The 55,389-nt window shown below is 67.1% G+C and carries 58 protein-coding genes and 1 tRNA gene; 28 read left to right on the top strand and 31 right to left on the bottom strand.

Annotation, left to right across the window (positions count from 1 at the left end; translation table 11 throughout):
* Window positions 1–67: 67 nt before the first annotated feature.
* Genes BLU67_RS08690 through BLU67_RS08675 form a run of 4 tightly spaced genes read left to right on the top strand, consistent with a single transcriptional unit; the run spans window position 68 to window position 2,370 of the window.
* Window positions 68–802, top strand: coding sequence for a DUF881 domain-containing protein (locus tag BLU67_RS08690; protein ID WP_176780757.1), 735 nt, complete (start codon window positions 68–70; stop codon window positions 800–802).
* On the top strand, window positions 799–1,572 hold the full coding sequence (locus tag BLU67_RS08685) for a class E sortase (protein WP_092565039.1): 774 nt from the start codon (window positions 799–801) through the stop codon (window positions 1,570–1,572). Before BLU67_RS08690 ends, BLU67_RS08685 begins: the two co-directional genes overlap by 4 nt.
* Complete coding sequence (locus BLU67_RS12275; protein ID WP_092565037.1) at window positions 1,572–1,733, top strand: hypothetical protein; 162 nt, start codon at window positions 1,572–1,574, stop codon at window positions 1,731–1,733. The genes BLU67_RS08685 and BLU67_RS12275 overlap by 1 nt, the downstream gene beginning before the upstream one ends.
* A gap of 43 nt (window positions 1,734–1,776) precedes the next feature.
* Window positions 1,777–2,370, top strand: coding sequence for an anthranilate synthase component II (locus tag BLU67_RS08675; RefSeq protein ID WP_092565035.1), 594 nt, complete (start codon window positions 1,777–1,779; stop codon window positions 2,368–2,370).
* 109 nt (window positions 2,371–2,479) lie between these two features.
* Here the strand turns inward: BLU67_RS08675 and pknB are convergent, their stop codons facing one another.
* From pknB to BLU67_RS08640, 7 genes are read right to left on the bottom strand one after another with little or no spacing between them, the layout of a single operon-like run.
* Window positions 2,480–4,324, bottom strand: a complete 1,845-nt coding sequence (gene pknB / locus BLU67_RS08670; RefSeq protein WP_261977079.1) for a Stk1 family PASTA domain-containing Ser/Thr kinase — start codon at window positions 4,322–4,324, stop codon at window positions 2,480–2,482.
* An 8-nt stretch (window positions 4,325–4,332) separates the two neighbouring features.
* Window positions 4,333–5,229 carry a serine/threonine-protein kinase gene (locus tag BLU67_RS08665; RefSeq protein WP_092565031.1) on the bottom strand — a complete coding sequence of 299 codons (897 nt, stop codon included), beginning with the start codon at window positions 5,227–5,229 and terminating at the stop codon, window positions 4,333–4,335.
* Window positions 5,226–6,683 (bottom strand): peptidoglycan D,D-transpeptidase FtsI family protein, encoded by a 1,458-nt coding sequence (locus BLU67_RS08660; protein WP_092565029.1) that lies wholly within the window; start codon window positions 6,681–6,683, stop codon window positions 5,226–5,228. The genes BLU67_RS08665 and BLU67_RS08660 overlap by 4 nt, the downstream gene beginning before the upstream one ends.
* Window positions 6,680–8,119 (bottom strand): FtsW/RodA/SpoVE family cell cycle protein, encoded by a 1,440-nt coding sequence (locus BLU67_RS08655; RefSeq protein WP_092565027.1) that lies wholly within the window; start codon window positions 8,117–8,119, stop codon window positions 6,680–6,682. Before BLU67_RS08655 ends, BLU67_RS08660 begins: the two co-directional genes overlap by 4 nt.
* Window positions 8,119–9,432, bottom strand: coding sequence for a PP2C family protein-serine/threonine phosphatase (locus tag BLU67_RS08650; protein ID WP_092565025.1), 1,314 nt, complete (start codon window positions 9,430–9,432; stop codon window positions 8,119–8,121). The genes BLU67_RS08655 and BLU67_RS08650 overlap by 1 nt, the downstream gene beginning before the upstream one ends.
* Window positions 9,429–9,911: an FHA domain-containing protein FhaB/FipA gene (locus tag BLU67_RS08645; RefSeq protein WP_092565023.1), complete on the bottom strand. Its 483-nt coding sequence runs from the start codon at window positions 9,909–9,911 to the stop codon at window positions 9,429–9,431. The genes BLU67_RS08650 and BLU67_RS08645 overlap by 4 nt, the downstream gene beginning before the upstream one ends.
* Before the next feature lie 4 nt (window positions 9,912–9,915).
* A complete protein-coding gene (locus tag BLU67_RS08640; protein ID WP_092565021.1) occupies window positions 9,916–10,617 on the bottom strand; it encodes an FhaA domain-containing protein in 702 nt (233 codons plus the stop codon).
* A gap of 133 nt (window positions 10,618–10,750) precedes the next feature.
* On the opposite strand from BLU67_RS08640, the gene BLU67_RS08635 reads away from it, so the two are divergent.
* The 6 genes from BLU67_RS08635 (at window position 10,751) to BLU67_RS08605 (ending at window position 14,673) form a co-directional block, all read left to right on the top strand.
* A tRNA-Leu gene (locus BLU67_RS08635) sits at window positions 10,751–10,837 on the top strand.
* A 220-nt stretch (window positions 10,838–11,057) separates the two neighbouring features.
* On the top strand, window positions 11,058–11,405 hold the full coding sequence (locus BLU67_RS08630) for a hypothetical protein (protein ID WP_092565019.1): 348 nt from the start codon (window positions 11,058–11,060) through the stop codon (window positions 11,403–11,405).
* 139 nt (window positions 11,406–11,544) lie between these two features.
* Complete coding sequence (locus BLU67_RS08625; RefSeq protein ID WP_143027389.1) at window positions 11,545–12,000, top strand: Pycsar system effector family protein; 456 nt, start codon at window positions 11,545–11,547, stop codon at window positions 11,998–12,000.
* A gap of 37 nt (window positions 12,001–12,037) precedes the next feature.
* Window positions 12,038–12,961, top strand: coding sequence for a hypothetical protein (locus BLU67_RS08620; RefSeq protein ID WP_092565015.1), 924 nt, complete (start codon window positions 12,038–12,040; stop codon window positions 12,959–12,961).
* A gap of 714 nt (window positions 12,962–13,675) precedes the next feature.
* Entirely contained in the window at window positions 13,676–13,864 is a 189-nt protein-coding gene (locus tag BLU67_RS08610; RefSeq protein ID WP_092565011.1) for a hypothetical protein, read from the top strand.
* Window positions 13,865–13,953: 89 nt separating this feature from the next.
* Window positions 13,954–14,673 carry a toll/interleukin-1 receptor domain-containing protein gene (locus BLU67_RS08605; protein ID WP_222842441.1) on the top strand — a complete coding sequence of 240 codons (720 nt, stop codon included), beginning with the start codon at window positions 13,954–13,956 and terminating at the stop codon, window positions 14,671–14,673.
* On the opposite strand, the gene BLU67_RS08600 is transcribed toward BLU67_RS08605, so the two are convergent.
* A complete protein-coding gene (locus tag BLU67_RS08600; protein ID WP_092565007.1) occupies window positions 14,674–15,138 on the bottom strand; it encodes a hypothetical protein in 465 nt (154 codons plus the stop codon).
* 340 nt (window positions 15,139–15,478) lie between these two features.
* Complete coding sequence (locus BLU67_RS08595; RefSeq protein WP_092565005.1) at window positions 15,479–15,703, bottom strand: DUF2188 domain-containing protein; 225 nt, start codon at window positions 15,701–15,703, stop codon at window positions 15,479–15,481.
* Between the two features lie 1,354 nt (window positions 15,704–17,057).
* Here BLU67_RS08595 and BLU67_RS08590 point away from each other — a divergent pair.
* The 3 genes from BLU67_RS08590 to BLU67_RS08580 all read left to right on the top strand — a co-directional run bounded on the left by BLU67_RS08590 (window position 17,058) and on the right by BLU67_RS08580 (window position 19,537).
* Window positions 17,058–17,783: a uracil-DNA glycosylase family protein gene (locus BLU67_RS08590; protein ID WP_092565002.1), complete on the top strand. Its 726-nt coding sequence runs from the start codon at window positions 17,058–17,060 to the stop codon at window positions 17,781–17,783.
* Between the two features lie 337 nt (window positions 17,784–18,120).
* The gene (locus BLU67_RS08585; protein ID WP_092565000.1) at window positions 18,121–18,591 is read left to right on the top strand and encodes an SRPBCC family protein; all 471 of its coding nucleotides are present in this window, start codon (window positions 18,121–18,123) and stop codon (window positions 18,589–18,591) included.
* A 76-nt stretch (window positions 18,592–18,667) separates the two neighbouring features.
* Window positions 18,668–19,537, top strand: a complete 870-nt coding sequence (locus BLU67_RS08580; protein WP_092564998.1) for a phosphotransferase — start codon at window positions 18,668–18,670, stop codon at window positions 19,535–19,537.
* A 1-nt stretch (window position 19,538) separates the two neighbouring features.
* Here BLU67_RS08580 and BLU67_RS08575 read toward each other — a convergent pair whose 3' ends face one another.
* Window positions 19,539–19,874 (bottom strand): transcriptional regulator, encoded by a 336-nt coding sequence (locus tag BLU67_RS08575; protein ID WP_222842440.1) that lies wholly within the window; start codon window positions 19,872–19,874, stop codon window positions 19,539–19,541.
* 161 nt (window positions 19,875–20,035) lie between these two features.
* Between BLU67_RS08575 and BLU67_RS08570 the strand changes: the two genes are divergently transcribed.
* Window positions 20,036–20,956 carry a restriction endonuclease gene (locus tag BLU67_RS08570; RefSeq protein ID WP_222842439.1) on the top strand — a complete coding sequence of 307 codons (921 nt, stop codon included), beginning with the start codon at window positions 20,036–20,038 and terminating at the stop codon, window positions 20,954–20,956.
* Window positions 20,957–20,963: 7 nt separating this feature from the next.
* Here BLU67_RS08570 and BLU67_RS08565 read toward each other — a convergent pair whose 3' ends face one another.
* The 4 genes from BLU67_RS08565 to BLU67_RS08550 are packed head-to-tail and all read right to left on the bottom strand — an operon-like array spanning window position 20,964 to window position 23,330.
* A complete protein-coding gene (locus BLU67_RS08565) occupies window positions 20,964–21,350 on the bottom strand; it encodes a pilus assembly protein CpaE (protein ID WP_092564994.1) in 387 nt (128 codons plus the stop codon).
* Window positions 21,351–21,941, bottom strand: coding sequence for an isochorismatase family protein (locus BLU67_RS08560; protein WP_092564992.1), 591 nt, complete (start codon window positions 21,939–21,941; stop codon window positions 21,351–21,353).
* Between the two features lie 29 nt (window positions 21,942–21,970).
* Window positions 21,971–22,675: a DUF4232 domain-containing protein gene (locus BLU67_RS08555; protein ID WP_092564990.1), complete on the bottom strand. Its 705-nt coding sequence runs from the start codon at window positions 22,673–22,675 to the stop codon at window positions 21,971–21,973.
* A gap of 10 nt (window positions 22,676–22,685) precedes the next feature.
* Window positions 22,686–23,330 carry a DNA-3-methyladenine glycosylase I gene (locus BLU67_RS08550; protein ID WP_092564988.1) on the bottom strand — a complete coding sequence of 215 codons (645 nt, stop codon included), beginning with the start codon at window positions 23,328–23,330 and terminating at the stop codon, window positions 22,686–22,688.
* A gap of 126 nt (window positions 23,331–23,456) precedes the next feature.
* On the opposite strand from BLU67_RS08550, the gene BLU67_RS08545 reads away from it, so the two are divergent.
* The 6 genes from BLU67_RS08545 to BLU67_RS08520 all read left to right on the top strand — a co-directional run bounded on the left by BLU67_RS08545 (window position 23,457) and on the right by BLU67_RS08520 (window position 27,272).
* Window positions 23,457–23,780, top strand: coding sequence for a PadR family transcriptional regulator (locus tag BLU67_RS08545; protein WP_092564986.1), 324 nt, complete (start codon window positions 23,457–23,459; stop codon window positions 23,778–23,780).
* Between the two features lies 1 nt (window position 23,781).
* Window positions 23,782–24,384: a hypothetical protein gene (locus tag BLU67_RS08540; RefSeq protein ID WP_092564984.1), complete on the top strand. Its 603-nt coding sequence runs from the start codon at window positions 23,782–23,784 to the stop codon at window positions 24,382–24,384.
* Window positions 24,381–24,671, top strand: coding sequence for a hypothetical protein (locus tag BLU67_RS08535; RefSeq protein ID WP_092564982.1), 291 nt, complete (start codon window positions 24,381–24,383; stop codon window positions 24,669–24,671). The genes BLU67_RS08540 and BLU67_RS08535 overlap by 4 nt, the downstream gene beginning before the upstream one ends.
* A complete protein-coding gene (locus BLU67_RS08530; RefSeq protein WP_092564980.1) occupies window positions 24,668–25,510 on the top strand; it encodes an ABC transporter ATP-binding protein in 843 nt (280 codons plus the stop codon). The genes BLU67_RS08535 and BLU67_RS08530 overlap by 4 nt, the downstream gene beginning before the upstream one ends.
* Window positions 25,507–26,292, top strand: a complete 786-nt coding sequence (locus BLU67_RS08525; RefSeq protein ID WP_143027387.1) for an ABC transporter permease subunit — start codon at window positions 25,507–25,509, stop codon at window positions 26,290–26,292. The genes BLU67_RS08530 and BLU67_RS08525 overlap by 4 nt, the downstream gene beginning before the upstream one ends.
* Before the next feature lie 101 nt (window positions 26,293–26,393).
* Window positions 26,394–27,272: a patatin-like phospholipase family protein gene (locus tag BLU67_RS08520; RefSeq protein WP_092564976.1), complete on the top strand. Its 879-nt coding sequence runs from the start codon at window positions 26,394–26,396 to the stop codon at window positions 27,270–27,272.
* On the opposite strand, the gene BLU67_RS12125 is transcribed toward BLU67_RS08520, so the two are convergent.
* The 3 genes from BLU67_RS12125 to BLU67_RS08500 form a co-directional block, all read right to left on the bottom strand.
* Window positions 27,269–27,868, bottom strand: coding sequence for a hypothetical protein (locus tag BLU67_RS12125; protein WP_143027386.1), 600 nt, complete (start codon window positions 27,866–27,868; stop codon window positions 27,269–27,271). The genes BLU67_RS08520 and BLU67_RS12125 overlap by 4 nt on opposite strands.
* Before the next feature lie 294 nt (window positions 27,869–28,162).
* The gene (locus BLU67_RS08505) at window positions 28,163–28,309 is read right to left on the bottom strand and encodes a methionine/alanine import family NSS transporter small subunit (RefSeq protein WP_092564970.1); all 147 of its coding nucleotides are present in this window, start codon (window positions 28,307–28,309) and stop codon (window positions 28,163–28,165) included.
* Window positions 28,306–29,937, bottom strand: coding sequence for a sodium-dependent transporter (locus BLU67_RS08500; RefSeq protein ID WP_261977078.1), 1,632 nt, complete (start codon window positions 29,935–29,937; stop codon window positions 28,306–28,308). Before BLU67_RS08500 ends, BLU67_RS08505 begins: the two co-directional genes overlap by 4 nt.
* 255 nt (window positions 29,938–30,192) lie before the next feature.
* Here BLU67_RS08500 and BLU67_RS08495 point away from each other — a divergent pair, with 255 nt between their 5' ends.
* A complete protein-coding gene (locus BLU67_RS08495) occupies window positions 30,193–31,560 on the top strand; it encodes a discoidin domain-containing protein (protein WP_176780756.1) in 1,368 nt (455 codons plus the stop codon).
* Here the strand turns inward: BLU67_RS08495 and BLU67_RS08490 are convergent.
* From BLU67_RS08490 to istA, 4 genes are all read right to left on the bottom strand, one after another.
* A complete protein-coding gene (locus tag BLU67_RS08490; RefSeq protein WP_092564966.1) occupies window positions 31,557–31,886 on the bottom strand; it encodes a hypothetical protein in 330 nt (109 codons plus the stop codon). The two genes, BLU67_RS08495 and BLU67_RS08490, sit on opposite strands and share 4 nt — an antisense overlap.
* Window positions 31,887–31,960: 74 nt before the next feature.
* The gene (locus tag BLU67_RS08485; RefSeq protein WP_143027385.1) at window positions 31,961–33,232 is read right to left on the bottom strand and encodes a S1 family peptidase; all 1,272 of its coding nucleotides are present in this window, start codon (window positions 33,230–33,232) and stop codon (window positions 31,961–31,963) included.
* A gap of 228 nt (window positions 33,233–33,460) precedes the next feature.
* Window positions 33,461–34,273 carry an IS21-like element helper ATPase IstB gene (istB, locus tag BLU67_RS08480; protein ID WP_092564962.1) on the bottom strand — a complete coding sequence of 271 codons (813 nt, stop codon included), beginning with the start codon at window positions 34,271–34,273 and terminating at the stop codon, window positions 33,461–33,463.
* Window positions 34,270–35,820: an IS21 family transposase gene (gene istA / locus BLU67_RS08475; RefSeq protein WP_092564960.1), complete on the bottom strand. Its 1,551-nt coding sequence runs from the start codon at window positions 35,818–35,820 to the stop codon at window positions 34,270–34,272. The genes istB and istA overlap by 4 nt, the downstream gene beginning before the upstream one ends.
* A gap of 110 nt (window positions 35,821–35,930) precedes the next feature.
* Here istA and BLU67_RS08470 point away from each other — a divergent pair, with 110 nt between their 5' ends.
* From BLU67_RS08470 to BLU67_RS08455, 4 genes are all read left to right on the top strand, one after another.
* A complete protein-coding gene (locus tag BLU67_RS08470; RefSeq protein WP_222842438.1) occupies window positions 35,931–36,341 on the top strand; it encodes an NPCBM/NEW2 domain-containing protein in 411 nt (136 codons plus the stop codon).
* 167 nt (window positions 36,342–36,508) lie between these two features.
* Window positions 36,509–37,165 carry a hypothetical protein gene (locus tag BLU67_RS08465; RefSeq protein ID WP_092564955.1) on the top strand — a complete coding sequence of 219 codons (657 nt, stop codon included), beginning with the start codon at window positions 36,509–36,511 and terminating at the stop codon, window positions 37,163–37,165.
* Entirely contained in the window at window positions 37,165–37,755 is a 591-nt protein-coding gene (locus tag BLU67_RS08460) for a hypothetical protein (RefSeq protein WP_092564953.1), read from the top strand. Before BLU67_RS08465 ends, BLU67_RS08460 begins: the two co-directional genes overlap by 1 nt.
* A complete protein-coding gene (locus BLU67_RS08455) occupies window positions 37,752–38,465 on the top strand; it encodes a hypothetical protein (RefSeq protein WP_092564927.1) in 714 nt (237 codons plus the stop codon). Before BLU67_RS08460 ends, BLU67_RS08455 begins: the two co-directional genes overlap by 4 nt.
* Here BLU67_RS08455 and BLU67_RS08450 read toward each other — a convergent pair.
* The 9 genes from BLU67_RS08450 to hemE are packed head-to-tail and all read right to left on the bottom strand — an operon-like array spanning window position 38,462 to window position 49,621.
* On the bottom strand, window positions 38,462–39,784 hold the full coding sequence (locus tag BLU67_RS08450; RefSeq protein ID WP_092564925.1) for a hypothetical protein: 1,323 nt from the start codon (window positions 39,782–39,784) through the stop codon (window positions 38,462–38,464). The two genes, BLU67_RS08455 and BLU67_RS08450, sit on opposite strands and share 4 nt — an antisense overlap.
* A 6-nt stretch (window positions 39,785–39,790) precedes the next feature.
* Window positions 39,791–40,336 (bottom strand): GNAT family N-acetyltransferase, encoded by a 546-nt coding sequence (locus BLU67_RS08445; protein ID WP_092564923.1) that lies wholly within the window; start codon window positions 40,334–40,336, stop codon window positions 39,791–39,793.
* A gap of 58 nt (window positions 40,337–40,394) precedes the next feature.
* Window positions 40,395–41,246: a PIG-L deacetylase family protein gene (locus BLU67_RS08440; RefSeq protein WP_176780755.1), complete on the bottom strand. Its 852-nt coding sequence runs from the start codon at window positions 41,244–41,246 to the stop codon at window positions 40,395–40,397.
* Window positions 41,243–42,517, bottom strand: a complete 1,275-nt coding sequence (locus tag BLU67_RS08435; protein ID WP_092564919.1) for a glycosyltransferase — start codon at window positions 42,515–42,517, stop codon at window positions 41,243–41,245. The genes BLU67_RS08440 and BLU67_RS08435 overlap by 4 nt, the downstream gene beginning before the upstream one ends.
* A gap of 17 nt (window positions 42,518–42,534) precedes the next feature.
* Window positions 42,535–43,863, bottom strand: a complete 1,329-nt coding sequence (gene hemL, locus BLU67_RS08430) for a glutamate-1-semialdehyde 2,1-aminomutase (RefSeq protein WP_092564917.1) — start codon at window positions 43,861–43,863, stop codon at window positions 42,535–42,537.
* A gap of 56 nt (window positions 43,864–43,919) precedes the next feature.
* The gene (gene hemB / locus BLU67_RS08425; protein WP_092564915.1) at window positions 43,920–44,918 is read right to left on the bottom strand and encodes a porphobilinogen synthase; all 999 of its coding nucleotides are present in this window, start codon (window positions 44,916–44,918) and stop codon (window positions 43,920–43,922) included.
* Complete coding sequence (hemC, locus tag BLU67_RS12640) at window positions 44,915–46,948, bottom strand: hydroxymethylbilane synthase (protein ID WP_143027384.1); 2,034 nt, start codon at window positions 46,946–46,948, stop codon at window positions 44,915–44,917. The genes hemB and hemC overlap by 4 nt, the downstream gene beginning before the upstream one ends.
* Complete coding sequence (locus BLU67_RS08415) at window positions 46,941–48,503, bottom strand: protoporphyrinogen/coproporphyrinogen oxidase (RefSeq protein ID WP_092564913.1); 1,563 nt, start codon at window positions 48,501–48,503, stop codon at window positions 46,941–46,943. The genes hemC and BLU67_RS08415 overlap by 8 nt, the downstream gene beginning before the upstream one ends.
* On the bottom strand, window positions 48,500–49,621 hold the full coding sequence (hemE, locus tag BLU67_RS08410; protein WP_092564911.1) for a uroporphyrinogen decarboxylase: 1,122 nt from the start codon (window positions 49,619–49,621) through the stop codon (window positions 48,500–48,502). Before hemE ends, BLU67_RS08415 begins: the two co-directional genes overlap by 4 nt.
* Window positions 49,622–49,886: 265 nt before the next feature.
* Between hemE and BLU67_RS08405 the strand changes: the two genes are divergently transcribed.
* The 3 genes from BLU67_RS08405 (at window position 49,887) to hemQ (ending at window position 53,556) form a co-directional block, all read left to right on the top strand.
* The gene (locus BLU67_RS08405; protein WP_092564909.1) at window positions 49,887–51,458 is read left to right on the top strand and encodes a glutamyl-tRNA reductase; all 1,572 of its coding nucleotides are present in this window, start codon (window positions 49,887–49,889) and stop codon (window positions 51,456–51,458) included.
* Window positions 51,455–52,639 carry a ferrochelatase gene (locus BLU67_RS08400; RefSeq protein ID WP_261977077.1) on the top strand — a complete coding sequence of 395 codons (1,185 nt, stop codon included), beginning with the start codon at window positions 51,455–51,457 and terminating at the stop codon, window positions 52,637–52,639. The genes BLU67_RS08405 and BLU67_RS08400 overlap by 4 nt, the downstream gene beginning before the upstream one ends.
* 95 nt (window positions 52,640–52,734) lie before the next feature.
* Window positions 52,735–53,556, top strand: coding sequence for a hydrogen peroxide-dependent heme synthase (gene hemQ / locus BLU67_RS08395; RefSeq protein WP_092564907.1), 822 nt, complete (start codon window positions 52,735–52,737; stop codon window positions 53,554–53,556).
* 123 nt (window positions 53,557–53,679) lie between these two features.
* Here the strand turns inward: hemQ and BLU67_RS08390 are convergent, their stop codons facing one another.
* Window positions 53,680–55,272, bottom strand: coding sequence for an HNH endonuclease (locus BLU67_RS08390; protein ID WP_092564905.1), 1,593 nt, complete (start codon window positions 55,270–55,272; stop codon window positions 53,680–53,682).
* Between the last annotated feature and the right edge of the window lie 117 nt (window positions 55,273–55,389).

Raw genomic sequence — 55,389 nt, 5'->3', positions numbered from 1 at the left:
GACAACTTCTCTTAGCTTAGTCTGGAGCAAGAACGTGACCTAAATTGGCCGAAAGGAAATGTTGCGCGTGACAAAGCGCACGTACCCGTGGTGGCATCCCCAGGGCTCCTCGCTGTCCGTGGGGCTCGTCGCCGTCGGTGCCGGGCTGCTGTTCGCCGCAAACGCGCAACTTTTTGAGGATCGCGAATACCGCACGCCGCAAAACCTCGTCGAGCTCGTCCAGGTCGAAACGCAAAAGCTTGAGAGCCGGGAAAAGGCCGTCTCCGCGCTGCGCGAGCGCGTCGATCAAGCGATCCTGCAGGCGGGCGAGACCGAGACGCCCGCGGAGGAAACGCCCAATATCTTCGGCTACCTCGACAAGGAGATGACCGGCGCGGCGCTCGAGGTTCAGTTGTGGGATGCGCCGAAGACGATCGCCGAATCCGGCGAGTGGGATCCGAACCAGCTCGTCGTCCACCAGCAGGACGTCGAGGCCGTCATGAATGCGCTGTGGTCCGGGGGCGCGGAGGCGATGACCGTGCAGGGGCAGCGGCTCGCGGCGACCTCCGGTGTGCGCTGCGTCGGCAACGTGCTGCTCGTGCACGATCAACGGTTCTCCCCGCCCTACGTCATCACGGCGATCGGCGATCCCGCGCGGCTGAAGGCAGCGCTGGACGACTCCCCGCAGGTGCACATTTACCGGCAATACGTCGCCGCTGCCGGGCTCGGACTATCCGTGACCGACAAGGCGTCCGTGACAATGCCCGCCTATGAAGGCACAATCGAGCTGAACTACGCCAAGATCCTGGAAGGCACTGGATGACGCACGACACCTCGCCCCCGCTGCCCCCGACGCGGCGGGCACGTCGCACCGCCAAGCGGCGGCGCAGCGCCGGCGACATCATCACCCTCGTGATCGGCGAACTGCTGTTTACCGCCGGCGCGTTTATCGGCCTCTTCCTGCTGTGGCAGATGTGGTACACCAACTTTGAGGCATCGGCGAACAATGAGCAGGCCGTCGCCGTCATCGAAGAAAAGTTCCAGCCGCGCGTCGAAAAGACCGTCGAGCCCGAACAACGCCGCACCGACCTGCCGCCCGCCGCCGAGCCCGTCGGCAAAAACCAGGGCTTTGCGACGCTGTACGTGCCGCGGTGGGGCTCGGACTACAAAGTCGGCATCGCGGAGGGGCTGAGCTACTCCGAGGTGCTCAACCACGGGCTCATCGGTCACTATCCGCAAACGTCGGCGATCGGCGAGATCGGCAACGCGGGCCTCGCCGCGCACCGGATGACGCGCGGCTCCGTCTTCCAGCACATCGATACGCTGCAAGACGGCGACGAGGTCATCGTCGAGACGGATAAGGCGTGGATGGTTTTTAAGGTCAAGAGCCACGAGATCGTCCTGCCCGATGCGGGCGAAGTGCTCTACCCCGTGCCGCATCAGCCGGGCGTGGAGGCCACGGAGGCGATGCTGACCCTCACGACGTGCCACCCGCTCATGTCCACCCGCGAGCGCTACATCGTCTACACGACGCTCGACTACTGGATCCCGCGCGATGCGGGCATGCCCGAGGCAATCTTGGAGGCGCAGTAATGTACGGCGCAATCTGGCGAATCCTGCCCGGCCCCACCTGGCTGCGGGCCATCCTGGCGCTGCTGCTGCTCGCGGCCGTCATCTACGTCCTGTTCGAGTTCGTCTTTCCCGTGATCGAGCCGTATATGCCCTTCCAGCAGGACGCCGTCGATATCGAGTAGCCGCTCCCATTACGATGTGGACGTGAACCCAGTGCGCGTCCGAATGATCGACAACTTCGATTCCTTCGTTTATACGATCGTGTCCTACCTGCGTGAGCTTGGCGCTGACGTTCAGGTCGTGCGAGCCGATCGCGCGCCCACCGACCCGCGCGACGTGGACGCCGTGGTCGTCTCCCCGGGGCCCGGCACACCCGAAGACGCTGGCGTCTCCATGGCGGCAATCCGGCAGTGCGCGCGCTATGCGGTTCCGATGCTCGGGGTGTGCCTGGGCCATCAGGCGCTGGGCGCCGTCTTCGGGGCGCGCGTCACCCACGCGCCCGAACTCATGCACGGCAAGGCCGACGTTGTTGAGCACGATGGTTCCGGCATCTTCGCGGGGCTTGCCAGCCCGCTGCCGGTGGCGCGCTACCACTCGCTCGCGATCGCCGCGGACTCCGTGCCCGGCGAGCTGCGCGTGACTGGGACGACGCCGTCCGGCACGATCATGGCGATCGAACACCGCGAGCTGCCGTTCGTGGGCGTGCAGTTCCACCCCGAGTCCGTCCTCACCGAGGGCGGGGCGACGCTCCTTGCCAACTGGCTCGCATCCGTGCCGTCCTGCGTTGGTGCAGGAAACGGGGACGCTAGGGAGAGTTAGGGCTGGGGGCTACCTACCTAAGTCTCCATAACCGCCCCCATGTCCGGTTTGCGCCGGGATGGGGGCGGTTATGTGTGGGTTAGGCCGCCGGCCGGCGGCTTGCTCGGCGCTAGTTGTTGTCGTCCTTGGGCGGGGAGGGCAGTTCGTTGCCTTCGCTCGGGGTGCCCGTCGGGTTAGGCGTGATGCCGTCCGTCGGCGAAGGTGTCTCCGTCGGGATGATGATGGCGGGCGCTTCCTTGGAGATGACGAGCTCGATCGTCGAGCCGACCTCCACCTTGCCGGAGTCCGATTGGCTCATGACGAGGCCCGGGTCAACGTCGCCCGTTTCCTGTTCCGTGATGCGCAGCGTCAGCTTGAGGTCCTCTTGCAGGATCTTCGTCGCTTCCTCGAGCGTCTTGTTCTTCAGGTCCGGGACGTTCACGAAGCCGGAGGCGACCACGATCGTGACGCTCGAGTCCTTGGGAACCTTCGAGCCGGCCTTCGGATCGGTGCTGAGGACGACGTCCTTTTGCTTGCCGGGGGCGTCCTCCGTCGAGACGTTGGAAACCTTCAGCCCGGCGGCTTCGAGGGCTTCGCGGGCGCGCTCCTGGGTTTGGTCCGTGACGTCGGGGACTTCGACCTCACCCGGCCCGGAGGAGAAGTGCACGGTGACGTCGCTGCCCTTATCGACCGAGGTGCCGGCGGGCGGCTCGGAGGAGACGAAGAGGCCGGCTTCGATCGAATCGTGCGGGACGTCGTCGCCGATCACCATAGACAGCCCGACCGCTTCGAGGGCGACGCGGGCGCCGTTTTGGTTCATGTCGGTAAGGACCGGGACTTCGACCTTGGGGGTTTCGGGCGGCGCCGTGTCCCGGTTCATGATGAGGTAGGCGGCGGCGACCGACAGCACGACGACGAGGAACGCTAGGAGGCCCCACAGCCAGCCCTTGGAGCTGCGCTGCTGGGTGGCGATCGCGGGCTGGGTGGAGGTGCCCGGGTCGCGCGGCATCGTCTGCGTGGGCGGCGGGACCGGGCTCGCCATGGCGGTGGTAGCGCCGGGGGCGATGCCGCCGGCGACGCCCCACACGGCGGTGGACGGCGCGCTGACCGTGCCGCCGCGCACCGAGGCGAGGAGGTCCTTGCGCATCTGGGCGGCGTCCGTGTAACGCTGATCGCGGTCCTTGGCGAGCGACTTCAGCACGACCCGATCGAGGGCCTCCGGGATATCCGAGGCGATCGACGATGGGGTGCGCGGGGTCTCGCGCACGTGCTGGTAGGCGATCGCGACCGCGCTATCCCCGGTGAACGGGGGTTGGCCGGTCAGCAGCTCGAAGAGCAGACAGCCGGTGGAGTACAGATCGGAGCGGACGTCCACGACCTCGCCGCGGGCCTGCTCCGGGCTGAGGTACTGCGCGGTGCCGACGACGGCATTGGCCTGCGTCATCGTCGCCTGCGAGTCCGCCATCGCGCGCGCGATGCCGAAGTCCATCACCTTCACCTCGCCCTGCGGCGTAAGCATGATGTTGCCGGGCTTGATATCGCGGTGGACGATGCCGGCGCGGTGGGCGTATTCGAGGGCGATGAGGACGCCGTCGACGATCTCGACGGCCTCGTTGATCGGTACCGCGGTGCCGTCCTTGAGCAGGTCGCGCACCGTGTGGCCCTCGACGTACTCCATGATGATGTAGGGCAGCGCGACCTTCTCTCCCGAGCGCGGGGAGATGACCTCTTCCTCGCCGGTGTCATAGACCGCGACGATGGCGGCGTTATTCAGGGCCGCGGAGGATTGGGCCTCGCGGCGGAAGCGGGCGAGGAAGACGGGATCGCGGGCGAGGTCTTCGCGCAGCAGCTTGATCGCCACGCGCCGCGACAGGCGCGTGTCGTACCCGATGTGAACTTCGGCCATGCCGCCACGGCCGATCAACTCACCGATCTCGTAACGGCCCGCCAGCATCTGCGGGGCTCGATCTACCACGTGTCCTCCTATAGGGCCGCTGGCGCCGGCGGGGCCGGCGGCTCAGGTGGGGTTGGATGTGCAACAGTATCAAGGGCGAAAAACTCGGCGGCGAGGGCCGCGGCGCTCGCGGGCCGGGCGGCCGGATCTTTGGCAAGTAACCGAGTGATGACGCGCGCGAGGGCGGGCGGCACGCGAGCCGGCAGGCGCGGGATCGGATCGGAGACGTGCTTCATCGCGATGGCGAGCGGGTTGGGGCCGTCATAGGGCCGGTAGCCGGCTACGACCTCAAAGGCCGTGACGCCGAGGGCGTACAGGTCCGTCGCGGGCGAGGAGGCGGCGCCCTTGACGCGCTCGGGCGCGAGGTATTCCGCCGTGCCCATGACGCGCCCGACCTTGGTCAGATCGGAGGAGCCGGAGCCAAAGGAGATGCCGAAATCCGTCACCCACACGCCCCCGCTGGGTGCGTCGACGAGGATGTTCGCGGGCTTGACGTCCCGGTGCACGACGCCGCGATCATGGGCGTGGGCCAGGGCGTCGGCGACCTTGCCGAGGATGCGCGCGGCGTCGGGGAAGCTCACGAGGCCCGCCTCACTCAGGGTGTGCAGCGGCACGCCGGGCACGAACTGCATCGCGAGGTAGTCGACGTTGCCGCTGTGGCCGTGCGCGACGAAGCGCGCGATCGATGGGTGATCGAGGGCGGCCAGGTGGGTGGCTTCGGCGGCGAGGCGGCGCAGGAACACCGTCTCGCAGCGCAGGTCCGGCCGCAGGATCTTGATCGCGACGGTGCGGCGCTCGCGGTCGGGCTCGTCGAGGTCGATGCCGCGCCAGACCTCGCCCATGCCGCCGCTGGCGATCGGGGAGTCGAGCCGGAAACGCCCGGCGAGGATGCGGCCGGGGTGGATGAGCGTGCGGGAGGCGATCACTTGGCGATCACCGCCTCCATGACGCGCTTGGCGATGGGGCCGGCGGTGCGGCCGCCGTCGGCCGCGGAGCCCGCGTCGCCGCCATTTTGGACGAAGACGGCGACGGCGACCTGCGGATCGTCGGCGGGGGCGAAGCCCACGATCCACGCGTGCTGGTGGGACTCGTTGCCGGTTTGCGCGGTGCCCGTCTTGGCCGCGACCTGGACGCCGGAGATGGCGGCGGGCCCGCCCGTGCCGTCGGTGACGACCGAGCGCATGAGGTCCTTCAGCGTCGCGGCCGTCTGCGCCGAGATGGGCTGGGAGTACTGGCTGGGGCTCGTCTCGGAGATGGCGGAGAGGTCAGCGTCGCGGATGGTTTTGACGAGGTAGGGACGCATGAGGCTGCCGTTGTTGGCGACGGCGGAGGCGACCATCGCCATGTGCAGCGGCGTTGCGCGGACCTCGAACTGGCCGATGCCGGACAGGGCGAGCTGCGCGCTATCGCCGACGGTGCCGAGCGTGCCGGGGGCGGCGCGCATGGGGACCTCGAGCGAGTCGGTGAAGCCGAAGGCCTCGGCCTGGGCCGTCAGCGCTTCGGTGCCGACGTCCATCGCGAGCTGGGCGAACGTCGTGTTGCAGGAGTGCGCGAAGGCGTAGCTGAGCGGGCCGACGTCGCCGCTGCCGCACGAGCCGCGCCCGGGGTTATGCAGGATGTGGGAGGAGCCGGGCAGTTGGAGCGTCGCCTGCGTCGGGACCTCCTGGGCGGCGTTGCCGCCGTGTTCCTCCAGGTAGGCCGCGGCGGTGATGACCTTGAAGACGGAGCCGGGCGCGAAGGTGTCGGGTCCGAGCGCGCGGTTCGTTAGCGGCTTGGCCGGATCCTTTGACAGCGTCTCCCAGGCTGCGCGGGCGTCCTTCGTCGCGTGGGTGGCGAGCGCGTTCGGATCGAAGCTCGGGGTGGAGACCATCGCGAGGATCTCGCCGGTTGCGGGCCGCAGCGCGACGACGGCGCCGCTCTGGTTGCCGAGCGCCTCCGCGGCGGCCTTCTGCGCGGCCGGGTCGAGCGTGAGTTCGACGGAGCCGCCCTTGGGCTGCTTGCCGGTGATGAGGTCCTGCATGCGCGAGATGAGGAGCGAATCGGCGGTGCCGTTCAGCACCTGCGACTCGGCGCGCTCGATCCCCGTCGCCGAGTTGAAGGCCGTCGCGAAGTAGCCGGTGGCGTGCGCATACAGCGGGCCGTCGGCGTAGGTGCGCTGGAAGCGGTAGACGTCGTCGGCGGGTACGGAGGTGGCGATCGCCTCGCCGCCGACGATGATCGGGCCGCGGTCGCGACCGTACTCGCGGTAGATTTCGCGAACGTTGCGGGCGTCGGCGTTCAGGGCGGGGGCCTGGAAGAACTGGATCGCGGTGGTGGAGATGAGTAGCGCGGCGAACATCCCCATCATGACGATCGACAGGCGGCGCAGGGGGGTGTTCATCGCAGCCGCACCTCCTCGGTGCGCTGCTGGTCATCGGACAGGTCGCCGATAGTGGGCGGCAGCGGGCCGTCGACGATCTGCGGGGTCGGCGAGCTCATGCCGGGCTGGCGCGCGCCGTTCGACATCCGCAGTAGCAGCCCGATGATCATCCAGTTCGCGATGAGCGAGGAACCGCCCTGCGCGAGGAACGGCAAGGTCAGGCCCGTCAGCGGGATGACGCGCGTGATGCCCCCGACGACGACGAAGACTTGGAAGGCGAGGATGAAGCCGAGGCCACCGCACAGCAGCTTGCCGAATGCGTCGCGGATGTTGAGCCCGATGCGGATCGCGCGCAGCGCGAGAATGAGGTAGAGCAGCAGGATCGCGATGAGGCCGGTCAGCCCCAGTTCCTCGCCGAGGGAGGCCGTAATGGAATCGGAGTGCGCGGCGTAGACGAGTTCGGGGTGGCCATAGCCCCAGCCGGTGCCCATAAGGCCGCCCTGCGCCATGCCGAATAGGCCCTGGACGAGCTGGAAGGAGCCGCCCGGGCTGCGGTTGTACAGCTCGGTGGATAGCGGGTCGCGCCAGATTTCGTAGCGGGCGTAGACGTGGCTGAAGAGGTTGCCGGCGAGGATGACGCCGGCGAGGAACATGCCGAGCCCGATGATGATCCAGGAGACGCGCTCGGTCGCGACGTAGAGCATCGCGACGAATAGCCCGAAGAACAGCAGCGAGGAGCCGAGGTCTTTTTCGAAGACGAGCACTGCGATTGCGACGCCCCACGCGATGAGGATCGGGCCGAAATCGCGGATCCGCGGCAGTTGCAGCCCGAGGATCTTCGGGCCGGCGAGCGCGAGGTTATCGCGCTGGGTCGCGAGGTAGCCGGCGAAGAAGATCGCGAGCAGGATTTTGGCGATCTCGCCGGGCTGGAAGGAGAAACTGGAAACGCCGATCCAGATGCGCGAGCCGTTGATCGTCTTGCCGAGGCCCGGCACGAGCGGCAGCAGCAGCATGATGAGGCCGCCGATGAGCGAGAGGTAGGTAAAGCGCCGCAGCGTGCGGTGATCGCGCAGCAGCAGGATGACGGCGAGGCCGAGCGCGATCCCGAGGATCGTCCATTGCAGCTGGCCCGAGGCAAAGGCGTGCGCGTTCGGGTCCTTCGCCTTGTAGGCGATGTCGAGCCGGGCGATCATCGCGAGCCCGATCCCGTTGAGCGCGACGGCGATGGGCAGGATGACCGGATCGGCATAGGGCGCCCGCCACCGCACGACGAGGTGCGTGATGATCGCGAGGACGCTAAATCCCGCGGCATACGTCGTCAGCCGCGCGGGCACGGCGCCGTCGACGGCGAGCCCGACCTGGACGTAGGCGTACAGCCCGAGCGCGAGTGCCGGGAGCAGCAGCAGGAGCTCGGTCAGCCGGCCGGAGCGGGCCGGACGCATCGCGACGGTAGCCATTAGGGCGACTCGCTTGGCGACGGGGAATCACTCGGTGTGGGCGACTCGCTGGGGGTGGGCGACTCAGTGGCGTCGGGGGTGGATTCCTCGGCGAGCGAGGGCCTAGCGAGGGAACGGAAGTTCGCGACGACGGCATCGGCCTCCTCCAGCGAGGAGCGCGTCGTCGGCGTGGTGAGGCGCGATTTGGCGTAATCGGGCAGCGCGTCGACGTCGATGTCGGTGCGGTGGTGAACGTCGGACAGCGAGATCGGCCCGAGCTTTTGGGGGATCCCTTGGAAGACGGTGACGACGCCCTCGTCCTCGGCGATATAGAACTGGGTGCGCGTCCACGAGTAGCCGGCGGCGAGGCCTCCGGCCAGGATGAGCAGGATGAGCAGGGCGCCGAGCGCGCGCCCGATGATCCGCCCGCGCCGTTTGGGCGCCGGGGCCTCCTCATCGGGCTCGGCCGCGCGTGCCGGTCGCAGGTTCGCGGCCCGGCCGGCGGCGCCCGAATTGAGCGATGCCCGGGTGCGCGCGAGTCGGTCGGTCGCGGCGGCGCCGACGATCTGCGGCGTCGTCGAGGGCTGGTGCCCGTCGGCGAGGAGGTTGGAATCGAGGATGTCGCACACGATGACGGTGACGTTATCGGGCGCTCCGGCTCGCAGCGCGAGGTGAATGAGCTCGTCGGCGCACGCATCTACGTCTTCGTGCTCGGTGAGCGTTTCGGTGATCGTTTCGGCCGAGACGACGCCAAAAAGTCCGTCGGAGGCGAGCAGCCAGCGCTCGCCCGGGTGGGCCTCGCGCACCGAGGTATCGAGCAGGACTTCGCCGTCGGTATCGCCGAGCGCCCGCAGGATCATGTTGCGCATCGGGTGGTGTTCGGCCTCGTCGGGGGTCAGGCGCCCGATGTCGACGAGGTGCTGGACGTAGGTGTGGTCCGTCGTCACCTGGTGCAGCGTCCCTTCGCGCAGCACGTAGGCGCGCGAATCGCCGATGTGGACCATGCCGAGTTTCGTGCCCGAGCGCAGCAGCGCGATGCACGTTGTGCCGAGCCCCTCCAGCTCCGGGTCGGTATCGGAGCGGTCCATGAGCTCGTCGTGCGCGGATTCGACGGCGCCGCGCAGCAGGTCGATGAGGTCATCGGCGCCGGGGGCGTCATCGTCGAGCGGCGCGAGGTGCGCGACGGCGACGGAGGAGGCGATGTCGCCGCCCGCGGGGCCGCCCATGCCGTCGGCGAGCACGAGCAGGTGGGGCCCGGCGTAGGCCGAGTCTTGATTGTTCGAGCGCACGATGCCGACGTCGGAGCGGGCGGCGTAGCGGAATTGCACGCTCATCGGCGCAGCTCCATCACGTGCTGGCCGATGCGCACAGGCGTGCCGGGCGCGACGGGCGTCGCCTGGAAGATCCGCGTGCCGCTGACGTACGTGCCGTTGGTCGAGTCGAGGTCTTCGAGGTACCAGCCGCCTTCGTGCGGGAAGAACCGTGCGTGGCGCGAGGAGGTGTAGTCGTCATCGAGCACGAGCGTTGAGGTCGAGGCCCGCCCGACGATGACGGCGGAGCCGGACAGCGGCACCGCGGAGCCGGTGAGCGGCCCCTCGGTGACGATGAGGCGCGTGGGTTCGGTGCGCGCGGGGCGAGCCGCCGGTCGTGCCTCGCGCCGCTTTGCGGGTTTGCTGGGCGGGCGTCCCGGGCCGCGGGGGGTGACGGTCGTGCCGAAGATATCGCGCCGCAGCACGCCGAGCGTAAAGAGGATGAAGAGCCACAAGAGGGCGAGGTAGCTCAGCCGTAGGAGGGTGACGGCGAGTTCGCTCATGGGCTCAGCCCTCGCTTCCCGGCTGCGACCAGAACAGGATGCGCGTGCGCCCGATCGTCAGCGTATTGCCATCCACGAGCGTCGCCGCCGGCACCTTATGCCCCTCGACGTACAGCCCGTTGGTGGAGTTGAGGTCGGTGGCGATCACGCCGCGCGGCGTGACCCGCAGTTCGAGGTGCTTGCGTGACACGCCCGTATCGTCGACGACGATGTCCGCCTCGGAGCCGCGCCCGATGACGGTGACCGGGCCAGTGAGCAGGTAGCGCCGCCCATCAATGTCGACGATGGGGTGCCGCTCGGCCGCATTCGACGTCGTCGCGGGAGCCACGGCCCCGCGCTTGGTCGCCGAGGCAATCTGGTACTGGCCCGTCGTGAGCTCCGAATCGAGATCGAAGGTGACGCGCACTGGCCCGACGAAGGAATAGGACTGGCTCATCGCGTGCTCGGTCGCCGCCGCCGCGATTTCCTCGGCCAGGGCGTCGGCGCCCCATGCCTCAAAGTTGTCTTCGTCCGTCGCCGAGAGTGTGACCTTGAAGTCATTCGGCGCGATCGTGCGGTCGCGCGCTACCGCGGCGGCTCGCTCATCCATCGCGCGTCGCACCGCCGAAGCGATCTCGACGGGTTTGATCTCCGAGCGGAAGGCCTTGGAGAACGCCCCAGAAACGACGTTTTCCACCTTCTTTTCGAACTTGTCGAGAAAGCTCATTGCTGGCCCCCTGGGGTTGGACATACCTATACACTGCGATTCTAACGGGTGAGGTGTGCTGAGCATCTCTCTGGCCCAGATTTCCTTCGACGCGCTAGGCGCGCTACGATACTGATGTTCCAAAATGAACGCTGCTCGAGTGGCGGAATTGGTAGACGCGCACGGTTCAGGTCCGTGTGCCCGTAAGGGCGTGGAAGTTCAAGTCTTCTCTCGAGCACCATGGCTATTCGCTGTACTAGCCACTTTTCTTCAAGAGAACTCCCGGTCCCGGGTCACCTGGGCCGGGAGTTCTGCGTTGGAGGGCCCTGTGGCCTTCGACAAGACCGTGACTAACCGCCTCGCCATCGACAGGCCCAGCTTCAAGCATTCTGTCGGTGCCGCTGCCTACGATGGTAAGAGCGGGTCTGGAGCACTCGCAGACCGTGAAGGAGGCGTAGCGAGTGTCGCGGCTGACTGAACCCGCCACACAACACGGGTGCGAAGGACTGGAAGTACAACAACTACGTCGAGGCAGCCTCATCTTTTTCGGAACCGATCACGCCGCCCAGGTCGTCGCAGACTTGGTGGACCCCCACGGGCATCACCTCTCCGATGCCCTGCCCAAGTTGCGCGGGCAGGCTGCGTTCGCGGAGAAGTACCAGGGCGAGCTCCGCCGCATCGAGTCCGTGGCCGAGACCGGAGAGGCCAGGCGTGTCGTCGACCTGACCATGCACCACCTCCGTCAGACCATCCGCGACGCCAATAGCGCCAAGGGATTCTACGAGTCCGACATCGCGAGCGACTACTGAGATGGCCCTCCTTGACTGGCTCAGGCGCATTTGGACCTCTCCTGCACCCACAAGCACTCTGTCCGGCGCGTCCGCTAGCGACCCTGATGCAGCGACAGTCACAGAGGCTTGGAATGTCCTGACCAACGTCAACGAGTGGGTGAAGCACGCCGAAACCAAACTTGGTGTGGTGCTCGCCTTCCTTGGGGTGCTGGCAGCCGGCCTCATCACGCTCGTGGTCGAGGCTGGGAGCCCTTCGGCAGCCATGCTCTGGATCGAAGGACTGACGGGACTGCTTCTCCTTCTCGCCGCTGGCGCAGCCACGCTGGGTCTCCTGCCCCAGTTCGCCCACGAGCCCGACCAGACCAAGTTTAACCCGCTCTACTACGGCGACGTTCATCGGCACTTTGCGGGCCAGCCCGACCAGTACGCGGCACACCTCAGGGTCGCATTGGCTGATCCGAATACGGTCACCGAGCACCTTGCGCGTCAGATCGTGGCGAACTCTGGCGTAGCCGTCCGTAAATACACGTGGGCCAACCGGGCCATCTTTCTCGGATTCCTGTCTCTGCTGGGCACGGTTGCGGTAGTCGTAGGCCAGGCGCTGTGCTGGTAGCCCAAGAGTGTCAGACCGGCTCCGTAGACTTGTTTATATGAGCGATGAACCCGCCTTCCTGACCTCCCTCCTCGACGCACGGGGCGAAGAGGTGAACACAGTTCTGAACAACTCCGACATCCCTGTGGTGGAGAAGGACGGCACCTTCAAGGCCCAGGACATCCCCTCCTCGTCCAGCGACACGTGGATCAAACTTCCTGAGGTTGTGGCCGTGGTCTGTGACCTGAAGGGGTCTACCCACCTCGGTACCGGCAAGCACGACAAGTCGACCGCCCGCATCTACAAGAGCAGCGTCGAGGGTGCGGTGCGCATCTTCCACGACTTCAAGGCGAACTTCATCGACATCCAAGGCGACGGCGGATTCGGCCTCTTCTGGGGCGACCGGGCCTACGAGCGAGCACTGTGCGCAGGGGTCACGATCAAGACGTTCAGCGAAGACCTGGTGGAACGACTCGAGAAGCGGTGGCCAGACGCCCCGGAGACTGGCTACAAGGTGGGTGTCCACGCTGCACGCACCCTCGTCAAGAAGATCGGAACGCGGCGGAACGTCTCAGAACAGGAGGCCGTCTGGGCGGGCAGGCCGGTCAACTACGCAGCCAAGTGTGCGCAGGCTGCCGAGCGACACGAGATGATCGTTACCCAGCAGGTGTGGGAAAAGTTCAAGAATAACGACTACATCGCCTTCAGTTGTGACTGCAACGACGGTCCGTCCGCGAACCTTTGGACGGAGACAACCGTTGACCGTCTCCCACAGGACGACCAAGCCGCCGTTGTCCTCAAATCAGGTTGGTGTGAGAAGTGCGGGCCGGAGTTCTGTGACGCGATCATGGCAGGTGAGACGAAGAGAGACATCTCCACCAGCGTTCGCATGACGATGCCTCGAATGGCGATGGAGAGGGCGCTGGAGGCAAAGCGCGAAAGAGACAGGCTGCGCGTTTCGCAGCGCGGCTACCGCCTGTAGATACTTAGGTGGTTCGTGGCAATGCGTCTGGGCTACCAAACCGGGGGCGGCTGAACTCGTAGCGTCTGAGTTCACGTTCGGTCAAGACTTTCCTCGGGATGGCCTATCCGGTGCGCGAGCGACCCTTCATGCAGCCAGTCCACGACCATTCTGAGGGCCTCCTCCATCACCTCACCAAACGTCCGGTCGGCGCAGTCTTCGCGGTAGGCCGTGTGGTCTGGCCTGCCTCGGCTCGCGGTCAGGACCGCGATTCCGACACCGTGAGTCAGCGCCGTCTCCCGCTCTTCGGCGGGCAGAAGATTCAGTTTGTCAACCAGAGACGCTATAGTAGCGTTCGCTGGGCCAGCCTCTGAGGACTGGTGGCGAGCGAGCCATGCCCAGAACACTTCGGCGGAACCCAACTGCGGCGCCTTCAAGTGGCAGTTGGAGCAAAGAAGTCCATACTCCTTCGGGTCAATGGCCTAGCCGCCGTCCCAATCGGCTGAAGCGGCGATGCTCACTTCTTTTTCGGACCCACACGCCCAGCAGGTGATGCACCCGCTGGGCGGTAGCCACGTCGCTCCGCGTCGGGTACCGCGTTCCGATCTTCGCGACTCTTTCGTTCACTCAGTCCAAATTACCCAACAGAGTGAGCCGACCGAGCGTGCTCGTACGCCTGTGCGTCTACTTTCTATAGCACCCAGCAGCGCAAACCCACATCACGGAGCGACCGTCATGAACCAGCAGAACCCCAAGGACACCCTCCAGGCTGACCTAGAGGTGCTTGCCGAGGTCTTCGAGGTCGTTGACCGAGAATACCGTCGCAAGGAGGCCCAGTCCCGCAGGGATGGACTTCCTGAGCCCGAGCGGGACATCCGGGCGTACCACGGCTTCGCGGACGGTGAAGCGGCTCCCCGAGACTGAGGTATATGTCCCCGCTGTCGACTCAGCCCGTCAATTCTGTCAGTGCTCCATGCCATGCTGGACTCCACCGATCAGTTAGGAGCCCACACGTGCCAGTACCACGCATGCCGTCCCAGTCCCAGATCAGGTCTCAGATGCGCGCAGCTCAGCGCAAGGCCGAGCAGCAGTTCGAGCGCGACCTGAAGGCTGCGCAGCGCAAGGCCGAGAACGAAGTCAAGGCCCAGCAACGTCGAAACGAGCAGGCCGCTCAGCGCAAAATCGACAAGTGGGTGAGGGACACGAACCGGAAGTTGCAGTCGGCCAGCCGCCCGAGCGTCACCTACCGCGCCACGGAGGACCGCACCTTAGGGGCCGTGGCTACGGAAGCCGAACGTCAGGCGGCAGCGCATCCCGAGCGTCGTGACGTGTTCCTGTGCCACGCCTGGGGTGACCGTCAAGGAGCCGCGCAGGAACTCCACGACCTCTTGGAGAGGTTCGGGGTAAGCGTGTGGTTCTCGGAGAAGGACGTTGCCCTGGGGACCTCCTTAGTGCGAGAGATCGACAAGGGTCTGCGCATGTCACACATCGGCATCGTGCTGGCCACCCCCAACCTTCTGAGGAGCCTCGCAGCCGAGGGCATCGCGGACAAGGAGTTGTCGGCCCTGCTGGCCACTGACCGGGTGATTCCGGTCGTCCACGGCATCACCTACGAGGAACTCCGTGACGAGAGCCCACTGCTGGCGTCCCGGTCGGGACTGAGCACCGGGGAGGACACGCTGGAGCAGGTCGCGGTGAAGATCGCCAACGCGGTGCGCCCCGAGTCCGACTGATCAGCCGCTCTCGACCCAGCGCCTGACGGCTTCACCACCACCGGCGTAGAGCACCTCATTGCCCTTCCGGCGCGCGTTCTGCATGACCTGCGTAGCCTCCCGGAGTGAGGCCAGGTCGTAGTAGTTGCGGACGTAGCCGAGATCGTCACTGCGACGACGACGCAACCCGTGCAGCACGGGGAGGGCGTGCAGGACATCGTTGCGCACCACCAGTGCATCTTCGGCCAGGGCGATGAAGTCCTCGATCCCGCCTACTGCGGGAGGGGTCCTGCGTAACTTCTCCAGCAACCTGCCCAGAGGGTCCTTGTACAGGTCCTCAGACTCGAAACCTGAGTGCACCCTCAGGAGATCGAAAGCGATGCCGGACAGCCCGGCAGCCGCGTAGGTGGCCCTCCCGAGTTCAAGGAGCCAGTCGGTGTGTTCAGGATGCCGTGGGTATCCGGGGTATTCCGCGTCGATGCTCATGCGTATATTCTCGGGGGCTGTCCACAGCCGGGTTGGCCTCTCTAGGGTGTTCAGACCGCCAGCGGCTGCTGATCCACGCCTCCTCCAGCAGCACCGACGCCAGCGCGTACTCGGTGCGGTCCCGGTTGAGATCGGAGACGAGGGGGGTGAGGTCATTCGTGGCGCGCTCGGCTACCTCGAAGACGGGGGAGATCAGGGATTGCTGGTTGGTCGCTCTCATGCGCCTGGACAGTTGCCAGGCTGGCCGACATCCTCAAGAACTCCAGCGAGATAGTTCTTGTCGTCGCTGAGATGCAGAACCCCGCGCCCTCTCAGTGAAGAGCGCGGAGTTCTAGTTCGGTCAGCCCTTCGGCGGGTAGGAGTCCCTCCCGTAGGAGTTCTTCTCACCGATGGTGCCGTCCATCTTCTTGATGACGTGCTCCACGCCTCGGTCCTTGGCCATCTCTCGGCCCGCCGCCTGCGCTGCTGCCTTGGTGTCGTGCACGTTGCTCGCCCGGCTGTTGCCCTGCGCGCGGTTCTTCCACTGGCCGTCCTCGTTGTACGTCTCGATGTCGCCCTTGCTCATGTTCACCTCCTTCCTCAGCTCGTTACCTCCAGCATGGACGGCACCACTGACACTCCTTGGACCACGGGAGCGCGCTACTACTGGGGCGTGTTGGCCTGGGAGCGCCAGTGGCTCAGGATGTCCTCGCGGTAGTGGTGCTTAGGACGCTTCTTGATGCCTTTGGCGACTTCCTTGGCGACGTTCCAGAACAGCACCGCTTCACGTCCCTACCAGCCCGCCCGCAGGGAAGCAGCGAACAGCAGGTCCGGCTCGATGACGGCCCGCCCTTCCGCAACTCCATGAGCCCATGGGTCACGCGGTCACCGTCGCCGTAGTCGTGCATCGTGGTGCCGTCGTAGCTCCTCCCGGTGAACGACATCATCGCTACGGCCATCGCGGGGTTGGTGATGAGGGGCTTGGGAGTCTGGATGGGCCGGCCTGACAGGCACTCGGGTCGGTAGGCGTTGATCCCAAGAACGGTCGAAAGGTAGATTGTCCCCGCCGATCCATCCGCCCCGCTCGTCGTTCTCCGGCATGTAGGCGTGCAAGAGGCAGACAGGGTCATCGAAGGGCTCGATCTCCACCAGAGTCTCCAACGGGAGGTCCACAGCCACGACAGGCCGTTCGGAGCACGGAAGGGGCGACCACCACGCGGACGTGGGTGTTCTGAGTGGACCGCGATCCCCAGCGAGGGGCCTGAGCCACGAGGCCCCGCAGGGAGGCCCTCCTTGTCCCAGCACCACAGCGTGACGGGCTGGCCGTCCTCGGCGTGGTCCAGGGCCCAACGAAGGGCAGTGATGAGGTCCTGGTCCCGGTCGGTCGCGTTGCACAGGGCGGTATAGGCGCGCTTCATGGTTAAGACGTTGCCAGAGGCCACTGACAGTTCTGGCGAGCACAGCCTCCCCGCTGTATCCCACCACCCTTGTGGTGAACCTACCCTTGGGCGTGTGGTGAAGTGTTCAGAACGTCGGTGAGCGGCGTCTGACGTGGGCATTCGCCGTTTCCCTGAATAGCCATCATGGCAATTCATTGGTACTAGCCGATCTTCTTCAAGAGAAGTCCCGGTCCCGGGTCACCTGGGCCGGGAGTTCTGCGTTGGAGGGCCCTGTGGCCTTCGACAACACCGTGACTAACCACCGCGCCATCGACAGGCCCAGCTTCAAGCATTCTGTCGGTGCCGCTGCCTACGATGGTAAGAGCGGGTCTGGAGCACTCGCAGACCGTGAAGGAGGCGTAGCGAGTGTCGCGGCTGACTGAACCCGCCATACAACACGGGTGCGAAGGATTGGAAGTACCACAATAAATACGTCGAGTTCCCGGTGCGGCTCTGCGAGTCGTACTTGCAAAACTTCGCCTTGAACCGGAGGTAATAACCATGACCACGAGCGTGCCGTTCAGCGTCTACCAATGGATGCGTGCCAACCGCGCCGAGGTGGCTTCATGGGCGGTCTGGGAGAACCCGCCGGAGGTGCTCGACCCGGACAGCCAGTTGACCACCGCAGGAGTGGGTGAGGTGGGCTTTTTCGAGACGCCCACTGAGGACGACTACCTCGCAGGAGTGGGGCAGGCCCTGCAGCGGGACATTGTGCTCGTCGGACTGAACCCTGCCGGACGTCAGGATAAGACCGGGCGGGTCGTTCGGGATGTGCGTACCTTCGGCTGCTTCCACGACACGAGTTCTGTGACCAAGGACCACCGCCTTCGTGCCGTGGCCTACCACTGGGGCCTGTGGGGAGGATTCATCGTGGACCTCGACACCATTACCGTGGAGACGTCTTCCAAAGTGGCCGAAGAGAAACTGAAGAGTGATGCCAAGCATCGGGATATCTGCGCCCAGCTCCTGGACGAGACCCTTGGGCATCTTGAACCGCCTCGCCACGCCACAGTCGTCTTCCTTGGTGGGAGCGTCGGGGATCTAGTGGAGAAGAAGCAGGAGTTCCGTACTGTCTTCGAGAAGTACTTCGACTCACCTGGCGTGACGATCTGGCACTACTCCCATCGAGATGGACTGAACGCTCGCATCTGCAACGCGACCAAAGTTCTCGGTTCCCGCCAGGACCCCTCGGGCCTGTGGGTGCCCGGACGAACGGACCGACCATGAGGTTCACCCTGAAGGACTACCAGAGCGAGGCCCGTCCGGGACGTGCTGCGTAACCTGGATCCGGCCCGGGACATGTACCGCCGCTACGGGCCGCTGTCAGAGTCATCTCTCACGGCGTCGACTGGCGCGGGCAAGACCGTCAAGGCGCGTCTGATCTGGGCATTCACCACTTCCCTGAATAGCCGCCATCAACCAGCAGGCTCGCCTGCTGGTTTTTTGCATCTGTGACGTGCCTCTAAAAAAAGCAAAGTGCCGCACGTACGTCAACCGTTCGCAGCTGTGACCTCGCTTCCCCTTTCAACATGCGACCATCCCTGCCCTCGGGCAGAGTAAAGGCATGACTACCAATGACAAGCAGATCATCGTTTCCCGGATCATCGACGCTCCCGCCAAGGACATCTTCGACCTGCTGACACTGCCGGCCCGCCACAGCGAATTCGACGGCTCCGGCACGGTCGTCTCCGACGAGAAGTCCCAGCGCATCCAACAGGTCGGCGACGTCTTCGTCATGAACATGCACGCCGAAGCCATGGGCGGCGACTACCAGATGTACAACCACGTCACCGCCTACGACGAGAACAAGATGGTCGGCTGGCAGCCCGCCCAGGAGGAGAACAAGGACGAGCCCGCCGGCTGGGAGTGGCTCTACACGCTGGAAGCCGACGGTTCGGATTCCACCAACGTGACCCTCACCTACGACTGGTCCAAGGTGACGGACAAGGACCTCATCTCGATCTTCCCCGCCTTCGACGAATCCGCGCTGGAAGAATCCCTCAACCAGCTCGCCGCCGCCGTCGCGACGAACTAGCGCCCTAGCTTTTCGCCCGAGCAAAGCCCGCCCCACCAGCCGTGGCGGCGGGCTTTGGCCTGTCACAATAAGAACCGTGCGCGCCGCCATCGATTACCCCCACCTCACGGACTCGCAGCGCGACTTCATCGCGACGGCGCTGCCGGGCGCGCGCCTCGTCGCCGATCTGTCGTGGCACCTCGTGGACTCCTACGTCCTGCACTGCGCGAGTGGAAACGGCGAGGTCATTATCAAAGCCGGCGGCGCGGACAACCACCACATCGCGCGCGAAATCTCCGCCCACGACGACGGCGCCCTGCAGGCCCTGATCGCCCGCGGCGCCGCGCCCCAGCTGATGGCCGCCGACCGCGAGGCCCGAATCCTGTGCGCCGAATACCTGCCCGGAACCCTCGTTGAGGGGACGGCCTGCGAGGCGGAACCGGACATCAGCGAGCAGGCCGGCGAACTGCTACGAGAGCTGCATTCAGCGAGCGAAAGCATCGACGAGTCAATCGAGCGCAACATGCGGAAAAAGGCGCTGCAGTGGCTGAACCGCCCCCACCGCATCCCGCCCGCTGAAGCCGATCGAGCGCGCGAGATCCTGCGCGCCCACCGTCCGGGGCCCGCCATCGTCGTCCCCAGCCACGGCGACTTCTCGCCCCGCAATTGGATCGTGCACGACGGCCGCGTCGCACTCATCGACTTCGGACGCTTCGGTCACCGGCCCGCCGTCCTAGATTTTCTGCGCATCGCTGGCCGCCAATGGCGCACGTACCCTGCCACGCGCGCAGCGTTTCACCGCGGCTATGGTCTGGCCGAGGGGATCGAATCGAGCCCGCAGTGGCTCATGGCCGAGCTACGCGAAGCAATCGCCACCGCCGCTTGGGCCTACAAGGTCGGCGACGAAGCCTTCGAGCGCGAGGGTCGGCAGCGCCTTTCCGCCGTCCTTGCCCGAGCAAACCGCTGACCTACGTGCGGAGCTCGGGAAACCGAACCTCCCACAGTTCGCGCACACGCCGCGGCAGCAGGAGCTCCGGCCACACCGACATGAGGCGAGCACGATTCATGACAGATACCTGATCGGCGACGGATCCCTCGGTCAGCACCGCCCGATAAGCCAGACCGATTCCTCCCTCCGCATCCAGATCGACTCGGCCACCGCCCGGTGCCCACAGCACCGAGTGCGGTAGATCGACAACACCGTTGGCTGGGCCCTTCAAATTCTCCAGCCTTTGCGGAACCTCATAGGGTTTCACGTCGCGAAAGAACACCCGGCGCTCCTCGATATCAAACGTCAAAGCCACGGCCGGCTCCCCTCTCCTGGCTGTGAGTCCACACTATCGACGACAACCGAAACCGATCTAGCATCAATTTCGATGTAACGCGTTTTCGATACTGGACTTCGACACGCTTCGCTTTTGTAGGGAGCGGCGATAATAGCGACATGGCTTCACACCCTTCCGACATGCCCACCTCCGATGATTTCCGACCGATGGTGCTCCAAGTTCTCCTCGATGGTGAGACGCGGGTGCGCCAGGAACTCAATTCCTTGGTCAGCAATTACGCAGGTCTAACACCCGAAAAACGGTCCGAGCGACTTCCCAGCGGGCAGTCGAGAAGCTTGAACCGGATCGGTTGGGCCATCACATCGCTCGCAACTGCGGGGGCAGTGGAACGTCCGGCTCGAGGGCTCTATCGAATCACCGAGGTGGGTCGTCAGCTCGCTGCCAAGTGGGGTGACAGGCCCTTCCGTGAAGCGGATCTTGCTGGCTTACCGATGTGGGACGCGTACCAGGCGAAACTCGAAGAACGTCGTGCATCGCGAGACGAAGTCCGTGATAGTTCCGCGAGTGTTTCTGACGACCAGGATCCAATGGAGACTATTCAGGACAATGTTGAAAAGATCAACGATGTCGTAGCGACGGAATTACTTGCCCGGCTGCAGGACTCGACACCCGAGTTCTTTGAGAAGGCGGTTCTCGATCTCCTGACAGCCATGGGTTATGGCGGAAAAGAACGCCGCATGGTTCATACCGGGCGCTCCGGTGATGGAGGTATTGACGGGATCATTCCCCAGGACCCATTGGGTGTTCAGAACGTCTACATCCAAGCAAAGCGCTACGCCGACACCAATTCGGTCGGACGCCCAGACGTTCAGGGATTCCTTGGTGCCATCACCGGACGCGGCGTGGATCGCGGCGTCTTCATCACCACGTCGTCTTTCACGTCAGACGCAAGAACTTTTGCAGAGCGAGAAATCCACGGCAAGATTGTCCTCGTCGACGGCCAGCTGCTGACGAAGCTGATGCTGCAATACGGTGTCGGTGTGCAAAGCCGCCAGGTCATCAGGATCCCGGAAATCGATGAGGACTTCTTCGAAGAGTAGGAGCAAGCTAGCGCAGCTGCGATAACACTGCTCGCGCATAGGCGGAGGCAGCGCTTGCATCTGCGTGCCGTGAGCCGTCGCGTAACTCCACGACGAACCCACCGGCGGCGGCTTCTAGTCGAGTGAAATTCTCGCCGAGGAATTCGCGTAGTTGGTCTTCTCGCGGCAACCACAGGACGTCATCGGTCGAGATCGAGTCGAGCGCCCACTCGGTCGTGCCGTTGAACTTCACGATCTGGCCCGTCGGAAGATTCTCAGCTTCGATCGTCATCTCCGAGATAACGAAAACCTCGTTATCGAGATCGCGGTCCGGAATCATGAATTGATCTCCGCTACGCGGCGTCCACGGGATGCCCGCAGCGCGAAGGTCACGTGCCCGATCAAGCGAAATCATTTAGGCGTGTCCCGCCATGCCCAGGTCTGAGGAGTCCGCGAGCTCGACGCCAGCATCGGCCATGGTCTGTCGCGCGGCCGCGCCCAGCTCCTCGGAGACTGGGACGGTAAGGTCGCTAAAGCAGCGCACCGGCCAGCCCTCCTTGCGGGCGTCGAGCGCTGAGGCGCACACGCAGTGAGACTCGGCGATGCCGACGACATCGACGGCCTCAATTCCCGCGTCCTTCAAGACCTCCGCGAGGCTCGTGCCGTCCTCGGTGACGCCTTCAAATGCCGAGTACGCCGCGGAGTATTGACCCTTTTTGACAGCGATGTCGGCGTTTAAGCCCGCGAGCGCGGGGTGCAGTTCGGCCTCGGCGGTTCCGGCCACGCCGTGCGGTGGCCAGGTGTCAACGAAGTCCGGATTGTCAGAGAAATGCTCGCCCGGGTCGATGTGCCAGTCCTGCGAGGTAGCGATCAGGGCGTAGTCGTCGCGATGAGATGCGACGAAGTCGGCGATTCGTTGGGCGACGGCATTGCCGCCTGCAACGCCCAGGGCGCCGTCCTCGCAAAAGGTCGGCTGAACATCAACAACGAGCAGTGCGCGAGCCATCACGGGTCCTTCCGTAGCGTGCTTCCACCCTACTGTTGCCAGGCCGTGAACCGCAGGGTTGTGCCGTTGCCGAGGTCAATGATCGGCTCGGGCGGCTCGTACATTGCGACGTCGCCTCCCGGGGCGAGTTGGATCGCGAACGCGCCTAGGTGCGGCTGCCAATTTCCTGCCAGCTCGCCTGTCCACTCGATCTCGGTAAATGCCTTACCACCGGGAGATAGGACGATTGCGCGCGGGGTGACGGGCTCATTGCTGATGTCGCGATCGCTCACCTCGAACCGCGGGGACATAGGCTCACCGTCGGTGGAGGCCACGCCCATTCCGGGAAAGAAACCCAGACCGCAATCCTGGGCGCTGATGTTCTCGACCTCGATGACGGCGTAGCGGTGGCCCGCGGCCGCATCGTTGAACTGGTAGCGGAAGATGACGTCCTTTGGCGTGCAGCTTGGCTCCTGCGGTTCGCCCTTGGCTTCGAGCAGTAAGAATGCTCGACGCTCCTCGCTCGTGAGGTCGGTGATCGGCTTGGGCGCGTTCGTCGCGGGGGCAGATTCGGCTGCATCAGGGGAGGCTTGACCGTAATTGTCGCTGCGGACGCGGTCGAGTGCCTCGCGATCAGCATCGGCGCCCGGCAGTGGACCACGAACGATAGGCTCCGGTGGCTCCGAGGAGCTGCACGCTCCGAGTAAGACCGCCACCGCGAGGATGAGTGGGCCACATCGTCGCGCGCAGTTCATGGGTGCGAGTCTACGCTCCCTCCGCAGCCGGCTTGAGGCGCTGGGTGCCGTCGGGATTCCACAGCTCGGAGGCACCTCGTCGGTGCGAGCCAACTAGATGGGTATCGACGATACCGATGGCTTCCATCAGCGCGAAGATCGTCGTCGGGCCCACGAACTGAAATCCGTGCCGCTTCAATTCCTTTGCTAGCGCTACGGACTCGGGTGACGAACTCGGCACCTCGGCTGCGCTGCGCGGAGCAGGAGTGCGTGCCGGCCGGTAGCTCCATACGAGATCCGACAGACTGCCGGTTGCTCGAAGCTCCAGCGTGGCGCGCGCATTGGCGAGCGTCGCTTCGATCTTGCGGCGGTTTCGGATGATGCGGGCATCGGCCACGAGCCGTTCGACATCGTCCTCGTTGAACATCGCAACGGCCTGCGGATCGAAGCCCGCAAAAAGTTCGCGGAAGGCCTCCCGGCGCGCAAGAATGAGCCGCCACGACAGCCCCGACTGAAACGCTTCGAGGCTGAGCCGTTCGAAGACACCGGACTCGTCGGTCACGGGCATGCCCCACTCGGTGTCGTAGTACTCACGCAGGAGAGGATCGCCCGCCGCCCACGCCGGGCGCGCGAGCCCGTCCTCGCCGATGATGAGGTCCGCAGTGCTGTCAGCCATAACTCGAGGGTAAGCGCTCGCGCGGCGATGGGCTCTCGGTCTGTGGATAGTGAGGTTTGCGAACTCTAGCTAGTCCTGCGCCTGCTACTATGTAAAACATAGATACTCGGTAAGCGAGGTAGCGAGATGAAGGCCAAGGACTCCCAGCTGCGCAAAGGCGTACTCGAGCTTGCCGTTCTTGCCGAACTCGAGCGCGCCCCGAGCTACGGCGGCGAACTCCTGGAGCGCCTCGCGACCAACGGCGGCCTGCGAGTCTCCTCGGGGACGCTGTACCCACTGCTCACGCGGCTGCGAGGAGCGGGATTCGTTGCCCCCCGTTGGCAGGAATCCCCGGTGGGGCCGCCGCGCAAATACTACGAACTCACCGCCGGCGGTCGGCGCCAGCTGGCGAACCTGACCGATGCCTGGCGGGAACTTTCTACCGCAATGACCGCGATCCTAGGACAGTGACATGACGACGACGCCCACCGCGCTGAAACAATTCGATCCAGAAAACCCCCAGCTGTTCGTCCGCCGAACGATCGGTCTCGGGTGGGACCTCAACCTCGGTGCGCTCGCGGTCAGGCTCGGCCTCATCCGCCCCGATGACTCGCTGCCCGACCTCGACCCTTACGTCCCTGCCCGAGTGCGCCGAGCGCTGGCACTCGCGCCCCTCGTGGGAGCCGCGACCACCATCGTCGCCGCGGGCGTCGTGGGCGTTCGCGCAAGGAAGCTGCCGACGGGCTGGAATAGCGCATTCCGGCCGCGGTCCTTCGCCTCACCCGCGGCGGCGCTCGCGGCCCCGATCGCCCTGTCCGTCGGCGCGGCTGGCCTCGCGCAGCTCAGCGGCAAGGACGACCCGGGCGCCAACGTGGCGGCATCGGCACTCGCGACGGGGGCCCAAACCATGGCAACGGGCCTCGTGCTGGCTGCCGCACGTTCCGCCGCCCGCCCCGACAAGCCCTCGCTGGCGGTCCTCGCCTCGATCCTCGCCTACCCCGTCGTCGCCGGTGGCGTCACGGTCGGAGTCATCAAGGCGGCCCTCAGCGAACTCGATACCCAGCTGCGCTCATGATCGACGTCGGCATCCCACTCGAACTCCTCGCGATCCTCGTCATCGTGCAGGCGGTCCTCGCCGTCACCGCTGCGATCATCTGGCTGCACACCGACGCCGCGCTCCTGCCGGGCAACAAGTTTGCCTGGCTCCTCGTCATCCTGCTGGTGGGCATCGTTGGCCCGACGATTTTCCTCATCATCGTCATCCGCGAACGCACGCGGCACAGTGAAGCGCCGCCCGAGGACCAACGAGCTGGCGAGACTCTCAGCGACCTCCTCTATCCCGAAACGGACGATACGAGATGAGCGATCTCGCTCTGTCGGCCACAGGCCTGACAAAACGCTACGGCGAGCACACCGCGCTCGACGGCCTAAATATGTCCGTACCGCGCGGCGCGATCTACGGTTTCATCGGCTCCAACGGTGCCGGCAAGACGACGACGCTGCGCATCGCGCTCTCCCTGGCCGCCGCTACGAGCGGCACGATCACCGTCCTCGGTATCGAGCGTGGCACGCTGCCCGCCCCGGCCGTGCGCGGCGTGTCCTATCTGCCCGACGTCCCCGGCCTCTACCCGTGGCTCACCGCACCCGAGGCGCTGCGCCTCGCGGGCGCTGTTTCTGGCACGCCGCGGGACGTGACCGACGCGCGCATCCCCGCACTGCTATCGACCGCAGGACTTGCGCGAGTGCGCGGCCGCATCGGCGGCTTCTCCCGCGGCATGACCCAGCGGCTCGGCATCGCGACGGCGCTCATCTCCGCACCCGAGCTCCTCATCCTCGACGAGCCGACCTCGGCCCTTGATCCGCTCGGCCGCGCCGACGTCCTCGCCCTGCTCGCCTCGCTGCGCGGCAAGACGACGGTGCTGTTTTCCTCCCACCTGTTGGCCGACGTCGAACGGGTGTGCACCCACGTCGGCATGATCCACAACGGCGCGATGATCGCCGAAGGCCCCATCGCTGACGTCCTCGCCCGCGGATCCGCCACCGGCGAATACGAGGTCCGCCTCCGCCTGCCGGGACCGGAAAGCGAGGGCGCGATCCGTGACGCGCTCGCAGACCAAGGTGCGGACATTGTCTCTGCGGGCGCGGTGGGCGCGAGCCTGCAGGACGTCTACGTCGAGCTCACGCGCGGCGGTGCAGCATGAGTGCCCCCACCACCATGAGCGGCCTGCGCACCATGATCGCCACCGAGTGGCTCGCGTGGCGGCGCGGCGCGCGCCTCGTCGTCATCGTCGTCCTCATCGCCATCTTCGCGTTCTTAAGCCCCATCGCCGCCTACTACCTGCCCGCGATCCTCTCCAGCCTCGGCGATTCCGCCCTGAGAGAGCTCATCCCCGAGCCCACCGCGACCGACGCCGCCACCCAGTGGACAAAGAACCTCACCCAGATCGTCCTTATCGCTCTCATCGTCATCGCTGGCGGCGCGATCGCGGGCAACGTCGCGCGTGGCACCGCGCAATTCCTCCTCACGCGCGGCGTCTCGCGCGCCGCCTACGTCACCGCGACGATGGTCGTCGGCCTTGTCATCACGCTCGCGACGAGCCTGCTCGGCTCCCTCGTCGCCGCGGGAATGACGGCCCTGCTCTTCGCCGACGGCGTCCTGGTGCGCCTCGTGGCCGCCACCGCGGCCTGGTGCGTCGCCGCCGCGTTGCTGCTTGCGGTCACGTGGCTCGCCTCGGCCGCGCTCGCCAGCCAGATCGGCGCCGCCGGTATCGGCATCGGCGCGTTCTTCGTCTTGCAACTCCTTGCCATCTGGCCGCCGGCCGCGCGCTACAGCCCCGCCGGCATCCTGGCCCTGCCCGGGCGCATCGCCACTGAATCCGTCTCTGGGGCCGAGCTGTGGCTCCCCATCGCGACGAGCCTGCTGAGTGCCGCCGTCATCGCCTACGCAGCCATCGAGGTCTTCCGCCGCCGCGAACTGCCCTAGCGGGACCGCCACGCCGCAGCCGCTCGCACTGCTCGCGCCGCTCGGCACACCATGCGGTTCGACGTGCGGCGGGCCCGGGCGCCGGACTAGGCTCAGTGCCGATGACTGAACCAATTACCAACACCGCCCTCATTTTCGAGGGCGGCGGCATGCGCGGCGCCTACACCTCCGCCATGGCCGTCGTGCTCATCGAGGCCGGGCTCGATTTTCGCTGGGTGGCCGGCATCTCGGCGGGTTCGTCGATGACGTGCAATTACATCGCCAAATCCCCCGAGCGCGCCCGCCAGGCCTTCGTCGAAATCGCCGCCGACCCGCTCCTTGGCAACTGGCGCACCTTCCTGCGTGGCCAAGGCCTATTCAACTCGCATTACATCTACCAGGTCTCGGGCCTGCCCGGCCAAGCCTTCCCCTTCGATTACGACGCGTTCATGGCAAACCCCGCCGACTTCCGCATCGGCGGCTTCAACGCCCGCAGCGGTGAACAAACATGGTGGTCCAAGCGCGATATCGGCGACATCCGCGATCTCATGACGCGCGTCCAAGCTTCCTCAGCGATGCCGATCCTCATGCCGCCCGTCACCCTCGACGGCGAGGTTTACGTCGACGGCGCCCTCGGGGGCGCCGGCGGCATCGCGATCGACAAGGCCGAGGCCGACGGGTTTTCCAAGTTTGTCATCGTGCTAACCCAGCCGCGCTCCTACGTCAAAGGTCCGCAGCGCTTTTCTCGCTATATTCGCCAGCATTACCGACGCTATCCCGCCGTCTACGAGGCCCTAACAGATCGGCACGTGCGCTACAACGACGCGCGCGAGCACATCTTCGAGCTGGAAAAGGCCGGTCGAGCCTACGTATTTGCGCCCGAAACCATGCCCATCACCAACGGTGAGCGCAACCTGAACAAGCTGTGGGCTGCGCATCGGCTCGGCCTAGACCAAGCCCGCCGGGAGCTCCCAGCCATCCGCGAGTTCCTCGGCCGCTAGCAGCTGGCGATTCGCTCACATGACACGACTGTTGGGGTCACGCGCCAGTCATCGTTGTTCTGGTTAGAGAACTTCGTTTTGGAATAATTGCTCTGATTGCCTGCAGAGGTCACCAAGTCGTGCGGGTATGCCGTGAATTGCAGTTGGAGCGTTCCGGTGTTCTGCGCCCCGCACGGCACATCGAAGGTGACGTCTCGGTTCTTCACCCCGCTCCATAGGGGATTCCGGTTTCTCACAGGCCCAGAGCAATTGTGCGGCGGTTCGAAGTGCTCGTACCCACTGGTCGGTTGCGTCGAGCCTTTGAAAAGAGAGACTGGCTGGCCGCCGCTGGGGATCCACGACACATCCAACGTGGTGTTGTTCGTGTCGCAGGATTCAGGGGATCCGGGACCCGGCCAGTTATAGCCTTTACAGGTTTCAAGGCCGAGCCTGATTGTGTATCGGTGTCCGGGCTCGACCCGAAGCGTCGTGGTCGCCCATCCGTAGCCGAAGGCCGGTCGGTCGTTCCTATACCACCACGCCCAGTCGATGATCGCTTCCAGCGTGGAGTTACCCCTGAACCGGAACGGCTTTTCGTTGACGTCCTTATTCGTCATCCTCCACGTGTTGATTGTCGGAATGCTTAAACATTCGGACGTAGCGAACGCAGGAGCGCTGGTTCCGAGCGCGATTGCAGGCACCGCCCAGGCGGCTCCTGAGACAACAGTGCGGCGGTCGAGCGGGGAGTGTGTGCGAGGAGTGGTGTTCATGTCCGGTAGACACATCCTTTTGTCGGGGCGCTCCGTCAAGAGCATTTCGGTCAAGCGTACGTGAGGGTTATTTGTATTACCTAAAGGCTACCAACGCAATGAGTTGTTCGACTATGTGCGAAGCTTGTGGACCTTTACCCCCTAGACATCCAAGTGAGCGCTTGAGTTCTGCCGGCCGTCAACTTCTTCTTCTACGGGGTGCGTAACAAGATAGGCAACGGAAACCGCGAGGCCGCCCCATACTGTCGCGATAGCAACAGCCATCATGACGATTGCGGTGGTAGTCATTGGTTGCTCCTTTGGTCGGGTGAGGCGGTAGCGCCGGGGGATTGACGTACGCCCGCCGAGGCGCCGTCTTCGTGGAAGTCGACGGGGTCGAACTCATCAACGTTCGTCTTCCACGGCGCGACGGTGAAGACAAACGCGGACAGCACGACGAGCACGAGCATGCCCCAGCCGAACTGGTAAATAAACGATGTCGAATACGAATCCGGGTCATAGCCCTCGGTCACGAGGGAGTAGGCCGTCGCGACGAAGATGACGGTCAGAACGATCGGCACGAGCGCCCCGATCACGATGTACCACCACGGGCCGATCGCGAGCGTCGAATAGTGGTTGATGTGCGCGCGTAGCTCGGGCAGTTTCTTGACGACGTAGGACACGAGCAGTGTCATGAGAATGGCCGAGGCCACGATGCCCAGTTCGTTGATGAACTTATCGACGACATCCAGCGCGTTCAACCCGTTCGTGGTCGAATACAGCCCGATCGATAGAATCCCGGTCGTGCCACACGTGATGAGGGCGGCGAGCCGGCGGTTCATCCCGAATTTTTCCTGCAGTGCAGACGAGACCACCTGCAGCAGCGAAATCAGCGAGGTGAATCCCGCGATGACGAGCGAGGCAAAGAAAATCACGCCGAAGAACGGGCCGCCCGGCATCATCGAAATCACCGCGGGGAACGTGACGAATGACAAGATCGGTCCAGTGATGCCCTGCAATTCGTTAACGCCCACCCCCTGCTGGAAAGCGAGGAAGCCGAGCGTGGCAAACACTCCGAAACCCGCGAGAATTTCGAAAGATGAGTTCGCAAACCCGGCCACGAGCGCCGTCGGCGCCAGGTTGGACCGTCGCCGCAGATACGAGGAGTAGGTCAGCATGATGCCAAAGGCGACCGACAGCGAGAAGAAGATCTGCGAATAGGCCGCGATCCACACCTGCGGATCGGCCAGCGCCTGCCAGTTCGGTGTGAAGAAGGAGTTCAACCCGTCAACCGCGCCCGGGAGCATCAGAGCCCGCACCACAAGGATGAGGAAGATGACAATCAGCAGCGGCATGAAGATCTTGTTTACGCGCTCCAGACCGCCCGAAATCCCGAGGGCCATGACAATCGCTGCCACAATCCACAAGCCGATCAGCGGCCAGAAGATCCCGGGAACAATCTTCGCAGAAAACTCCGCCGGACCTACCTGCAAGAAGTCCCCAACAAAGAACCCGAGCGTGTCCTCGCCCCAGGCCTCGTTGAGAGAGAAGAACATATAGCGCAGCGCCCAGGCCAAAATGACGGCGTAGTAGGTGATGATGACAAACGAGATCATCACCTGAAGCCAGCCGATCACCTCAAAGTTCTTGCTGAGCCGACGAAAGACGGCCGGCGCCCCGCCCCGAAAGCGATGACCGAGCGAGTAATCGAGCAGCAGGATCGGAATGCCCGCCGTCAGCAGCGCGACGAGGTAGGGGATGAGGAATGCGCCGCCGCCGTTGGAATAAGCGACGCCCGGAAAGCGCCAAATATTGCCCAGCCCGACGGCTGAGCCGATCGCGGCGAGAATAAATCCGTACTGGCCGGTCCACTGCTCGCGGCCATTGCCCGAGCTCGCATCACCACCCGGACGCATCGTCGGCTTCTTCATTGACATGACATCTCCCTAGCTCACACCCGGAGCAAGGAGGGGACCTGCTCCTCAGGTGAGCTCGACGTTAGGACCAACCAACACCTGACGCAATAGTGCGACCACCACGTGAGACGTGCGGACTAAACTGCACAAATACACAGCAGACCAGCGATCATTTCCGCACACCGTCAAACGATGGAAAGTGAGCGCATTCCACCTATTTCATCCAAAACCTTGCATGTTCGATCAGAATCGCGCTACCGTCGCCACAAGACGTTCATGAACCTCGCAAGAAGCATTGGGGTCATCGCGGTAGGTAGTCTCTTGAGTGCGGGACTTGCCCTCCCAGCCACCACGTCTCCTGCCGCTGCTGAGCCCGTCTATACCGCCATCGACCAAAGCCAGATGTCCATCGTCGACGTGAGCTCCGTCGAAGAGAGTGCCGAAGCGCCCAACGGTGCCGCCGCGCTCGTGCTTGATGGAAACAAAGAAACCTACTGGCACACCAAGTGGGCGGGCGGCGTCGATCCGCTGCCGCACCACCTCACCATCGAGCTGGTTGACGAAGCCGTTGACCTCGGCCGCGTCGTGCTCACGCCGCGCCAGTCCTCCAACGGCTCCGGCCGCGTGGCGCAGTACTCGATCCAGAAGGCCGAGTCGTGCGAGGCGGACTTCACCGAGGTCGCCAAGGGCGATGTCGCCGCAGAAACCGACCCCAAGGCCGACGTCGTCATCGACTTCGACGCCGTCGCAGCGCGCTGCGTCAAGGTCGTCTACAACGCCTCCTGGGGCGGTAACAACACCCCCGAACAGGTCGCTACCCTCGCTGAGTTCAACGCCTTCAGCGTGACCGACGACGGCAGCGAGCCCGTCGAGCCGACCGAACCGGCCGAGCCCACCGATCCCACGCCAGCACCCGGCCCCGAGATCGTCGTGCCCGACGGCGCGCCCGAACTGAGTGCCGACGGCCTGTCCGTCCGCCTCCACCCTGACTTCCCGCAGGTCGTCGATTACCGTCTCGGCGATGCCCAGCTCGCCGGCAAGCTCGGCGATCCCCTCACGCAGGTCACGATCGACGAAAAGCCTTACGACGTCACCGTCGCGGCCCCCACGGGCACCGGCGCGAGCGCCACCTACGCCCTGAGTGTCGCCGACCTCGACGTCACGTTCAACGTCACCATCACGGTTGCCGACGGCGTCCTGACCTGGACGATCACCGACGTGAACGACCCGGACAGCAAGGTCCACCGCATCGCGGTCCCGGGCCTGGATCTCGAGAGCGTCACCGCCGCCCAGCAGGGCTCGATCATCACGAGCAAGCTCGGCGTCAGCCGCTCCCAGAACCCGGACACGAGCCTGAACGTCGCAACCGCAGAGCCTGGCACCCACACCGGCTTCATGGTCGGCGCCAACGAGCAGGCGCTCGCGGCCGGCTTCATGTCCAACGCCGTCAGCGACAACACCTCCGACGGCCCCCGCTCCGGGTCCAACGCCCGCTGGATCGCGAACGTCACGACGATCGGCGACGCGCGCATCGGAACCGTCAGCCCCGGCCCGTTCGTCTACCGCGGCACCACCGCCCACCTTGGCCTTGGCCCCGAAGCAGACCCCTTCGCACAGGTGAAGATTGTCGCCGATGGTAGCTAGCCGTTATCCACGGCGAGGTCGTCGCCGGTCGCACCATCGACCAGGTTTCGATCGCCGAGCGGTGCCTGGAGCTTTACCTCGATTGTGTCCTGGCAATCTTCGCCCCCGGACCCGCCGAAGGTACGAGTCGAGACGACAGCAACCTCCACCGTCTCGTTCTGCTCGCGCAACAGATCAACAGCGGGTTCACCGCCGCACGTATTGACCACGAGGGTGAGGCTATCCTCAGCGGACAGGATCGCACGAGTGACCGGAACCTGGTCGCGCCAAGAGACGCCTCGTGTCAGCGTGACGGCGACAGCGACCACCGCGACCGCGAGCAGCAAGGCCGCGACAACCCAGCGGGTTCTTTTTCGCCCGGTCTGGTTCGCAGCCTTGCTGCCCGGCGGACGTTTCGCTCTCAATTCGTCGCAACCCAGACACCGAGGGCGTTGTCGATCCGGTCAGCCCGAGAGAACAGGTCACGGTCGGCGGGCCAAGCCGGGTCGTATTTCCAGCCTTGGTGCAGACCGTATGCGGTGTTTCCCCAGTAGATAGGTCCGCCGCTGTCCCCTCCGGCGGCCAGGCGCGCGCCCATCATCACGAGGTTGCATGCACTTCCGTTGCAGTGATTCAGCGCCCGCACCTGTTGGCAGCTTGCATGGTTCGTCGCCCCGTTCTTGCAGAGCGTCTGGCCCACGGTCGGCGACCCTACAGCTGAGACATCACGAAGGGTCGTCTCAGTCGTGCTCGCGGTACCTGCATAGAAGTCGTCAGACTCCGTCCTTGGCCCCGTGTGCCACTGGAAGTCGCCGTGGGTCCCCACGTGCCCACCCTGGTAGGTCAGCGCAGAGCCATCGTCACTCTGGCTGTTGCCACAGTGACCGGCGGTGGCGATCCCGCGGGTGCCGCTGGTACTGCTCGAAGCCCTGGTCCCGAACCCGGAGGTGCAACCCGAGAGAACCTCACCTCCGTAGTGATAGCTCGAACTGTCGACCCCGCCGAGAACCGCACGGTCGGAAACGTCCACGACCGCAGCGATGCCGAGCGACTTGGCGGAGGCAGCCACGAGCGCTTCTTGTGCGGTTGTATTCAGGTCGGTGACGACCGACTCTTGCAGCCCGTCGGCGAGGACGACACTCGTCGTGATCGTGCGAGTGGCGGCGTCGAAGCTCGTGGCGGCGTCTCGGACCCCCGGAGATTCGTAGACGGCGTAATGAACGCTCTCGATAGAGGCCTGCAACTCCCGTTCGGAGTAGCCCTCGCCACCTCGCAGTTCAACCTTGACGGATGGCGCGACGCGGGCGAAGGAATCGAGGACGGCGTGCACCCCCTCAGGAGGGGAGCCCTTGAAGGCTACCCAAGCGTGGTGCGCGTCGACAATCTCGGCACTGGAGAACAGGTCGGGGTACGTGTCCCGGATTTCCGCCGCAGCCAAGGCAAAGTTGTCGTTCCAGGCGTATCGCTCGATCACCTCGTCCAGTGGAGCGCCACTCTGCTCCGCCACAAACATCAAGTCCTGCATCTCTGCTGCGCTGATCTGATCTTCGATCTGCGGTGCGGCGACTTCCACCGTCTGCGCGGCGTCGGCCGCGTTGGTGCTCTCGTGCGCATACGCGATCGCGCCTTGAAGAACGAGACATCCAGCAGCAGCGGCCATCGCTGCCACTCGCAAAGAACGTGCCCTGAACATCGTGACTCCTCTGTCCGACGATTGGGAACCGGAGCTCGCGATCCCCCCGGTGTGTGATAAAGGCAACACGTCGTCCCGACGACCATCCTGCAAGACCCGACCAGGAATGTCAAGGGACAGTGAGATCTGCCCGGAGGCGGTCGTGAGACCTGCCCGGTGACAGTCACGAGTTCTGCCCGGTGATGGCCATGGGATCTGCCCAGGGGTTGGCCATCACGGTCCGGGGTGTCAGGCCAGGGGCTTCACCCCCTGACCGGTTAGGGCCTGGGAGAGGCGGACGGACTCGCCGCTGGTCTGGCAGATGTGGGCGTGGTGCAGGAGCCGGTCGACGGTCGCGGTGGCGATGGTCTTGGGCATGAGCTCGTCGAACGCCGCCGGGTGGAGGTTGGAGCTGATCGCGACGGCCCGTTTCTCGTAGGCGGCGTCGACGAGACGGTAGAGGCCCTCGGCGGCGTCGGTGGCGACCGAGAGCAGACCGATGTCATCGACGATGATCAGGTCGGCGCGCAGAACGCGGGCGATGGCCTTGGTGACGGTGTCGTCGGCGCGGTGCCTGCGCAAAAGAACGCCGAGGTCCTCGAGCGTGAACCACGAGACCCGCAGGCCCTGCTCGACGGCCTGCTGCCCGAGCGCCTCGAGCAGGAACGTCTTGCCCGTGCCCGAGGGCCCGCAGAGGACGAGGTTCTCCTTGCGGTGGACCCACTCCAGGGTCCGTAGCGCCTGCTGAGTCGGTGCTGGGATCGAGGACATGCTCTCGTCCCAGGCCTCGAAGGTCTTGCCGGTGGGGAACCCCGCCGCGGTGCGGCGGGTGGTCAGCGCGGCGCGTTCGCGTCCGGCGGCCTCCTCGGCGAACAGGGCTCGTAGGACCTCCAGGGGTTCCCAACGTTGGGCTTTCGCGGTCGCGACGACCTCGGGAGCATGGCGGCGGATGTGGGGCAGACGTACACGACGCAGCATCGCCTCGAGGTCATCGGGCAGCGGCGCTGCGGAGGGCACTCCGAGCGTCGGGACGCTCCTGCTCGTCGTGGTGGTCGGGCTCATGAGGCCACCTCCTGGTCCTGAGCGCCGACCTCGCCGGTGGTGGCCGTGTGCTGGCCCAGGGCGGCCCATCCGGCGGTGCCCTGGGTCAGGGACCGGTCCTCCCCGGCCCGGTGGACCGCCCCGCTCGTGCCGGCGGCTCGGTGGTTGAAGATCGAGGGCAGGTCGGCCTCGGCGAAGCGGGCGTGGACGGCGGCGTGACCCAGTGCCCAGTCGACCTCACCGGGCCCGAAGAGCTTGGCCAGCGAGACGGCCTCGGCCATCTTGACGCGCATCTTCGTCGTCCCGGCCGCGGCGGCCTCGGTCAACCAGAGCCTGGCCCCGTTGCCCAGCGCGAGGAACTCGGCCTCCGCGGCGCTCTTGGGCCGTGGCCTGCGCTCCAGCGCGCCGGCCGGGGCCGGCGGGAAGTGCCCATCGTCGATCCGCGGGCTGCCCGGGGTCGCGCGAGCATGGCGGGCAACCTCCAGGGGCCCGTCGGAGCTGACGTGGACGATGACGACCTGCTCACCAGCGCCCTGTCCGTAGACCCGGACCCAGACGGTCTCACCCAGCAGGCGGTGCGGCACGGAGTACTGCCCGCCCTCGAACGTCACCATCGGGCTGTTCACTGGGACGTGTCTCGTGGTGCCCAGTGCGATCGTGTGCGGGGTCGACGGCAGGGCATGCAGCCGGGCGCGCTCCTGCTCGAGCATCTCCGCGGGTGCGCGCCTGGTGACCCGGTGGACCCGGTTGTTGACCTCCTCGCAGAACGTCGCGCAGGCGGCCTCGAGGTCGGCGAACGAGGCGTACTCGCCCCTCAGGTTCGTCTCCTTCGGCACGAGGTCGGCCTTGGCGACCTTCACCGTCGACTCCGACCCGCCCTTCGAGGCCGGGTCGGCCGGCTCACACGTCAACACGGTGAGCCCGTAATGCCTGGCGAAGGCCACCATCTGCGGGTTGCGGACCGCCATCCCTGCGACGTGCTCGACGGTCACGGTCTTCTCGTTGTCGGTCAGCACATACGTCGGCGCCCCGCCCAGGCGCCGCAGCGTGACGTCCAGCGCCGCGAACACGCTCGGGGCGGTCTTGTCGCGAATCGCCAGCACTACCCGGAACCGCGACCACGCCAGCCACGCGCAGAACAGCACGGTCCGGACTCCGTCGATCACCGGCCCGTCGCCGAAGTCGTACTGCAACCACAGGCCCGGCTCGGTGACCCACGGCCGGTGGACCCGCACGCTTCCCAGCCGGTAGGACTTCTTCACCGCCGCGACCGCCCGGCGGGTGGTGCGCTCGGACCCGGTGAACCCCGCGGCGGTGAGCTTGTCGTGGACCACGTCCGCGCGGACCTTCCCGCGGGACTTCTCCACCCACTCCTCAACCTTGGGCAAGAACTCATCGATCAGCTGCGCCCGAGCCGCGGGCTTGTCGCTCAGACGCCCGGCATCACGGGCGGTGACGTAACGGGCGACGGTGTGGTGAGAGACCCCGGCGAGCTCGCCGGCATCCCGGTAGGACCCTGTCAGATCGAACGCTTTGAGAATTTCCATGATCTCCTCGGCAGACTTCATGTTGTCCCTCCTCGGACGCGATGGGCGCTTCAGCACCGCTATCGCACCCGAGGAGGGGCCTCGAACCGCGCAAGGCGGCGAGGCAACGAATGTCGTGTCGGGCAGATCCCATGACCATCAGCGGGCAACTTTCATGTCCGCGACCGGGCAACTATCTCGCCGTCTCCGGGCAGTCTGCCGTGGCCGCCGTCACAGGAAACCGGCGCCAACCGAGACGGCATTCGATCGAGATCGACGTCGACGTGACCGGCGTTGACGTGCTGACGCTCCTTGTGGGCGACGGCGGCAACGGGGTTGGAAACGACCACGCGAACTGGGGCGACGCCCGAGTTGAGTGCACGGTTGCCACGCCGACCGAGGAACCGACGGAGCAGCCCACGGACGAGCCAACCGCACCTCCGACGAAGCCTGGAAAGTCCGGACTGCCGATTACCGGTGGCCAGCTCACGGGCCTGGCGCTGCTGGCAGCGCTGCTCGTAGGTGGCGGTGTCCTCATCATCCGACGCAACTCCCACGCGTAGGAAACCGGCGCGCCCCTTAGAGCAACCGTGAGGGGCGCGCCCAGCTTGGGCCGGAATCTGGTGACCACGCTAGGCTCCGGCCCAAGCCATACCCCCCACCCTCGGAACCAACTCTCCGCCCCGGAAAACTCCGCCATAAAGCCCCCCGAACGAAGTACGATGCAAGCGTGAGCGAGAAACCCTCGAGAACCGAGCGCCTGACCCGGCTTTACGGCCTCGTCAAGGACGTCGCCAAGCCCGGCAACATCGCGCTCGCGGTCATGCTCATCGTCATCGCCGTCGTCGCAGCAACCGGCGGCTGGTCGAAAGCCAGCCAAGCCGTCGATAAAGAGGACGCCCTCCCGCTGATCGAGCTCGGCAAAGAGCTCACCGCCGGCCCCTTCACCCTGGTGTTTTCCGAGGCCCGGCACGTCGCGGAATGCTCGGGCTTCGCCTTCGACGCCGAGCACGGCTGCATCGAGGCCCGCCTCACGGCCACCAACACCGCCGATCGCCTCATCGAGGACACCGTCTTCGCCACTCACCTGCTCGATTCCGGCATGCTCACGGTCACCGTCGACGACGAACCCCTGAAAACCACCGTGCGCTACCCGCAGATTTACCGCGTGATTGACGGCCTCACGCAGGGCGCCTACCAGCCCGGCCTACCGACGGACATCATCGTGACGTGGCAGCCGGTCGCGCCCGTGACCAGCGAGGACGTCACACTGGTCGTCACGGGCGCGGAGGACGGCCGCTCCTCGCTCGACGGCCACCAGATCTTCCGTCTGACCGATCCGATCGCCCGCATCCCGGTCGAACCCCTCGCGGCAGGAGCCCCCTGATGCGCCGCTTCACCCCGAGCGGCCTCGTCACCGCAGCCGTCCTCGCCGCCGCCTTCGCCGTCGGCAGCGTCATCAACTCCTATCTGCCCACGCGCGCGGACATCATGTCCGAGCCCTACCCCGTCGCCGGCGTGCTCGACGAGTACGTGGCCATCCGCACGGGCGAAGTCAAGGCCACCAACCTCCGCCTCGCCACCGACGTCACCGTCTTCGGCTCGACGGCGAAAACCTCCGGCATCTTCGCCGTCGTCGACGTTACCTACGCGACGAACGGGAAGGAGCGCGTTATCTCGCCGATTTTCTGGCGCGGCGCCGACGGCAAGCGCTACGGCGGCAGCCAGCCCGGCCCGCGCATCACCGCGTGCGGGTCATCCGTCGTGGGCATCCCGGTCACGTGCACGATCTGGTTCGAGCTGCCCACCGACGCGATCGCCGGCGGCCACTTGCTCGTGCACAACTACCGCTCGGCCGGGGGCGATAACATCGCCGACATCGACTTGCAGATCACCGACGAGGACGCGGCCGCCATTCTCGCGGCTGCGACGTCGATCGAAGCGGAGTCGACGCGCTACGAGCGGAGGCAGCCGTGAGTTTCTCCGACGCGCCCGAGGTACGCCCCGACGCGACGCGGCCCGCCGACGCCACTGCGCCCGCCGCCCCAACGACCCGCGCGGAGCGCCACCGAAAGCGCCGCTGGTGGCGCGACAACGCCCTCGCCCTGATCCTCCTCGGCCCAGCGATCGCCGCCGCACTGTTCGCCAGCTCCTACCGCCTCACCGAGCTCTACCGCCCCTCGCTGCCCACCCACCAGCTCCCAGCATCCGGCGATTCCGGCACCTACACCTCAAGCTTCCGCATCGCCAACACCACCTACGAGCGCACGATCGACGTCCGCCTCGTCTCCGTCACGGAAGTGGGCGTGCTGCACGGCAAGCAGGCGGTCGACGGCGCCAAGCAGTGGGCCGTCAGCTTCGCCTTCACCGCCGACCCATCGGTCCCCGCAGACAGCTGCACCATCGAGCTCTTCGACGAAGCCGGCAACGTCTACCACCCGCGCAGCGCCCTCGTGGATACCCCCGGCGCCGAACCGCTCTTCCGCGTCGACGACTGCCTCGTGCCCGGTGAGGAGGGGCCGATCGTCAACGCCTTTACTGGAAAACTCGAAGAATCCGGGGCCCCGCGCCCGCCCTCGTGGCGCTCCACCATCGGATTCGCGATGCCCGACGACGTGGTCCCCGCCAAGGTACGCATCTACTGGGATACGCCGAACTACCTGGACTTCGACGCCAACGCCGACTAGCGACCGGCCGCCTCGCCCGGAGCCTCCGCTCCAGCCGCCTCTGCCGCACCTGTGGCAGCCGCCTCAGTGGCAGCCTCGGCTTCCGCCTTTGCTTGACGCTCCCGCTGCGAGAGCACGATCTGGTTAACGCCCGCCGCAAGCAACACGATCGTCGCGACGAAGTACACGAGGTTTTCCCCCAGATCGACAAACGGATCGAGCGCGTACTGCAGCGTTCCCGGCTGCGGCCCAATCGCCAGCCGCATGACGTAGTCCACGCCCACGCGCAGCCACCCGGTGAGCGCAAAAATCACGCAAAACAGCGCCATCGGGATGAGCCCCGCAACGGCCACCTTGCCGATCGCGTCAAAGGTCGATTTCACCGGCGTCACGACGGGCGACGTCACGTGCTTGGCCACCCGCCGCACCGGGGAGGGCACCCGCTTAATGCGCGCGGTATCGATCTCGTGCGTGATGACAGGATCGCCCTTTTTCAGCTGGCTGCCGTAGATCGTCGCGCCAATCGCCAGCCACGCCACGGGCACGATGATGAGCGAACCCGCCGACGAAATCAGCCCGCCGACGAACTTGAACGGCGCCAAAATGAGCGTCTCGATCTGGCTGTAGGTGTCTTGCAGCGTCTGCCACCAGGTGTAGATATCGTCGACGACCTTCCGGCTCGTCACCCACGCCTTAATCTCCTCGATCCGCGCGGTAAAGACGTAGACGAGCGCGGTCAGCCACAGCGCCTCCAGGTAGGCGGAGATCGCGGCCCACCAGCCGGAGGTATTGGCAAGCTCCTTCAGCGCAATGATCTTGCGCGCCGCGAGCGCCCCCAGCACGATGACGATGATGATGCCCGACGTGGGAAGCGCGAGCCGGGTGAAGGAGTCCGATAGGAAGTCGGCGCGCTCCAGCGAGGCGAAGACGACGCCCGACTGGTCGAACATGTACCGCTGCAGGTCGGCCTTGAGCAGGCCGTTGGAGGCATACACCGCGAGGAACGGTACGAGCGCCATGGCCGTGGCCTGCAGGTTGGAGCGCCACCGCATGCCGCGGGAGGTGCCGACGAGCTCGGCGAACGCCGGAAGCGAGGGCGCCAGCACCCGCAGCATCAGCGCGAGCGAGGCCAGCGTGGCGAGTGGCGCGAAGGGCAGGATCACGGTTGCGAGCGTCGGCGAGATCAGCGAGGCCTTACCAGCGAGCCACAGCGCCGCAAGCCGCAGCGCCTGCCCGGCAAAGAACAGCGTGAGGAGCTGCGGCCAGTGCCGCGCAAACACGCGCGCGCCCGTCGCGAGGACGGCAACGAGCCCCCGCAGGCCCGAGGTGATCTCCCCCAACGCCGCCTACCAGTTCGAGACGTAGTAGATGTGCGTGAACTTGCGGCCGTGCGTCTCCTGGGCGGTATCGAGCTCTTCGTTGCGCACGAGCCCCACCTTTTCGGCGACGCGATGCGAGGGCACGTTCGCGGGCACCGTGAGCGCGACGATCGGATATTCGGGCAGGTGCTCGCGCGCCAGATCGATCGCCGCGCGCGCCGCCTGCGTCGCATAGCCCTTGCCCCAGCTGCCGGGCTCGAAGCGGTAGTACAGGCTGAGGGCCGGGCGGTCGTGGAACGTGCGGAACTGGACGCCGGACATGCCAACGACGCGCGTCGGATCCTGCCGGTCCGTCGCCACCCAGAACCCGAACCCGTGCTCGCGCCAGTGCGCGACGGCGTCATCGTAGCGCCGCCCGACGATGGAGCGCGCCACCTCGATGGGCAGCGGGTGGTACATGAAGGTCTGCGGATCCGAGTGCAGCTTCGTCATCGACGGCTGATCCTCGGACGTCGGCGCCCGCAACATGAGGTTCTCGGTCACGATCGGCGACCAGTCGGCTGGGTTCTGCATGGCCCTATTCTCACCCGATTTGGCCTCGCGTGGCGACCATTCGCCGATTTTCCCGACGCTAGGACCTAGAAGTCTCGGCCCAGGCAAGGGCGGCTCCGCAGTAGACGCGCTGGCGTTGCCCACCGACGTGCTCTACTTCGACGACGTCGACCGCGCCTTCCGGCAGCGCGATGACCCGCAGTTGCGTCGCGTAGCTCGCGAGTGCCTCGCGAACCTGGCTGAGCGTTCCGGGAAACGCCTCGAAGCCCGGGAGCTCAGGCGCCGGTGTGCCCATGCGCTCGGAGACGATCTCGATCATCGGCAGGTGCGCCTCGTTCGCCGCGCGCAGCGCCACCTCGTGCAGGTGGACGTGATCGGGATGGCCATACGTCCCGGCCGCGTCGTAGGAAACGATCGCCTCGGGCTGGAAGGCCTCGATGAGCTCGACGAGATCGGCGACGGCGTCCGCGATCGGGCGCTTCGTGAAGGCCTCCGGCGGCGCATCGGGAGCGGGGCCGGCGACGGGCTCCGCGCCTGCTGATGCGTCGGCGCGCTCCTCGTCCGGCGCATCCAGCCACTGCATGCCGGAGTCGAGATAGGGCGCCTTGCCCTGGCCGAGCCACGCGTGCTCGGAGACGCCGAGCGCGGCGCAGGAGGCAGCGAGTTCGGTCGCGCGAACGTCGGTGAGGGAGCGGGTATCGCCCGGCGGTAGTGCGCCCGGGCGGATTTCGCCGCGTTCGCCGCGCGTTGCGGTGACGACGATGCAGCTGACGCCGCGCCTCGCAAGGTGGGCGATGAGCGCGCCCGTGGCTAGGGCCTCATCGTCAGGGTGGGCGTGCGCGAAAAGCACGCGCGCGGAGTTTTCTAGCGCGGCGAGCGGCGCCAACGCCGGATTGCCCGCCGAGCGCACGCCATCGCCCGCGCCGCTCACGCGAGCACCTCCTGGTAGGCGCACACGAGGTCCGTCGCGGTGTGCCGCCACGTGTGCTCGAGCGCGAACTCCCGCGCGGACTCACCCGCGGCCGCCAGGCGCTTGTCGTCGCCGAGCAGGTGGACGATCGCCTCGGCCCAGTCATCGGCGTCGCGCGATTCCATGAGCAGGCCGCCGGGCGCGACGGCCTCGGCGAGCCCACCGGCGCCGAGCCACCCGATCATGGGGACGCCCGAGGCTTGCGATTCCAGCGCCACCAGCCCGAACGTCTCGGACCAGCTCGGCAGCACAAACAGCGCGGCCTCGCGCATCAGGCACGCGAGCTTTTCGCGCGAACACGCGCCAGCAAAGTCGACGGCATCGGCGACGCCAAGCCGCTCGGCCTGCGCGCGCAGCTCGTCAGGATAGGCGTCATGGTCATCCGACGCCGCCCCCGCGAGCACGAGCCGCAGCCCGCGATAGCGCTCCAGCGCGCCACTTGCACCGCCCGCAGCGTCCGCACCACCTGCGCCACCCGCAGCACCATTAAGCTGCTCCCGTACCTTCGCGAACATCTCGAGCGCCAAGTCCGCGCCCTTGAGCGGCTGCAACCGCGCCGCAAACAGCAGGTAGGGCTGCTCGGGCGGCGGGCACGTGCGCGGCGTGAAAAACTCGACGCCGACGCCGGGCCGCGCAATGCGCACCTTGTCATCCGGCACGCGATAGCGCGCAACGATCGTATCCGCCTCGATATGCGATACAGCGACGACGAGATCCGAGCCTTGCCCAACTCGGCGCTCGCCGTCGATGCGCCCCTCGGACTCGCTCGGCTCCCCGAGCGCCAGCGAGGAGGCGTTCTTCGGCGCCGCGACGGAGTGGTAGGACTGGATGTGGGCGATCCCGAGTTCGCGCGCGACGGGCAGCGCCGCCACCCCCGAGAACCAGTGGTGGGAGTGGATGACGTCGAGCGGCTCGAGCGTGATGCCACCAATCGCGCCGCCGGACAGCACGCGCCGCAGCTCGGCGGAAAACGGCTCGATCGCGCGCTCCATCTCGGACTTTGCGAGCGGCGCGGCCGGCCCCGCGTCGAGCAGGATGAGGCGCACCCCCTCGCGCACCTCAGTCACGGCGGGCGCCTCCGGATCGGAGCGCCGCGTGAACATCTCGACCTCGTGCCCGAGCTCAGCGAGCTGACACGCCGTGCGGTTGACGACGACGTTCATGCCGCCCGCATCCGCGCGCCCCGGCTCGGCCAGGGGGGACGTGTGCAGCGAAATAAAGCCGATACGCATACCCCCAGCCTAGCGAGTTAGATCGCGCGCACCGCGGTGCGGATCGCCTCCTCGATGTGGCTGAGCGCCGCCTCGTCGTGCGCGGCGGACAGGAACCAGGCTTCATAGCAGCTCGGCGGCAGCGCGACGCCGGCCTTGAGCATCGCGTGGAAAAACCGCCCGTAGGCAGCGGCGTCCTGCGCCTTCGCGTCGGCATAATTCTCGACGCCATCGGCGGCGGGTCCCTCACCGATGAAGGCGGAAAACAGCGAGCCAGCGTGGTTGATCGTGAACGGGACGCCGGCGTCGGCCAGCGCCTCGCCGAGCGCGCCGCGAATCCGCACGGCCGCGCGATCGACGTGGTCGTAGACGCCCTGGTCGGCCAGGCGCAGGGTGGCGAGCCCCGCGGCGGTGGCGAGCGGATTGCCCGAGAGCGTGCCGGCTTGGTAGACGGGGCCGAGCGGCGCGAGCTCGTCCATGATCGCGGCGGGCCCGCCGAGCGCGGCGAGCGGCATCCCGCCGCCGACTACCTTGCCGAACGTCACGATGTCGGGCGCCCAGGCGCCTCCCGCGCTCCCAGCCGCGCCGTCGGCCGCGGCGGCCTGCTCCAGGCCCCACCAGCCCGCGGGCCCCACGCGAAAGCCCGTGAGGACCTCGTCGAGGATGAGCAGCGCGCCGTGCTCGGCCGTGATCTCGCGCAGGAAGGCGTTAAAGCCGGGCAGCGGCGGCACGACGCCCATGTTGGCGGGCGCCGCCTCGGTGATGACGGCCGCGATCTCGTGCCCGCGCTCGGCGAACAGCGCCCGCAGCGCCGCCTCGTCGTTATAGGGCACGACGAGGGTCTGCGCGGCGATCGCCTCCGGCACGCCAGCGGAGCCGGGCAGGCCCGCCGTCGCGATGCCCGAGCCGGCCTCGGCGAGCAGCGAGTCGGAGTGGCCGTGGTAGCAGCCGGCGAACTTCACGAGCACGTCGCGCCCGGTGACCCCGCGCGCGAGCCGGATCGCCGTCATCGTTGCCTCGGTGCCGGTCGAGACGAGCCGGACGCGCTCACACAGCGGCACGCGCTCGGTGATCGCTTCGGCAAGCTCCACCTCGGCGAGCGTCGGCGCGCCAAAGCTGAGGCCCCGCGCGGCGGCCTCCTTAACAGCGGCGACGACCTCGGGATGCGCGTGGCCGAGCAGCGCCGGCCCCCAGGAGCACACGAGGTCCACGTAGCGCGTGCCCTCGACGTCGCGCACGAAGGGGCCGGACGCCTCGGTGTAAAACCGCGGCGTGCCCCCGACGGAGCCGTAGGCGCGCACGGGCGAATCGACGCCGCCAGGGATGGCGTGCTTGGCGCGTTCGAACAGGGAATCGTTGCTAGTCATGGTGCGGTGGATCCTTTCGGCCGGGTCGGCGAGGTGAGTGACGGGGCGCGGCGGGGCTAGTTCCGGTAGCTCGCGGCGAGGTGGGCGGGGGCCTCGAGCGCCCAGTAGCTGAGCACGAGGTCCGCGCCCGCGCGCACGATCGAGGTGAGCGATTCGGCGATGACGCGTTCGCGCTCGATCCAGCCGTTGCGCGCCGCGGCCTCCACCATCGCGTACTCGCCGCTGACCTGATAGGCCGCGACGGGCACGGGCGAGTCGGCGGCGACATCAGCGAGGACGTCCAAATAGTAGCCCGCGGGCTTAACCATGACGGCGTCGGCGCCCTCGGCGATGTCGAGCGCCGCCTCGTAGGCGCCCTCGCGGCGGTTGGCCGGATCCTGCTGGTAGGTGCGGCGATCGCCCTCAAGGCTCGAGCCGACGGCGTCGCGGAAAGGACCGAAAAAGGCCGAGGCGTACTTGGCGCTGTAGGCAAGGATCGCGACGTCGTCGTAGCCCGCCCGATCCAGGCCCGCGCGGATGGCGCCGACCTGGCCGTCCATCATGCCCGAGGGGCCGACGACGTGGGCGCCGGCCGCGGCCTGGGCGATCGCCATCTCCACGTAGCGCGCTACGCTCGCGTCGTTATCGATGCGGCCCTCGCTGGTGAGGACGCCGCAGTGGCCGTGGTCGGTGAACTCGTCGAGGCACGTATCGGCCATGACGACGGTGGCGTCGCCGACCTCGGAGCGCACGCGGGCGAGCGCCCGGTTGAGGATGCCGTCTTCGGCGAGGCCGGCGCTGCCGGTGGCGTCCTTATCGTCCTCGGTTGGGACGCCGAAGAGCATGATGCCGCCGAGGCCCGCGCTCGCGACGTCGCTGGCGAGCGCCGCGAGCGAGTCAAGCGTGTGCTGGCTGACGCCCGGCATCGAGTCGATCGGCGCGGGGGCGTCGCTCCCGTCGCGCACGAAGACGGGCAGGATGAGCTGGCTTGGGCGCACCTCGATCTCGCGCGTCAGGCGGCGCATCGCGGCGCTCGTGCGCGCGCGGCGCGGGCGGTTGGTCAGGTTCAGGCTCATGGCTGCTCCTTCGGTTCCGGCGGGGTGGCGGTCGTTTCCGGGTTTGCGGTGCGGGCTGGTGCTTCGGCGTGGGCTGGCTCGCCGGTGCGCTCGCCGTCGGGGCGAAGTGCGTCGACGACGGCCGCGCAGATAGCCGCGGGAGTGGGCTGCACGGCGGTTGCGGCGAGCAGGCCGCCGCCGGCGCGGATCGCTCTAGCGGTTGGCTCGCCGATCGCGACGACGGCCGTGCCCGGGCCGGCGTGGCCGAACAGCTCGACGAGGGCCGCGGCGACGGACGGCGCGGTCACGACGACGGCGTCGATGAGGCCGCGGTGCCAGGCGTCGGCGACGTCCTGGTCCGCGCTCGGGCGCGTGCGCGTGGTGTAGATCGGGGTGCGGGTGACGCGCCAGCCGGCGGCGGTGAGCGCGTCGGCCAAGGTGGGCGCGGCGAGGGCCGAGGCGGGCAGCCAGGCGTGGGGCGCTGCCGCGGGCTCGGCGAGTTCCCCAGGCGCGGATGCTTCCGGGGGCTCGGCCGGTTCCGAGGGCTCGGGCGATTGTGCCGCCGCGATCATGGCCGCGGCGAGGGCGGCGGCGTCGTGCGTGCCGCGGATCGTCACCGGCAGCCCCGCGGCTTCACCGGCCGCGGCGCTCGCGGGCCCGACGGCGGCGATCACGAGCGGCGCGCGACCCGCGGCGGGGGATGCGCCACTAGTGGATGCCAAGGATACGGCTTCGGGCGGAGTAGCGGCGGCGCGGATCGTCTCCAGGAGGTTGAGTTCTTCCAGGCGCGTGATCGTGCGCGGGCTCGTGATCGCCAGGTGCGTGAGGCTCGGCAGGAGGTTCGCCGCCAGGGCCGCGGCGTCTACGTCGATCGGCTCGGTGAGCGTGACGGGGTGGGCGATCACGGCGGCGCCAGCGGCGCGGAGCTCGGCGACGATGTGGTCGTCCGCCTCGCGCGGCACGAACACGGTACGCCCGGCGAGCGGGCCGGCCTCGGGGCCCGCGGTGGTGGGGGCGAGCGCGGGCACGGCGTCGGAGCGGGCGCGGGTGTGGCGCGCGCCGATCTCGGCAATGTCGCCCGCGCCCTGGGCGAGCAGCTCGCGGGCGAGGTCACGCCCGATTGCGATCGCGTCCCAGGGGTGGCCCGTCGTCGTGGCGGAAACGGTCTCGCTGCCGTCGAGTGCGAAGACGGCCGCCGTCAGCGCGAGATCCCCGCTCGCGAGGAGTTCGCCGTGGGTGCCGACGGGGGCCGCGCAGCCCGCCTCGAGCTCCGCGAGCACGGCGCGTTCGGCGTCGATTACGGCCCGGGCGCCCGCGTCGTCGATCGCCGTGAGGGCCTCGGCGAGGGCGGAACCGAAGACGCCGGAACCGGCCGCGTCGGCGCTGCGGCATTCGACGGCGAGCGCGCCCTGGGCGGCCGCGGGCAGGATCGGCAGCGGCACGACGAGGCGCTCGGCAAGGAGCTCGGCGAGCGTATCTCCGAGGCGGTTGAGACCGGCGGCGGCGAGCACGACCGCATCGAGGTCCCCGGCGGCGGCACGCGCGATGCGGGTGGGCACGTTGCCGCGGATGTCGGCGATCTGGCAGGTGGGCAGCAGCGCGCGGATCTGTGCGGCGCGGCGCGGCGAGCCCGTGCCGATCCTCAGGCCGTCGGGCAACTGCGATAGCAGCGCGTCCCCGTCGTCGGAATGTAGCGAGCGAAGCTGGGACGCGAGATGCGGGGCGAGGACGAGGACGTCGGCGATATCTTCGCGCCCCGGCACGGCGGCGATGGTCAGTCCCGGCACGGGCGCGACGGGCAGGTCCTTCAGCGAGTGGACGGCGAGGTCGCATTCGCCCTCGAGCAGCGCGGTGCGCAGGGCCGCGGCGAAGACGCCGACGCCGCCCATGAGGGCCAGCGGGCGGCGGGAGCGGTCGCCGCGCGTCGTGATGGGGACGAGCTCGACGCGCAGGCCGCGCTCGCGCAGCAAATCGGCGACCCAGCTCGACTGCGTGAGGGCGAGGTCCGAGGAGCGGGTGCCTAGGCGGATGGTGCGGGGGGCGTCAGTCATGACGGGGCGACCTTGCGTTGTGGGGTGCGGGCGATGTGGGGGTGGGGGCGTCGACGGGGGTGGCTGCGTCGACGGGGGTGGGGGCGCCGAGTGACGCGGCGGCGGACCGGGCGTGGGGCAGGATTGCCGCGAGGCCCGAGCCAGCGAGCCAGGCGCCGGTGGCCGCGAGCGACGGGATGGCCGCGAGGCGCTTCGTCAGGGCGGAGACGTTCGCGCGGTGCTGCGGGGTGGGCGGCGCGAGGGTGCCGTCCCAGCGGATGAGGCGGTGTGCAAGGACATCGGATGCGGCCAGGTCAGCGCCCGTCATTGCCGCGAGGTCCGCGAGCGCCGCGGGCACGCTCGGCTGCGGGTAGGGCTCGCCGTGGCGCCCATAGGACAGGCGCACGAGGTGATGGTGCGGGCCAAGCTGCGCGCGCAGTGCCTCGCCCAGCCACGGCCACTTTTCGCTCATGTGGGTCAGGGCTTTGGCGCCGACGGGGGCGCCGGCTGCCGAGTGCGCGCCTTTGGTGACGAGCATCCCGGAGCCGCGGGGCGCCGCATCGAGGGCGGGGGCGCGCAGCAGCATCGTGAGGTGCGCGATCGGCGAGCCTTCGGGCATGTCCCACGGCTCGATATCGAGCGCCCCGGCAAGCAGGCGCAGCGCGTGCGGGCCGGAGCACGCGACGATGACGCGATCGGCCGCGAGCTCGCGCGTCGGCCCTGCTGGTTCCAGGTGCGGGCCGCGGGCGGGGGCCATCTCGGCCACGTCGAGCAGCCAGGCCTCGCCGCGGTCATCCCGGCCCGCGCCTTGCTGGGGGGCGCCGCGCCGGAGGCCAAGGACGCCAGTGCGCGTGCGGATCTCGCCGCCGGCCGCGACGATCTCGCGCGCGAGGGCGCTCGTGAGCAGGTGCATGCCGCCAACGACTTGGGCGACGATGGGCGGCGGCGTGGGGAGCTGGCGCAGCGCGGTGACCGCCCGCATGAGCGAGCCGTATTTCCGGGTGGCTGCGCGCAGGCCCGGGGCGACGACGTCGATCGCGAGCGAGGACGGCGGCGCAGAGTGGATGCCCCCGGCGACGGGCGCGACGAGCTTGGTCAGCACCGCTTCGCCGAGCCGCGCGGTAACGAAGGAGGCGAGGTCCGTGCAGTCGGCGCCAATATCCCCACCCATCGTCAGGTCTTCGAGTGCGCGGGCGAGTTCGTCGGTTGTGAGGGCGGCGCGTAGATCGTCGTCGATCCCAGTGGTGCCCGGCGGATCGAGGTAGCCGGGGATGCCGAGGATGCCGGCGGGGATACGGATGGGGGTGCCGTCGGCGGCGAGCACCCAGGAGCGGCCGGCGGGCGGGGCGACGGACAGGCCGAGATCGGCGGCGAGGCCCGCCACTGCGCCGCCGCGCGTCGCGAAGGATTCGGCGCCGATGTCCGCGAGGATGTCCGTGCCTGCGACGGGTAGCGCCGCGATGAGGCCGCCGGTGTAGCCGCGCGCCTCCAGCACGAGCGGGCGGTGGCCGGCGCGCGCGAGTTCGTAGGCCGCGACGAGCCCCGCGAAGCCGCCGCCGATGACGACGGGTCTCACCGCGCCGCCTCCGCAGCGTCAGGGGCGGCCGGATAGTGCGGCACGGGTAGCGAGTGGAGATAGGCGACGAGGTCGGTGAGGACCTGGGCGTCGGCGTTCGGCGGGACGCCGTGGCCGAGGTTGACGATGTGGCCCGGGGCGGCGGCGCCCTCGTCGACGACGCGCTTGGCGCCAGCGTGCAGCGCCTGAATTCCCGCGAACAGCAGCGCGGGATCGAGGTTGCCCTGCAGCACGTAGCGCCCGCCCAGCAGCGCGGCGGCCTCGGACAGCGGGGTGCGGTGATCGACGCCGAGCACGCTCGCTCCCGCCTCGCCGAGCGCGGGCAGCAGGTGCGCGGTATTCGTCCCGAAGTGGATGCGCGGAACGTCGGGGTAAGCGGCGGCGACGGTGGCGAGCACGCGCTGCGAATACGGCATGACGTGCGCCCGGTAGTCCGCCTCGGAGAGCGATCCGACCCAGGAATCGAACAGCTGCATGACGCGCGCGCCGACGCCGAGCTGGGCGAGCAGGAAGCCGGCAGACAGGTCCGCGCACCAGCTCATGAGGGTGTCCCAGCTCGCGGGATCGGCGTGCATGAGGGCGCGCGCGGCCAGGTGGTCCTTGGACGGCCGGCCGTGAACGAGGTAGGCCGCGAGCGTGAAGGGCGCCCCTGCGAAGGCGATGACGGGGGTGGCATCGCCTAATTCGTCGACGACGAGGCGCATCGCCTGCTCGATTGGCGTGAAATCGGCCTGCGTGTGGGAGGTCAGGCGCGCGATCGCCGCGGGGGAGTTGGCGGCCTCGGCAAAGACCGGCCCGACGCCGGGCGCGATCTCCACCTCGACGTCGGCGAGCTTCATCGGCACGACGATGTCGGAGAAGAACACGGCCGCGTCGACGTCGTGCCGGCGCACCGGCTGGCACGTGATCTCGGCCGCGAGTTCGGGCATGAGGCAGGACTCGATCATGCCCGTGCCGGCGCGCGCCTCGTGGTACTCCGGCAGGGAGCGGCCGGCCTGGCGCATGAACCACACGGGGATGCGGTGGGGGCGGCGGCGCTGGGCGGCAGTGAGCAGCGCGGGCGGTGCGGCCGGGGATTGCGCTCCAGCAGTTTTGTCGACACGGGGCTCGAAGGGCATGGCAGTCACGCCTCCATTGTGCCCGACGACGCGATAAAAGCCGAAGCCGTGTCGAGGAATCCGGGCTGCGGGTGTGTGGGGCAGCGGGCGTTGAGTGCGGCAGCGAATCAAGGGCTGCGTCGCGAAAGTTGGCGGCTGATGGCCGGGTGCAGCGTCGGCGCGCCGGAGAGGTTAGCCACGAGCTGTCGACAACAATCGTCGATTAAACCGATAAGGCGCGAATGTTGCGGTTGTCGACACGGGGGCTTCGCGATGTTGACGCGACGTGAAAAACTCCAGGCGCCAGGTGTGGTTGAATGACGGAATTGTGGGGCTCCATCTGTATTCCGTCCACCACCGCGTGCACGGGCTCGCGGGCGTCGAGCGGGTGACCCCCGCCGTCGACGGCCTCGCGCAGCGCGCGGTGAATTCCGCCCTGCCTATTCGCGGCGCCCTCACCCTTGCCACGTGTAATCGCGTGGAATTGCTGCTCGATGTGGAAGAAACCGCCGCACCGCTGAACTGGAGCGAGCTGGATACTTACGTCGAGGCGGAGCTGACGCGCCACGAGCAGGGGCGCGGTGGCGAGCGCGCGGGCGTCCATGCGACGGCCCATCACCTGGCCGACGCCGTCACTCACCTGTTCGATGTGGCCGCTGGGCTCGACTCGATGGTCGTCGGCGAGCGGGAGATTTCCGGCCAATTGCGCCGCGCGCTGACCGTTGCCGGGCGCCAGGGCACGGCCTCCTCCCTCATCCATCGCACCGTGCAGGCGGCGCTTCGTACCTCCCGCAAGGTGGCGCACCTGACCGGGCTGGCGTCCGCGGGTCGGTCCGTCGTGGGCGTCGGGCTGAACGTCGCTCAAGAGTTTGTGCCGCCGCTTGCCTCGTGCCGCGTCCTACTCATCGGGACGGGTTCGTATGCGGGGGCGTCCGTCGCCGGGCTGCACGAGCGCGGCGCCATGAATATTGCCGTGCACTCCTCCTCCGGGCGTGCCCAGCAGTTTGCCGCGGGGCACGATCTCACCGCGATCGCGCCCGATGCGCTCATCGAGGAGCTCGCGGCCGCTGACCTCGTGGTCTCGTGCCGGGGACTCGGTTCGCCCGTGCTGACCGTGGCGGACATGCGGGCCGCACTGGCGCTGCGTGGTGACGGCTCGCGTGGCGGAGGGACGCGCGACGTGGTGCTGCTGGATTTGGCGCTGACCCGCGATGTTGAGGTGGGCGTCGGCAAGTTGCCCGGCGTGCGCCTCATTGACCTGCACGACGTGCGCCGCGCAGTGCCCGACGTTGGCTTCGATCAGGTGGCACGGGCGATCGATCTGGTGCGTGATGGCACCGCAGAATTGGCCCGCGACCTTGATCAGCGGCGGCTCGATCCCGCGATTGTGGCCGTGCGTTCGCTCATTTCCGATGCAGTCGACGACGAGATTGCGCGCCTGCCCGCGGACGGCGAAATCTCCCGCGCGGCGGCGATCCAATCGCTGCGGCGGCTTGCTGCGCGGATGGCGCACATCCCGACGGCGCGCGCCCACGATGCCGCGGTGGCCGGGCGCGCCGAGGAATACGTCGATGCGCTGAACGCCGTGCTTGGTATTGATGCCGAATTGGGCGAGCGCGCGCTTGCGAGCGCCCAGGGCTGCGGCCGTGCCCAACTCTTTGGCGGCACCTCTCAGCTCACGGCGTCGTCGTCGCAGATGAGTGCCGAACGAGCGGCGGGTTCCAATTCGTTGGAGGGGACATCGGCGCTGGAAAATGCGTCGCGCGCCCTGGATGGTACGTCGAGTGAGTTTGATTCCTCGACCTGCCCCGTCACCGGCATTACCCTGACCGATCTGGGACGCAAGGAGTCGTCGTGAACCCTGCCGCCACTACCGATCCGCTCGCGCCGTTTGATGCGGTCATGTACGTCACCTATGGCGGTCCGAACGGGCCCGATGACGTGCTGCCGTTCATGCGCAATGCGACGGCCGGGCGCGGGGTGCCCGACGACCGACTCATTGAGGTCGCGGGGCACTATCAGCGCTTTGGTGGAGTTTCGCCGATCAACGAGCGCAACGAAGAATTGCGGGCGGCGCTCGCGGCGGAACTTGCTGCGCGGGGCTCGGCCCTGCCCGTCGTCATCGGGAATCGGAACTGGCATCCGTTCATTAAGGACACGCTGGCTGCGCTCGCGGCCGAGGGCAAGCGGAGGATTTTGGTGCTGCTGGCCTCAGCGTACGCCTCCTATTCCGGGTGCCGTCAGTACCGCGAGGATCTAGGCGTGGCCGCGGCCGAGCTGGCCGAGGCGGGTATTGAGCTCACCTTTGCGAAGGCGCGACCGTACTACACGACGCCGGGTTTCCTGGCGGCGGCAACGGATGCGACGGCGGCGGCTTGGGACGATCTGGTTGGTGGCGATAGCGGCAGTGAGGATCGGGCGGCGGATTCCCGGATCGCGTTCGTGACGCACTCGATTCCGACGTCGATGAATGCCAATGCGGGGCCACCGGATTACGTCGCCCAACACCTGGCGGTATGCGAGGAGATCGTGGCGCGGCTGCATGAGCGGCTTGGCTATGCGCCGGCTTGGGACCTGGTGTACTGCTCGCGCTCCGGACCCGAGCATGTGCCGTGGCTTGAGCCGGACATCAACGATCATCTCAGTGAGCTTGCGGCTGGTGGTGCAGCCGGTGGTGACGGTGCGGCTGGTGGTGCGACCAGTGGTGGAGGTGCGGTGCGCGGCGTCGTGGCCGTGCCGATGGGCTTCACATCCGATCACATGGAGGTCGTCTTCGACCTGGATGTTGAGGCGGCAGAGACCGCAGCGGAGCTGGGACTTGAGTATCGGCGGGCGGCGACCGTCGGGACCGACGAGCGGTTTGTTTCTTCGCTCGCGCACGTCGTGCAAGAGGTGGCTGCGGCGGAGCAGGGGCAGGACGTCGAGGCGGAGCCGGGCGACCTCGGGCCGTGGCCTGCGCGATGCCGGGCGGGGTGCTGCGCGGCGGTTCGGCATCCGCATGCGCCGGCGCCGCGGCCGACCGTGTGTGGGGCGGACTGAACATGTGGGATCGGGCTAAGACCAACTGAGCGCTGAAGCTCAGAACCCGGCGGGCAGCACCGCGCGGCGGGTCATCACGAGAAAAGGAAGCTGCGATGGAAGACAAACGTCCAGAAGCTAGTGGAGATGAGCGCGCCGAGGCTGCGGCGGCAGGAGCGGGGGCGCCGGGAGAGAACGGAGATCGCGGGCATCGGCCCAGCGCCTCGGTGCGCGATCACCGCGATGGGCCGCGCGCCGATCGCAAGGCCGTCAACGAGCTCGAGCACTTCTCGCTGCACGCCGTCTTTGGTGTGGCCGAGGGGGTGCCGGCTGACGATGGCGAGCGGGCTGCGCTGGTTCAGGCCGTTGCAGCCGCGACGGCAGCCGAAGGCGTGACGCTGCGCGGCTGGTATGACGTCGCGGGCTTCCGCGCCGAGGCCGACATCATGATGTGGATCCACGGCGAGGACGTCGATGCGCTGCAGGCCGTCTACCACCGGGTGCGAAATGAGCTCGTGGGCGCGTTCGAGCCGGTGTGGTCCGTCGTCTCCACGCATCGTCCGTCGGAATTCAACCGCGGTCATATTCCCGCGATTCTCGATAATTTTGGGCCGCGGCGTTATATCTGCGTCTACCCGTTCGTGCGCTCCTACGAGTGGTACACGATGGCGCCGGAAAAGCGCGCGAAAATGTTGGCCGAGCATGGGATTTCGGGGCGGCAGTTCCCCGACGTGTTGGCGTCGACGCTGTCCGCGTTTGCGCTGGGGGACTACGAGTGGATCCTGTCCTTCGAGGCCGATCAGCTGAACAAGCTCGTCGATGCGATGCGGCATCAGCGGGCTGTTGAGGCGCGGCATCATGTGCGCGAAGAGATTCCCTTCTTCACGGGTCCGCTCGTGGAGCTTGGCGAACTACTGGAGCGGCAACCGCGCGGCTGACGTGACGCGGCGTGGCTGGGTGCTGCGTCGGCGTGGAGGCATGGCTGAGGGCCGGACTCCGCTCCCAGGTGCTGGGAGGGGGTCCGGCTCAGCTGTGTGTGAGGCGGATTTTCGGGAGCTGTTTTATCGGCTCACGTACTTGGGGGGATCGCCCGATGAGCGTGCGGGATCACTGGGTGGGCCCGCTCGGGAGTCTGTGCTGGAGGCAGCTGAAGGGTCAGCGGAGGGGGCAGCGGAGGGGCCTTCGCCGGGGCTAGATCGGGGGCCTACCCGCTTGGGACGGGCACGTTTGACGCGTTTGAAGTGCGGTTTGAGTCCGTAGGTGGTTCCGAAGCGCGCGTGGCGGACCGGGCGCTGCAGCGGGTCGCGGCTGATCGGCGGAATGAATTCCGGGACGCCGTCGTCGGACATCCGCATAGTGGAGAAATCGCGGCTGTTTGGCGGGTTTTCGACCTGTGCGTGGTGGGTTTCGCACAGCGCGCACAGGTTGTCGAGTGTTGTGGTGCCGCCGGCGGCGAACGGCACGATGTGGTGGACGATGCAGCGGACGAATGGGATGTCGCAGCCCGGGTAGACGCAGCCGCCGTCGCGCTTGCGAACGTGTTCGCGGATCTCGCCGACGGCGAGGCGGGGTTCGTCTGCTGGACGGGGTGCGTCAGCTGAGCGTGGGTCCACTGCCAGTCGGGTCCCGGTGGTCGGATTGGTCTCCGCGGCGGGAGGGGCGGGCTGGGACGGTAGCTCATCGTCCGCCATCGCTATGGCTTCTTTGACGAAGTCCGGGGCGTCCTCAAGGTTTCCTTCGAGCGCGAAAAGCTCGTCGAAGGAATCAGGAAATGCGTCAGAGGGAGCTGTGGTGCCGGAGGGGCTGGGGGTGCGCGGGTTTGACGTGCGGCGCTTCGGGTCGCCGAAGCGGCGGGCCAGCTCGATGAGGGCCTCGATGCGGCGTTCTTTCAGCGGCTTCGGGTCTTTGCCGGCGTTCAGGCGGCGGCGTCGGATGGATTCGGCGATCCGGTCGATGACGGGGGTGAGGATCGAAGTGTCCGCGCCCGTCAGGTGCATGGCGACGTCGGTTCCAAACTCCGGGTGGTTGCGATCGCGCGGGGTGAGGATCATGGCGCGGTCCGCGGCCGAGCGCTCCTGCTTGATGGCGGCGAGGGCCTCTTGGGATTTCTTGGAGAGTTCGTCGACGTCGGCCATGAGGCGCTCGCAGTCGGTTTTGAACGACTGCGGGTCGGTTATGGCGGCGCGCTGAAGGAGGTCGCGCGTGAGGGCCTCGAAGGGTTCGTCGTCGAAGAATGGTTGGACGGTCGCAAGGGCCTTGACGGCGTGCGGGATGTGGCCGCGGCCGATGCGGGCGTCGGCGAAGGCGGCAAGGACGAGCGGGAACTGCGAGATGTCGCGCGCGGCGAAGACGGCGTTGGTGGCGCGGCGCGGGGTGTCCTTGGTTTCGCTGGCGATGATGTCCGCGAGGTAGGTGCGTTCGGCTTTGGCGGCCTTGGCGGCGTCGGCATCTGCGACGACGCGGATGCGCGTGTGCTCCGTGGCGCGGGCGATGCGTTCGGTTAGGCGGACGGCGCGTAGGTGGGCTTCGTCATCGGGGCGGTGCCAGCCGGCGGCGGTGCCGGCCGCGAGGATATCGCGCGCGAGACCGAGGAGATCAAGGCTGAGTTCGCCGCTCGTCGTCGTGAACTGCTCGATGAGGGTGGTGGCGTCCATGGCTCTCTGCTTTCGTGTTCGGCGCTTTTGCTGTCTGCCGAGCTTCTGCTGGGCGGTCGTGCTTCTGCTGGTGGGGCTCGTGTGGTGGTGGGGTTCGTGGTGTTGTGACGTCACTAT

The organism is Bowdeniella nasicola, from assembly GCF_900107735.1.
Taxonomy (GTDB): domain Bacteria; phylum Actinomycetota; class Actinomycetes; order Actinomycetales; family Actinomycetaceae; genus Bowdeniella; species Bowdeniella massiliensis.
The sequence above is the reverse complement of the archived record's forward strand: the minus strand, read 5'-3'. Positions and strand labels throughout refer to the sequence as shown.

Coding starts and splice junctions, on each gene's coding strand:
- BLU67_RS08685 (WP_092565039.1), top strand. CDS start 799: ATGACGCACGACACCTCGCCCCCGCTGCCCCCGACGCGGCGGGCACGT.
- BLU67_RS12275 (WP_092565037.1), top strand. CDS start 1,572: ATGTACGGCGCAATCTGGCGAATCCTGCCCGGCCCCACCTGGCTGCGG.
- BLU67_RS08675 (WP_092565035.1), top strand. CDS start 1,777: ATGATCGACAACTTCGATTCCTTCGTTTATACGATCGTGTCCTACCTG.
- BLU67_RS08660 (WP_092565029.1), bottom strand. CDS start 6,683: ATGAACACCCCCCTGCGCCGCCTGTCGATCGTCATGATGGGGATGTTC.
- BLU67_RS08655 (WP_092565027.1), bottom strand. CDS start 8,119: ATGGCTACCGTCGCGATGCGTCCGGCCCGCTCCGGCCGGCTGACCGAG.
- BLU67_RS08650 (WP_092565025.1), bottom strand. CDS start 9,432: ATGAGCGTGCAATTCCGCTACGCCGCCCGCTCCGACGTCGGCATCGTG.
- BLU67_RS08645 (WP_092565023.1), bottom strand. CDS start 9,911: ATGAGCGAACTCGCCGTCACCCTCCTACGGCTGAGCTACCTCGCCCTC.
- BLU67_RS08640 (WP_092565021.1), bottom strand. CDS start 10,617: ATGAGCTTTCTCGACAAGTTCGAAAAGAAGGTGGAAAACGTCGTTTCT.
- BLU67_RS08620 (WP_092565015.1), top strand. CDS start 12,038: ATGAGCGATGAACCCGCCTTCCTGACCTCCCTCCTCGACGCACGGGGC.
- BLU67_RS08610 (WP_092565011.1), top strand. CDS start 13,676: ATGAACCAGCAGAACCCCAAGGACACCCTCCAGGCTGACCTAGAGGTG.
- BLU67_RS08600 (WP_092565007.1), bottom strand. CDS start 15,138: ATGAGCATCGACGCGGAATACCCCGGATACCCACGGCATCCTGAACAC.
- BLU67_RS08595 (WP_092565005.1), bottom strand. CDS start 15,703: ATGAGCAAGGGCGACATCGAGACGTACAACGAGGACGGCCAGTGGAAG.
- BLU67_RS08590 (WP_092565002.1), top strand. CDS start 17,058: ATGACCACGAGCGTGCCGTTCAGCGTCTACCAATGGATGCGTGCCAAC.
- BLU67_RS08585 (WP_092565000.1), top strand. CDS start 18,121: ATGACTACCAATGACAAGCAGATCATCGTTTCCCGGATCATCGACGCT.
- BLU67_RS08570 (WP_222842439.1), top strand. CDS start 20,036: ATGCCCACCTCCGATGATTTCCGACCGATGGTGCTCCAAGTTCTCCTC.
- BLU67_RS08565 (WP_092564994.1), bottom strand. CDS start 21,350: ATGATTTCGCTTGATCGGGCACGTGACCTTCGCGCTGCGGGCATCCCG.
- BLU67_RS08560 (WP_092564992.1), bottom strand. CDS start 21,941: ATGGCTCGCGCACTGCTCGTTGTTGATGTTCAGCCGACCTTTTGCGAG.
- BLU67_RS08555 (WP_092564990.1), bottom strand. CDS start 22,675: ATGAACTGCGCGCGACGATGTGGCCCACTCATCCTCGCGGTGGCGGTC.
- BLU67_RS08550 (WP_092564988.1), bottom strand. CDS start 23,330: ATGGCTGACAGCACTGCGGACCTCATCATCGGCGAGGACGGGCTCGCG.
- BLU67_RS08545 (WP_092564986.1), top strand. CDS start 23,457: ATGAAGGCCAAGGACTCCCAGCTGCGCAAAGGCGTACTCGAGCTTGCC.
- BLU67_RS08540 (WP_092564984.1), top strand. CDS start 23,782: ATGACGACGACGCCCACCGCGCTGAAACAATTCGATCCAGAAAACCCC.
- BLU67_RS08535 (WP_092564982.1), top strand. CDS start 24,381: ATGATCGACGTCGGCATCCCACTCGAACTCCTCGCGATCCTCGTCATC.
- BLU67_RS08530 (WP_092564980.1), top strand. CDS start 24,668: ATGAGCGATCTCGCTCTGTCGGCCACAGGCCTGACAAAACGCTACGGC.
- BLU67_RS08525 (WP_143027387.1), top strand. CDS start 25,507: ATGAGTGCCCCCACCACCATGAGCGGCCTGCGCACCATGATCGCCACC.
- BLU67_RS08520 (WP_092564976.1), top strand. CDS start 26,394: ATGACTGAACCAATTACCAACACCGCCCTCATTTTCGAGGGCGGCGGC.
- BLU67_RS12125 (WP_143027386.1), bottom strand. CDS start 27,868: ATGACGAATAAGGACGTCAACGAAAAGCCGTTCCGGTTCAGGGGTAAC.
- BLU67_RS08505 (WP_092564970.1), bottom strand. CDS start 28,309: ATGACTACCACCGCAATCGTCATGATGGCTGTTGCTATCGCGACAGTA.
- BLU67_RS08500 (WP_261977078.1), bottom strand. CDS start 29,937: ATGTCAATGAAGAAGCCGACGATGCGTCCGGGTGGTGATGCGAGCTCG.
- BLU67_RS08495 (WP_176780756.1), top strand. CDS start 30,193: ATGAACCTCGCAAGAAGCATTGGGGTCATCGCGGTAGGTAGTCTCTTG.
- BLU67_RS08485 (WP_143027385.1), bottom strand. CDS start 33,232: ATGTTCAGGGCACGTTCTTTGCGAGTGGCAGCGATGGCCGCTGCTGCT.
- istB (WP_092564962.1), bottom strand. CDS start 34,273: ATGAGCCCGACCACCACGACGAGCAGGAGCGTCCCGACGCTCGGAGTG.
- istA (WP_092564960.1), bottom strand. CDS start 35,820: ATGAAGTCTGCCGAGGAGATCATGGAAATTCTCAAAGCGTTCGATCTG.
- BLU67_RS08470 (WP_222842438.1), top strand. CDS start 35,931: ATGACCATCAGCGGGCAACTTTCATGTCCGCGACCGGGCAACTATCTC.
- BLU67_RS08460 (WP_092564953.1), top strand. CDS start 37,165: ATGCGCCGCTTCACCCCGAGCGGCCTCGTCACCGCAGCCGTCCTCGCC.
- BLU67_RS08445 (WP_092564923.1), bottom strand. CDS start 40,336: ATGCAGAACCCAGCCGACTGGTCGCCGATCGTGACCGAGAACCTCATG.
- BLU67_RS08435 (WP_092564919.1), bottom strand. CDS start 42,517: ATGCGTATCGGCTTTATTTCGCTGCACACGTCCCCCCTGGCCGAGCCG.
- hemL (WP_092564917.1), bottom strand. CDS start 43,863: ATGACTAGCAACGATTCCCTGTTCGAACGCGCCAAGCACGCCATCCCT.
- hemB (WP_092564915.1), bottom strand. CDS start 44,918: ATGAGCCTGAACCTGACCAACCGCCCGCGCCGCGCGCGCACGAGCGCC.
- hemC (WP_143027384.1), bottom strand. CDS start 46,948: ATGACTGACGCCCCCCGCACCATCCGCCTAGGCACCCGCTCCTCGGAC.
- hemE (WP_092564911.1), bottom strand. CDS start 49,621: ATGCCCTTCGAGCCCCGTGTCGACAAAACTGCTGGAGCGCAATCCCCG.
- hemQ (WP_092564907.1), top strand. CDS start 52,735: ATGGAAGACAAACGTCCAGAAGCTAGTGGAGATGAGCGCGCCGAGGCT.
- BLU67_RS08390 (WP_092564905.1), bottom strand. CDS start 55,272: ATGGACGCCACCACCCTCATCGAGCAGTTCACGACGACGAGCGGCGAA.